Source organism: Brasilonema angustatum (genome assembly GCF_059505445.1).
Genome location: NZ_JCACKO010000020.1, coordinates 6701 through 64371, shown reverse-complemented (window position 1 = coordinate 64371; position 57671 = coordinate 6701). Strand labels below are relative to the sequence as shown.

The window sequence follows — 57671 nt, the reverse complement described above, 5'->3', positions numbered from 1 at the left end:
TCACTTATTTTGAAACAGTTATTGTAATTTTCACATTCGCCGCGATTTTAGCTGCTTTATTGAACTATCCTGTTCGCTGGTTGCAGCGTTTTTTACCCCGGACAGTTGCAGTTATCTTGGTTTTCTTGGTAAGCCTTTTAATTATTATCGCTTTAGCAATCACCCTCGGTTTAGCAATTTTGTCTCAAGGACAACAACTCATTGATAGATTTTTTGAGATGGCTAATTCTATTGGCTCTTTTGTAGCACAAATAGAAGCTTTTCTTCAAACTCGCAATATCCAATTAGATCTTGATGCTATTGCGGAGCGAATCCGAAGCTTTGCTTTCTCAGCTATTAATTATATTATTAGTCTTTTAGGAGCTTCCCTCACCAATTTTGTTAATGTTATTTTGATTGCAGTTGTTACCCTTTTTATGTTGCTGAATGGGAAAAAGGTTTGGCAATTTGTTTTGAAAATTGTACCAGAAAGATCGCGTAAGCACTTTGCAGATACAGTTGAAGAGAAGCTTTTAGGATTTTTTAGAGCGCAATTAATTTTAATGTTATTTCTGTCAAGTGTTACTTTTTTAGTTTTTATATTACTCCAGGTTCCTTTTCCCTTAGTTTTGTCTTTAATAATTGGAGTTATTGATGCGGTTCCAGGCATTGGAGCAACTTTAGGAATTGGTATTGTTTTTTTTATTTTGTTAACTCAAGATATTTTCCTTGCTTTCAAAGTCTTAGTAGCCTCAATTATACTTCAGCAAATCCAAGACAACTTAGTTTCGCCGCGAATCATGCAAAATTCAGTCGATGTTAACCCTGTCGTTACATTTTTTGCTTTATTAGTCGGTGCAAGAATTGCTGGGCTGCTAGGGATTTTCCTTGCTGTTCCAATTGCTGGTTTGCTTGTCAGTTTGTTAGAAATTGATGATTTGAAAGGAGAGGCATAGAGAGTCGTTCCCAGAGGCAGATCCTCACACCAAATGCATTCTCAGCCTCAGGCTGGGAACGAGTGAGGAACAAAGCTGTTAGGCAAAAATTAAGCACAGACGTGGAGTTTACCCCTATCCGCCTGCGGCACCTTTGTGCTTATAAATAGAACTTACGCAAAAGAGATCCCCCAACAGAGTTAAAAAGGGGGCTTTTAAGATTCCCCCCTTTTTTAGGGGAGGCAGTGCGTTGCGGAGAGCAACGCACTGCCTCCCCTGCTTGCCTTAACCCGGCAATTTTGGGTTGACAGAGCACCAGGGGGGATCGAGGTTTCGGGTTTTGAGTGCGTAAGTCGTCATAAAGAGGAAAGGGAGGAGAATTTCCGGAATAGTCTACTGTTTAATTGATATCTACATACAGTAGAATTTTCGCAAGTGTATATATTATTCATAACAAAAGCAGTATGATGGCAGATACCTCAAACGTTAAACTAAGCATTATATTTACTGATCCCGCCTTGGATGAGGAAGAGAAGAATGAGGAAGTCCAGAAGCTTTTAGCACAGATGAAAGACTTGGATGAAGTGGAAGCGGTTGATCGAGTTGTGAACCCCAACACGCTACTGAGAACCAAGTCAGTCACAGGCTGGGTAGCAGCTCAGGTGATTGCTTTTGTGAAGCCGGAAAATGTGAAACAAGTGTGGGGATTTTTGAGCGATCGCCTAGCCAACAAAACCATTGAATTAGAAGCAGAAGCAAACGGCAAGAAAGTTAAAATAAAAGCTAGCAGTCAGCAAGAGTTAGAAGCAGCAGTCAAGGCAATACAGGAATTACTGAACCCAGAGTAGACTAGCAAACATGGCGAAAGTTGCACTGTTGATAGGAGTTAGTGAATATGAACCGGGCTTAAACCCCCTGGCTGGCGCTGTTAAAGATGTCGATGCCATACAGCGAGTTTTGCAGCATCCAGATATGGGCGGGTTTAACAAAGCAGATATAACAGTGCTGAAAAACCCCCAACGACAAGCGATGGAAGAAGCGATTGAAGCGCTATTCTTCAATCGGCAAAAGGATGATTTGGTGTTAGTGTATTTTTCTGGTCATGGTATTAAAGATGATATCGGCAGGCTTTACTTGGCAACTCGTCAAACTCGTAAAAACTCCAAGGGAGAATTAATCAGAACTACCGCTGTTGCTGCTAGCTTGATACACGACGTCATGGAAAATAGTCGTTCGCGGCGACAGGTGATTATTCTTGACTGTTGCTTCAGTGGTGCATTTGCCCAAGGCATGAAGGCTAAAGATGATGGCAGTTTGGATATTAAAAACCAACTGGTAGAGACAAAACAACCAGAGGAAGTCCAAGGACGGGCAGTTCTGACTTCTTCTTCTGCCATTGAGTATTCTTTTGAACAAGAGGGTTCAGAGTTATCAGTTTATACCCGCTACCTTGTGGAAGGAATTGAGAAAGGCGCGGCTGATACTGACAATGACGGTGTAATTTCCGTGGATGAACTGCATTCGTATGCTCGCAAGAAAGTGCAGGAAGCAGCACCCGCAATGAAGCCAGAGATTTATGCTATCAAAGAGGGCTATAAAATTCAACTGGCGAAAGCTCCGATAGGCGATCCGAAACTGCAGTATCGTAAGGAAGTAGAACAGTGCATCCGAAATGGTCAGGTTTCGCGTATTGGTCGCCGAATTCTCAACCGACGTCAAAGTGAATTGGGTTTGTCAACGGAGGAAGTAGCGAAAATAGAGAATGAAGTTCTAGAACCTTATCGCAAGCGCCAGCAAAATCTAGAAGAATATGAAGAAGCACTGACTGAGGCGTTAGAGGATGAAGGTAGTCTCAGCCAACACACGCGAGAGGATTTGAAGCGCTTGCAGCAAGTTTTGCAACTCAGAGATCAAGACATCACGCCAATTGAGGCGCGGTTAATCCCAGCACGTCAGCAGGAAGGAGAGGCGGATGAGACGACGGGTTCACATGAACCGCTAGCAAAAGATATTGCCCCTGAACCTCCACCCTCTACAACTGATGAAGATAACCTCAGTTCAGAAAAAGGCGTAGACTACACGAAACTGCGGGACTTACTGGCAGCACAAAAGTGGAAGGAAGCTGACTATGAAACCTATCTAGTGATGCTCCAAGCTGTCGGGCGCAAGGAACATGACTGGATTAGAGAGGAAGAACTCTTAAACTTTCCCTGTACTGACCTCCGTATAATTGACCAACTTTGGGTAAAATATAGTAATGGGCATTTTGGCTTCAGTGTTCAGAAGGAAATTTACTTCAGTGTTGGCGGCAAGCTGAACAGTGAATACGACGAAGAAGCCTGGAATAAATTTGGCGATCGCGTGGGATGGAGTAGAGAAGAAAACTGGATTTCTTACGAGCAACTCACTTTTGATACAACGGCTCCCAAAGGACATCTCCCGTTGCGTTGTTGTTGGCTGTTGTTGGGTGGGGTTTTTTCGTGGGAGGGTCGTCGCAAGGGGGTCTGTTCTCTCCTATTGAGACTTGTAAACTGTAATATCTAAGCGTTTCAGAATATTGTAAATATTTATTGCAGCTTCCTTTCCTACGCTAGAATCAACATTTGCGGATTTCAATACCTGGCACGGAGGGAAAACATTCAATTAAAATTTAATATCTCTCCACACTTTAGCTTCAGTAAAGCGACTCAAATGCTTTACGTTTGTAGTGGCAATAACAATATAACGACCGGGAAAATCTTCCTTGAGAATTTGCCAATGACCAGAAATGATAATATCCACATCAAGACTTTTATCATCTGCAGTAGGAATGCCTTGACTTCGAGCAGCAGCCCATAAAGAAGCAGCTTGTCTCAATAAAGCTGAAGTAATGGGTAAAAAGTCAATTATTTCTCGAAGTTCATCTAAATTCTGAATACTATTGAGTTCAGTTTTCTTTTGTGATGCTAAAACTAAACTTCTCCTGACTTCAAAATCGCATATATCAGAAGAACAAACATGAACACCATGCGATAATAAAGTATAAAGCCATTGTTCGCAATCGTAAGCTTCTCCTAACTTATTGGGATTGGTAAGAATTCCCAGTACCCCAGAGTCAATAAAAACTATCATGATTGCGAATATAACTTTTGTTCGGGAAGACGTTCTGCATCTATTATTTGTTTAAATTTCTCAAATATTTCTTCTCTGTGTAGTGATTCTGCTTCAGACATATTTTCATGGCGTTGAATACGCTGTTTTAATAAGGCTATTGCTCGCTGATTTTGGTTTAATTGCTTCTGCTTGTGCAATTCTAGTTGATTAGCAGTAACTAAATCCTTATCTAATTGCAATAGTTTCTTGAGAGCTTCAACATCATCTGATTCTAGAGTAATAGGAGCAGAATAACCTTCTAAAATTAAGTTGTAATTTTTACTTGTAGTTGTAAGCGGAATAAGAGCAATGAAGCGAGAAAGGTTTAATATTTTTCCACTAGGTAGTTCTACAGCTAGATTCATATTTATTTTAGTTTTTCACAAGATTATGAATAATGTTTCTTTTTTAAAGATTAACTATATAGAAAATTATATCATAATCTTGTATTGGTAGTCCGCCTATGACTATAAGTCCTGCCGCTAATAGCCGAAACTGTTTGATGTATTCCAACCAATTGAAAACCGCTATATTACCGCCTAAGTAGGCGAAGAATGAGAACGATTAAAAATGGTGAACTAAAGACAATACTCCAGACAAAAGTTGGTGAACCTAGGAAAGAAAAGTCTTTATAAGATGCCACAGGAGGTTGTTGGGTGGAGATGGCGGTGGCTGTTATGCCGCTGATGGCGAGTCCAATTCCTGCAAGTGCGATGGTGTTGTCTAGAGTGCGATCGCTCTTGGTTTGCTCAATCTCAATAATACCCCTAACAGTGTTGATCAAGTCTTCTAAAATTCTCAAGCCTACACTCAGGCTAGCACGGTCTTGCGCTACCTGCGCTTTGTATTTTTCCTGGACAATATCACTGAAGTTTTGCAAAAACCCCAAGTCTGTATCACCCAAATTACCATATTCTTGTTGCTTTTGTTCTGCTTTTTGGACAATCTGTTGATGGTATTTTTGGTAGTTGCTTAAATTAGTCTCTATTGCCAAGCTAATAATTTCTAAATCGCTGATTTTTCTGAGATATTCTGATAAAGTTGCAATACTCTCACTCAAGATTTTTTGTAAGTACTGTAACTTGTTACCAGATAATTTTTCTTCTCCATTTTCTGTATATAAATTTTTCACTTTTGCAACGTTTTCTGTGATAGACTTATATTCAGCTTGTAAACTTCTCGTTGTTTTCTCAGCATAAGCATATTCCCACAAAATTTTGTTACGCGCAGATAATAACCGCAGCCAATCTCCATAAAAGCCTGCAGCTTCCTCCATAATATTTAGGGCGGGATAGAAAAATATTAAAATGTGAGTATTTTCTTCTGCAACGTTCTCCCACTTCTGGGGCGATTTCCAGAGTTCAAAAACTGTAGCGCCTAAAAAAAATCCGGTTTTTAGTTCTTGCCAATCACCAGGGATTAAAGCGTTGGCAGATGCTTTGGCTAAATCTTCTAAATTAGCTTGAGAATTTGCAGGTAGGCAACCGGAAAGCATCCAAGTTTTCCCTAAGTTACCATTTTTAGCAGAGGCTTTTTCTTTGAGCTTTTTAAAAAAAGTAACAGAGTGAGGATGATCAAAGTCATCAACAGAACAGTCAAACAGCAGTCCGTAAGTATCACTTAAGCGAACCGGATAGTAATAACCTCCAATTTGATAATCTGCAACCTTATCTTGAAAAATCAAATGATTATCTTTGATATTAAATGGCTGTTTGAATTTTGGATCAAGTAAGTCTAGTAATTTGATATATTCTGGGTTTTCGGCTGCTAACTCTTCTTCTAAATAGACATGTAATTTAGGAGGTAGATTGTTCCAGAATTTTTCGTGATTGTCAGCAATTTGAGCTTCACTGTCTCCCAATCCATCTCTTAATTGGTAGACAAATACATCGAGAGTCGGGTAGTAAATTAAGTCATTCATCGAGTAAGTATCTAATCAAATTCTAGTTTTATTAATTGACAGTCGATTTGGGAGGATCTCAAATATTGCATAAAAGATATAGGAATCCGGTTTGATTTGGTGAATTGACAAAGTAGAGGTAGGGAACAGGCAACAGAAAGTGTACCTAGCTTCGTCAAAAATCAAATATGAGTCCTATAGTAGTGGAAGCATCTTGCTTCCTATTTTCCTACCAAAGCGGGCTGTCCAGCCCGTACTACAAAATCAAATCAATTTACACATTTGAGATGCTCCCATTCTGCATCTGTGTAGATCAATACGCTTGCTGTTAGTGGTGTTTAGTTTTGTAAAATCCCCCCAACCTCCTAAAAAAGGGGGCTTAGTCCCTCCTTTTTTAGGAGGGCTAGGGAGGATCAATCCTTAACAGCAATTGTATTGCTCTATAGGTTAGTTTTTTTTTGATTTTCGTTGTGTTTGTGCATGACTGGAATGAGTCGAATTGTGGGTGTTTGCTGTTGTTGAGGAAGGATTGACATTATTAACGCCTAAATCCTCTGGTTTTGGGTTGTCATCTTTTACCGGAAAGCCTTTGTCACGTTCTTGTTGACTATCTTTCCCTATCAAGCTAAGGCGTTCGCTTTCATAAAGTTGATTGAGGCGATCGCTCTTTTTTACTAAAGCATCAAGCCGCCTAATTGTAGCTTCATTCACATTATTCCCCAACGCTTGACGGACTTGGTGAAGTTCTTCTTGCAGTTCTGGTGAAAGGGTTGATAAATCAAGTTTATTGAATGCTTGCAAAAAAGCTTGGTGGCGGATTGTGTATCTTTCTAGCATAAGAAAAAAGTTGAGAATTAAAGATAGGACTTAAGCAGAAGAGATCCCCCAACCCCCTTAAAAAGGGGGCTTTTAATTTTTCCCCCCTTTTTAAGCTACGGTGTACACACAAGTCCTCGAATTACCCGCTCATCCCCGTAAAACCTCACCCTGCCCTGTCGGGCATCCCTCTCCGAACTCCGGAGAGGGAAAGATTTTAGCGCAGCTAAAAGCGAGGGTGAGGTTTTGAGCGAGATGTGTGTACACCGTAGCTTTTTAAGGGGGGCTAGGGGGGATCTTCAGTGTGTAAGTCCTGAAACAGTCCCAGTGATAATGAAACTAGCCCAGAAATAGGGATGAGCGTAAGGAGGAACAAACGAATTTATTTTCTCAACATCGTATTCGATGATTTTGGCTTTGTCTTTCAAATCTTCGGCGCAAAGAGAATCACTTTGGGCGATTTCGGCGGCGATATCTTTGTACCATTGAACGAGTTCACTATATTTAACAGTCGCCAGCCAAATTTGAGTTTGTCTGAGGGCGGTGGTGGGTTCAATATCTCTATTTAACTGGCGGTAAAATTCCATCATGAACAAAGCACTGGAAACAGATTCCACCCGCCACAGCGTGCTGACGACATGAGCAACACCCTGACGCACAAAGCCACTGACTAAACCCACATATTCAGTGCTGATAGTTTGATTCCCTGTAACAGCCGTTTCACAAGCAGAAAGGCTTACCAACTCGTAGTGACTCAGATTGAACTGGCAAATATCTTCTAGAGTCAGAGTATCTCTACCCTCACAATAACTGGCGTATTGTTCATTCCATTCTTTCACCCAGTTTTCAAACTCGTGCAAGCGTCGCGCTGCTGCGGGTACTTCTAACTCATCCGACTGGAAATCTCCCCCAACCCCGCTTGCAAAGGAAGGAGGAGAAATGAGGATGGGTGATGAAGCGTCGTGTTTCAGGATGAAAGTGTGTAGAGCGGCTGGGCTAAGATGCCAGTAAACTATAGCAGTAGTGGGATTGAGCAGTTGTTTCATCTCTTCCCATGCAGGAGACTCACCATTCCAAGCATCCAGCAGCCAAGCCAAGCAAGCATTTTTCCCTTGTTCTGCTAATTCCAACGCTTGCACCATCTCACCCGACTGCACAGCCAAGTCAACAGTTAACTGCTGAAAAGGAGCAAACTTCAAAGCCAACTGCTTTTTCTTGCCAGGACTTTTGCAGTCATCCAGCAAGCGTCGCAACAAATCTGTACCGCGTCGCTGGAGTTCTTGGGCTTTTGCAGTTTCCCCCAAATCCAAGATGTTTATCATTTAAACCTCAGCTTTAAGAACTTAACGCTTTCGATATAGAGCGTTCCGGAAAGCTGTAATAGGAATTATATCGTTAGGTTGTAGAAAGATTAGTTATTAATCATTATTATGGCAGTCTTCTCGTTCTCACGCTTCGGGTGGAACTGTACAGCTTGTTGTCAGTGTGGGGGCATATCGCACTAATTACTCACAATAAAAAGACCTCACCCCGCCCTATGCCTAACGGCACGCTACGCTATCGGGCACCCCTCTCCTTATTCAGGAGAGGGGATGGGGGTGAGGTTCTTCGTTTTTGATAAATGTTTATCCGGACATGATATAAGATCAAGTCTTAATTGACTCTCAAAAATCTCAGTAGATTCATTTATCTACGGTATCCGTCATTATATCTGTCATTTCCGCCGTATCCGCCGTATCCGCCATATCCGTCATATCTGTCATTTCTGCGGTATCCGTCATTATATCTGTCATTTCTGTCGTATCTGCCATCTGAGCGATCGCTCACTGCGAACTCTGCTCGACAGCCATTCTTTACCCAAATACGGTCTCTATCATAGCCCCAATTTCCTCTACAACTAGCATCAGACAATTGCCTGACAAACCTTACTCTGCTTCCTCTATCTACCGAACAAGTGTTCCTGTTATTACCGGTGCTTTCACAAGTTATTGTGTCTCGCGCAGAAGCTGGTGAAGCGTTAAAAACCGTACCTAAACTAACGGTGGTAGCCATCAAGGTGGCAGCTATTATTGGTAAACGAATGCTCATATTAAATGTTAGATCTTTCTAAGAATAACAAACAAACTATGGGAGTCCTATTTGATTTTTGAACAGAACTCTGTACAGTTTATGTCTCCTATTAACAGTTAAGAGTTCCCCATTCCCTAGCTCAACTACTAAGCATGGTTATGGCTGACGCCACAGCTAGCGCATAACGCCAGACAAGCGAACATAAACCAAATCAGATTCCTATATACTAATTATTCCAAATTTGTAAAAACACTTGCCTGTATCTCAAGTCATAAAATTTAGCGTTCTAAACAGTCTCAACAAATCAGTGAACAGCGAACAGTGAAACTGATAACTGATAGTTGACTCAACCAACAGCAAATTCTGTGTATTGACGCATCTTTGGTGGATCAATACCCAAGACAATATCGTGTTTTGGCACTCCTACTTCAACTAGCTTATTGGCAATGCCGACTTCTGTTCCGTCCTGCTGTACCCAGATTTTTCCATCTATAATGTCAAGATGAAGCACAATTCCATAAACACGCTGTGATTCACGCCAGCCGACATATACCAATTGATAGCGATCGCGCTCTTGATCAAAAATTAGCTCTGCTCTAATGCGGCTATCCCAAACTAACGTAGCGTGTTCACTCAACAATCTTTGAATGTGCTGACGATATTCATCTACGGTTGCCATCGCTTAATTACCTCCTGATCAATATCGTAGATCAGCAAATACAGTTGATGTTGCTCAACTAGTGATTGAATAAATGATGTGGTGAAAAACTCCTCATACACGTTATTAGGCACTGCTAAATACAATAGGCGTTCGCCCTTGGCGGGTGCTCTGCACCCTCGCTCTCTTGTACTTGCAGTGCTGTTCGATACGCCAAAAACTGTCCTAATGCACCATAAAACTCTGAAATCTTAGATGGACCAAGAAAACTCTTAATTTCAACAGCAATCTTATGTTCTCCTCGTTGGGCTGCTATTACCTTCTGGGCACCTAAGTCAATTGCCAAATTAAAACTACCTGCAACAAGTGGATATGGATCGTGGGTTATTTGCCATTTATCCTTCTGGAGGGCTGTTTTGACAATAGTATGAAATGCATCTTTTGCTGGCATAAATGACTTATGAATGTTGAAAATTCGTAATGCTGAGCGCATTACGAATTACTAACGATACTGACGGCGAAATTCAGCGGGTGTCAAACGCATAGGTTTTTCTGGATCCCAAATTCCTAACCCCATGAGTCTAGCCCATTGCTGGGCACGTTCTAAGCGTAGGTCATATTTGTGGTTAGGCGATCGCCCCACAAACAAAGCGTACCCTTGTTTCACCAACTCTTCATTCAACAAAACCCCATTTTTCCACGCATAAGCCAAACTCCGCCCAAATTGATCTTTGATTTGCACATCAAACTCCAGGATGACAGGCTGTTCCACAACCTCCCCTTCTAGGCGTTCTTTGGCTGCATCTCCCCAAGGACGTTGCTGCAAATCTGGTGCATCGATTCCCAGCAAGCGTACTTGAGAAATGAGACTTGGTTGATCACCCAAACCTACCACCTTCAAAGTTTGTCCACTGACAACTTGTGTGACTTTGACTTGCACCTGTGTGCTTTCTTCAGGTTTTTTTTGAGGTTGACAAGCTACAAGTAGTAGTAGACAAAGCAGAATGACGATTTTTTCCAGGTTTGCACCAATGCCCTTGAAACAAAATTTAATCTTCATCTAAGGGAAGACCTTTGCGAACTTTCCCCCTAGCGAAAAAGCGTCCAAACTGGAGTTCATAGACTTCATCTTCGTCTTGTGTCTCCACCTCCAAATCAGAGCGAGCATAACTGACGCACAATAGGGCATAACCTTTTTTCTGCAACTCTGGTGAGAGTCCAATAGCTTCCGGTTGGTAAATTTCTCCTGAGAGTACCCGGACAGCACAAGTGGTGCAAGCCCCATTCCGACATGAAAACGGCAGTTCTACCCCTTGTTTTTCACCCGTATGCAGGATGTAGCGGTCATCAGGGACTTGCAAGGTGTATACTGTGCCTTTGGCGCGATCGCGAACTTTAACAGTGTATGTCTCGGACATTTGAACTTTTGATTTCAATTTGGGACTTTAGACGAAATTTAGTTGCAGTTTAATTTATCTTATTGTATACTTGGAATTCGTGACGCCTGGAGAGATGGCCGAGTGGTTGAAGGCGCAGCACTGGAAATGCTGTTTGGGGGCAACCTCAACGAGGGTTCGAATCCCTCTCTCTCCGTTTCATAATATCTCCAAAATTCACTTAAGGAAAAGCAGGTTAAGGGGACGCGGGAGACGTCAATGCCCGATAGCATTGCAAAAGTGTGTCCCCTTGGGACTCAGCGTGGCACTTTGTGCCATAGGGCAGGGTGTAAGGGTGCAAGGGTGTAAGGGTATAAGGTTATGAAGCGCGTTTGCATTGCAAGAGCGTGTCCCCTTGGGACTCAGCGCCCCGATAGCCTAACGGGGCGTTGCTGAATTAAGGTATGAATTGTCATTCTGAGCGTAGTCCTGAGCGAAGCTCAGGAACAGAAGCGTTAGCGAAGCGTGTCCGGAGGACATAGAATCTCGCAGATGCTACCCTGCGGGAAGCCACTAGCCCCTAAGGGGGCGCTGCGCAAACGTCTCTACATTTCGCGCTCGCTACATTCAGCATGACAAAACTGAATTGATACTTCAAATCAGCAACGCCCCTAACGGCACGCTTGGGCTATCGGGGCGCTTCGTGCCGTAGGCTGGGTGTAGTGGTTCACATCAATAAATTGAGGTGCTACAGCCGGGGTGAGCCACTGTTTTCTCCAAGACAGAGCACACTGCCTAACTGCGCTACTTCAGCCGCGCGAAATTCATTCTGGCGCAGTTAGGACAGAATTATTTGTTGTTGTTGCTAATGATCACACAAAAAGCGTCAAATCACTTAGACCTAATTGCTGCTGTCTAATTCAGACATTTCTTCTTGATCTTCTTTGACTCGACGAATTGGCATGTTAGCAATTAAAGCTGTTGTCCGTTGATTGCTTTCCAGGGAAAACTCTAAGCCGTCCGTTTCAATTTCTACGTAACGACAAACGATTTCTAAGATTTCTTGCCGCATCTTTTCTAGTACATCAGGGCTGATGTCAGCACGGTCATGAGCTATCACTAATTGCAGGCGGCGTTTAACTTGAGTGCGACTGTTGTCAACACTACGAACAAAAATTTTTTCTAAAATTTCAAGAATCATTGGAGCTAAGTCAGCAACAGACGGAACAGATTAAAGACTTTTTGTCCAAAACAACTTTCTCAAACGAGAGAATATGTTGTCTTGAGTTGAGTCCAGTTCAAGAAATTCAACCGTTTCCCCTTCTAATCTCCGAACAATGTTGTCGAAAGCTGTAGCAGCTAAAGAAGGGTTTTCCGCTAATACTAAAGGTTCACCGCGATTGGTAGATACAATAACCCGCTCATCATCAGGAACAACTCCAATCAAGGGAATTGCCAGAAGTTCCTGAACATCTTGAACAGACATCATATCATTTGCCCGTACCATTGCAGGTCTGATACGGTTAATAATCAAGTGAATACGTTTAATGCCTTGTGCTTCTAGTAACCCAACGACACGATCAGCATCACGCACAGAAGCAATTTCTGGAGTGGTGATAATCAGGGCTTCTTTTGCTGGGGCGATCGCGTTTTTGAACCCCATTTCAATTCCCGCTGGGCTATCAACCAAAACATATTGATACTTCTGCGCTAGTGCATTCACCAATAATTTCATCTGGTCAGGAGTGACCGCATCTTTGGTGCGATTTTGCGCAGCAGGTAACAAAACGAGGTTAGGTTGTCGCTTATCCTTCACCAAAGCTTGTTCTAAGCGACACTCTCTAGCCAGAACTTCAACAGCAGTATAAACTATCCGGTTTTCTAGCCCTAGCAACAAATCCAAATTTCTCAAACCAAAATCCGCATCAACCAAAGCTACTTGACGCCCCATTTTGGCTAAAGCCATCCCCAGATTTGCCGTAATCGTGGTTTTTCCCACCCCTCCTTTGCCGGAGGTTGTAACAATAATGCGAGTCATGATAGAAACGAGCTCGATTAGTGATTAGAAAATATACAACAATAAAAAAGATTTATGTGTCTTTTATCATCCTACTTAATAGGATTTTAGAAAAATCGCTCACCCTTGCAATACGGATTCCTTGGGACGTAATATACGCCACTTCCGGATAAAACTGCAATGGCGATTTTTCTGGTGCCCTAGCAACAGCATCTGCAATTCGCAGCTGGGTTGGTTCCATCTGCAAACTCATAATCAGACAATCACGGTTTCCAAGGGCACCCGCATGAGCAATTCCACGTAGACGACCCCAAACAAGAATATCTCCATTTGCAACTACGATACCACCAGGATTCAAGTCCCCTAGGAGGATAACATGACCCGGATGACGGATTTCTTCCCCAGAACGCACCGTCTTGTCTAAATAGAGAGGTTCTGCAAAAGGAGGTGTCTCAGACTTTAACTCACTGCCAAGTGTTGTTTGTCGCTCTAGTTGTTCTACAGAGTAGCCCATTGTAACTGCAGCGATCGCAGTTTGCCGACGACTAGTAGAAACTGATTTTAGCTGAATTTGAAATTGATTCAAACTTTCCGCCAGTTCTTGGAGTTGTCTGTTATCCAATAAGCGATCTTGGGCGATCAGATTCACGGCTGTATTAGGTGAAAAAGAGCGCTCGCAAGCTAAAAGTCGCAGCTTCATTTGTTGCCAAATCTCAGTCCAACTGTGTTCTGAGGCTGGCAATTGTGATTCGGTTGGTAGTATTAATAAAAGTTTTCCCTCCTGACTTTTTATTTGGACTTGAATATTAGGATTCACCGTTGCTGTCGAATACGGGAATTCTTCACTCAACTCTACGTTGATATTGGCTGGATTAAATTCTACATCAGGAACGACGGAATTTGACCCAACATTGGAATCGGAAGAATTTGACTCTGTATCCGAAATAGGATGTGGCTCACTATCAGGGACGAGAGAATTTGCTTTCACATTGGCATCGGAAGAATTTGTCTGTTCTATATTAGGTTCTAAAGAATTTGCCTCCACATTGGAATCGGAAAAATTTGTCTGTTCTATATTAGGCTCGAAAGAGTTTGACTTCACGTTGGAATCGGAAGAATTTGTCTGTTCTATATTAGGCTCGAAAGAATTTGACTCCACGTTGGAATGATTGGAATTTGACTGCACATTATAATCGGGAATATGTGATTTTAAGTAAAGTAGGACAGAATTTACTTCTGCTTCGGGGAGGACTGGATTTTCCTCTGGTTGCGAAATCGACTCTAAATCAGAAAGAGCAGAAATTTTCTCTACTTCACCAAAGGCTTTTTCTGACTTCTGATCAGGGATAGTAGAGTCAGAAGTCATATAACGGTTGCCAGAATAAGGAATAGAGCGATCATCCATACTAGATTAGTGACAATTTGCAACAGCGTTATTAAAAATTCACACTCCTCACCCTGTATTTTTATTTAGTCTTTTAGCGACTATTGCCAATGCATCAGCATCGCCGACATTTCCTGGAAACAGCACAACTGGTAAATTAGGAAACTGAGGATGGTCTGATGGAGTTATCACCATTGAACAACCAGGTAAAATTTGACCAAGTAACCGCGCCGAAGTCAAAGCTAAACCTGTACTTAAGACATCGTTTGAAGTAATGCCACCTTTACTGATTAAAAATCCCATATCCGGTGGTAAACCCCGCACGATATCCATCAATAAGCTTGACACCTTTGTACCAAACTCTAACCTTGTCTTAGCATCCTTAAAAGCCAGTTCCTGACGGCTGGTATAAACCACTGCTGTTTTTCCAGCATCATATGCTGCATGGACATGATCTAGAACCTCGCTTAGCAGTGTAGCAGATTCATTTGCTCCATCATCAACCAACCGCGCCACATCCACTTCAATTCCCATCGTTTTCTCTTGTTGCAAGAGCACCTCTAACTGCTGAGTTGTCTTTTTAACATGGGAACCAACAATTACTATACCCGGTTTACCTCGTTGCACGTACTGTGACATATTTTCTGGAGCAATCGGTTGGGGCGGTAATCCGGCTATTGCCGTTAAGATACTAGCAGCACTACGAAACAGAAAGCGTTTCCCCTGACTGACTGCGGTTAGAACATCTTGTGCAAACTGGTTGAAATCTGCTTGAGTTTCACCATCCACAACAGCACATTGGTTATTAGTGAGTTGCATAAGTCGTTCTAAGCTACCAGCGCGAATATCCGCCAATGAAAACCTTTCTACCGACTCAGCACTGATACTTCCTTGAGTTTTTTCTTCCACATACTTGGGTAAGTAGCTATGATGATACTCAAAGACTGAATCACGAGCAAATTCAGTTTCATGGACAGGGGTGGGAACACCATCAACTATCAAATAATGTACACTGTCACGGGTAATCCGTCCGCCTTCAAAAAACGCTGGTACGAGAAAATGAGCATCAAATGGACCAAGTTCCTCGGCGATGACATCAGTTTCAATTGGGTAATGTCCTCGTAAAGTCGAATCAGAACGACTGACAACGATAAACCCTTTTGTTGTATCTGTTTCTAAGGTGATGGTGGATTTTGCTCCTGTATCTCCCCCGACTCTAGATATTGCCTGTTTCAGGTTATGGCAAACTTTTCTGGTAATAGATGCGGCTTCCTCTGGGGGAAGCGCTCTTGTGTTTGTTAATACAAAGAAAATTGGTGAATCATCTTGCAACCCCAAGCATAATGTTTCCACATCCCAATGCATGAGTAGCAAGCAACTGTGGACTGTTTGAGAACCTGTTGGATCATCATCTAAGACAATTATTTTTGGTTTGTTAGTCATGTTTAAGTCAACGGACAAATGTTTGTTGGAAAGTTCTGGCAAGTATTGGTTCTTTGAATGGAGACTGCTTTGATAACCGGGATTCAAATTTTCCGCAATTTTGTGATCTCTGTTTGCACACTCATTGCAATCTGCAATGATTGATTTAGAAGTTGAGCATACTCGCTTGCCTGACTGCTCACTTGTAAGGCTTGCAACTTTGTTAAATTATTGACAAGTAATTCTTGATTATTGGTAAATAATTCTTTATTATCTCGTAAAATTCGTTCTGTTTTCAAAGCGCGAACGAAATCTTCTCTAATAAGTTGCAGAGCAGCAACGACTTTTTCTCTATCAGCTATACCACTGTCTGTGTTCCCAGATGTTATCTGTGGATCATGGATAGCGATCGCGATCACCAACTTATGATATTTATCGACTTGATCCAAAAGTACTCTGAGTGTTCTGGGATGGGTAAAACGCCGCCAAAACCAACGCCCAACTATAATAGCAATTGGCACAGTTGTCAGCAAAACAATTCCTAGTATTATTGAGGAACCAATTGTCGGCAGAATCACAAACGCATAAACAAACCCGACAATTATCAAACTCACCACCAGCGCTATAACAATTTCGTTAATCAAAAAACGAAATCGCTTCTCGCGATCCTTCATAATAGAAGGTCGTAAGACATTGTCTGGATTTAATCCAATTAAACGTCTCAGTTCTCCCTTAGTTATTTCCAGGCTTAATAAGTCCGGCTGCACAGATGGATACTCCTATCAAAGAGCGAGTGGCGTATTTGTTGTATCCTCATTTTAGGTAACAGTGTATCGCTCTTTGATCACTTTAGTGGGATAAAAATTAAAGGCAAAATCACCAAACCAAGATACTGCTAGGCATTTGGACTTTTATTTCTCACACAAAGCCGAAAATATTGATTTTTGCGTAAACCCTTTTATTTGCTTGGAAAATAGCCCTCACCCCCTAGCCCCCTCTCCCACTGGGAGAGGGGGGAAGTAACTTGTGGAGAACTTAACTACTTCGTTGTTCTGATTGAATCAATGACATTAGCAATCTCGTTTAGCACTGCTTCTATATGATTTAATATTTGTTCATTCCTAAAGCGAATTACTTGGAAACCATTGGCTTTTAACCAGTTTTCTCGAATAGTATCTTCAACTTGTTGAGTGTCATGAATATTGCCATCTACTTGCATAACTGTGTATTTATTTAAGCTGAAATCTTGCACCATTCTCAATAACCGTAGGTGGGCACTGCCCACAATAGTAAAAAGAAGGGTTTGAGCAAACGGTGAATCCAGCGCTGCAGGAGGGTTTCCCGACAGAGGCGACTGGTGAACCCGAAGGGTAAGCAGTGCCCACCCTACAAAAATTGCTGGCTGTTCCCTGTTCCCAATTTACTTATGTTTTAGCTTTTATCTTTAATCGCAATTCATCTTTAATCCGGTTGAGAATTGAACCTTCATCAAGGGTTGCCAAAATTTTACTAATCACAACTTTAGGACCTTCTGGTCCCCAATTTGCCCCATTGGCTAAGTATGCTTTTGTCACATACCCAAGACCATAGCAAGAAACACCTGCTACACCCGCTTGAGTTAGTGCTACTGACACATAGGCACCCAAGGAAGCGCCCCCAGTCGCAGGTGCAGACAGACCAAGTAATGTTTTCAGCGAACTCAAGCCCAAATTTGCCAAGAGTTCACTGGCACTGATACCACCCATACTCAAGGCAATTCTTTGTAATAATTTTACGGCTCCGGTTTCGGTCATGGGAATGCCATAAAGTTTTGATAAGCCCAGAATCAGGACGATATCTATCACCGCACCAGCGAGAACATCTAGTAGCATGACAGGATTGAAGGCGATCGCCATTGCTTTAGTCATCGTTGCTTTCCATATCAACTGATTGGCACTGGTATCTCGAATCTTAAGTTTTCGCTGCACCAACTGCTCATTAACGTTGTCAGCATAAAGCATAGTGTTGAGGGCGACCAAAGCTTTGCCTTCACGATGTAGAATTTCCAAAATCTTCAACTTCAGTTCTTCAACTTGGGCAACTCCTGCACTCAACTGCACACCCCTGGTACCATCGGGACGATGAACCATTCTCCTCACCAATGGCGATGCTGCAGCCATCACAATTTCATCAGGTGAAAGTAATTCTCGTACCCTTTCATCCCGAATTTTTTCGTAAATTGCCATGCGATCTGCTTCAGGATACTGGTCTGTTTTGTTAAACACCAGCAAAATAGGTTTACCCGCTTCCCGTAATTGGGAAAGGGCATCATGTTCAACTTTCGTCATGTCGCCAGCAACGACAAACAAAATCAAATCTGCTTGTTTTGCGATCTGTTGTGCTAGTGTGGCGCGGGTTTCACCATTAACTTCGTCTAACCCTGGGGTATCAATCAATTCCACTTGAGATTGACCACTTCCCGGTAGAGTCACTCGCAAAGCACGTTGTGTTTCCCCAATCTCTTCTTCTGTGATAGTCCAATTTGCAGTTTGAGAATTGCGCGTGACACCATGCAAGGGACCTGTTTCAAATACTGGTTGCCCTACCAAAGCATTGAGTAGAGATGATTTGCCTCGTCCCACCATCCCAAAGGCGGCTATCTGAACTACCATGCGTTCTAATTTCAACAGCATTGTTTCCAAATCGCCAATCTCTATCTCCAGTCCGTCTTTTTCCTCTTGAGTGAGATCAAGTTTATCTACCAAATTTCGCAGTGCGGTTCGCGCTTGTTTATAGTTGAGTTCTGCTTGAATATCTTCAAAAGTAAAAATCGCACTATCTAGCTGTTCGTCCCAATTGAGAGAGTTTTCGCTACTGCTGGGCGAATCATTACGATGTGGCTCGGGTAAGGGTAATGTTGGAGTCATATCAGTTTTCGATTTTCAAATTTTATATATCTCTTGTTTACTATCATTACCTCCATGAAGCGACGACGACCACATCGTGAAAAATGGCAGAATCTACAATGCTAAATAGATAGTAGCGATGTTTATCTTTCGTGATGACCCCTTAAAGTCATAAACTGAAAAATGCATGTAGTAGCGTTATAGTTCTTGACGAAATCACCTGTGCGAAAAATAGTTATTGCCGGTAATTGGAAAATGTTCAAAACCCAGGCAGAATCCCTGGAGTTTTTAAAAGGATTTCTGCCCAGCTTGGGCGAAACTCCTCAAGACCGAGAAGTGGTATTGTGCGTCCCCTTCACTGATTTAAGCGTTTTTTCCAAGAGTTTGCATGGAAGTCGTATACAATTGGGGGCGCAAAATATTCACTGGGAAGGGAATGGAGCCTACACGGGTGAAATTTCTGGACCTATGCTCACTGAGATTGGTGTGCGCTATGTTATTGTCGGTCATAGCGAACGCCGGCAATACTTTGGTGAAACTGATCACACCGTCAACCTGCGCCTGAAAGCTGCTCAGAAGTTTGGTCTTACGCCTATTCTATGTGTAGGTGAAACCAAACAACAACGAGATGCGCTGGAAACAGAATCACTGATTATCAGCCAACTCGAAAAAGCCCTTGTGGATATTGATCAGGAGAATTTGGTTATTGCTTATGAACCCATTTGGGCCATCGGCACTGGTGACACTTGTGAAACCAAGGAAGCCAATCGTGTCATCGGTTTGATTCGCAACCAATTGACCAATCCTAATGTACCAATTCAATACGGTGGTTCGGTAAAGCCGAATAATATAGACGAAATCATGGCTCAAAGGGAAATTGACGGCGTTCTGGTGGGAGGAGCAAGTTTGGAACCCGCAAGTTTCGCCAGACTTGTGAATTATAAGTGAATGTTCAGTAACCAAAGTCCTCTCGTTCCCTGGCTCAGCCAGGGAATGTATACAGTGAGGCTGAGCCTCACGTAGAAATGGCGAAATTAATCTTGAAATCTAGAGGCGGAGCCTTTAGTCAAGCGTTCCTAGGGCTTTGCCCTAGGAACGAGTGTAAAGCGTGTTTAACACGTAAATTTATGACACCCAATTTAATCATTCGAGAACGCTGTTTTGAGTGGGGACAGCGGACGTACCTCATGGGGATTCTAAATGTCACACCTGACAGTTTCAGTGATGGTGGCGAATTCAATACAGTCACTGCTGCTTTAGCACAAGCACAAGCAATGGTAGCAGGCGGTGTAGATATTATCGATGTTGGTGGTCAATCAACTCGACCAGGGGCAGAGCAAATCACTCTTGCAGAAGAACTTAACCGAGTTCTGCCAGTATTGCAAATACTGCGAAAAGAGATACCAGTGCCAATTTCTGTAGACACAACAAGGGCAGCTGTTGCCCAGGCTGCTGTAGAAGCAGGTGCGGATATAGTTAATGACATTTCCGGGGCTACCTTAGACCCAGAAATGTTGCTGACAGTGGCAAGGATGAATGTGCCTATTATATTAATGCACATCAGGGGAAACCCGCAAACAATGCAACAATTCACTAATTATCAAGATTTGATGGGAGAGATTTATAGTTTTTTGGCAAAGCAAATCGCTGTAGCTACTGCTGTAGGTATTGACGAAAGAAAAATTATCATCGATCCAGGGATTGGCTTTGCCAAGAACTATGAGCAAAATTTAGAAATTTTGCGCCGCTTACCCCAATTGCGTCAACTTAAGTGTCCTATTTTAGTAGGAGCATCTCGTAAAAGTTTCATTGGTCGTATTTTAAATCAGCCAGATCCGAAAGCACGAGTCTGGGGAACAGCAGCTGCGTGTTGTGCTGCTATCTTTAATGGTGCTGATATCCTGCGAGTTCACGATGTTAAAGAAATGCGCGATGTATCATTGGTTGCTGATGCAATTTTGCGACAATCTTCGCAAGTCCAGCCATCAGACTAAGTAGAACCATTGTCGCCATTGTTGGCATGTTCTTCGTGTGTCATCGAAGAAATCAAATCCATCATCTCAGCACCTTTGCCTGGGTCTACAAAGACAACTTTGGCATTCTCGCTTTCACCCAGTCTGTAGCTGGCATTGATGTAATCTTGAGCCACGAGATAGCGCAGAATTTCCTTACTTTCAGGATTAGAACGTAAAGCTTCAGAAATGAGCTGCATTGAGGCTTTTGTTCCTTGTGCTTTCTTAATTGCAGCTTGTTGCTGCCCTTCTGCTTCTAAAATCGCAGCACGGCTAGTAATTTCAGCAGCTCGCTGCTCTTCCATTGATTTGCGAACACTCTCAGGTGGTGTAATACTCTGAATATCTACCCGCAGAATTTCAACTCCCCACTGCGCCGTTGTGTGATTCAACTGAGCCAGAAAGGCAGTGTTCATGCCTGCTCTGGCGGCGTTGGCATCTTCCAAGGTATTCTGGGCAATGACTTCCCTAAGCGTAGTTGTAGTCAAGTTTGTTAGTGCTTGCTGCAAGTCGTCAATTTCATAAAAGCTTTTCTCTATATCTCTGACGCGCCAGTAAACAACTCCATCCACTTCCAAGTAGATATTATCTCTGGTGATCACGTTCTGAGGCTTGATGTCTAAAACTTGCTCTCGGGTCGTATCCTCCATGACAATTTGATCGAGCAAGGGAACAATAAAGTTGAGTCCTGGTTTAAGTATGCGATGCTTCTGCCCCAAACGTTCAACCAAAGCTTCATTTCCCTGATTAATAAGCTTTGCCGATCCTAATGCATACCCTATAAGCACTAAGACTATGGCAATAATTGGTTCCATATATTCTCCTATTTAACATTTGGCGGAATTAGCCCTAAGAACATAGCACTAACACTATGTCCTATCTTCAGTTTAATATCCAGAATGTGTAATGTACTTATCACAAGTTGTGGTTCAAGGCAAGGCTCTGGAAAAAAATGACATGAAATTAGCGATGAGTTAGCTTTGGACATGGCTATTAAATCATCAACATAGCTGCGTGTGCAAGTGCTAATTTTGTCATTTAGTTTACTAAATAAATAGTATGTCAAGAAAAAGGGGGGTAAGGGAATAGGGGTATAGGGGAAATTAATTAGTCTTAATGATAGAGTCCAATTTTGGCATAGCAAGTTTTTCGACCATGAGCGCTCAGTGGTTAACAAAAAAGGTGGGCAGTGCCCACCAAGGGTGAAATTTATATGGTCAACAGAACTACATCATGCCCATGCCGCCCATGCCGCCCATGCCGCCCATGCCGCCCATGCCGCCCATGCCGCCCATGTCAGGCGCACCACCTGCGGGTTTCTTCTCAGGTTTTTCGACCACGACTGCTTCAGTGGTTAAAACCATTCCAGCGATGGAAGCAGCGTTTTGGATAGCTGAACGCACTACTTTTGCAGGATCAATAATACCAGCAGCAATTAAGTCCTCAAATTCCCCAGTAGCGGCGTTGTAACCGATGTTGAAATCAGTGTCCCGCACTCTGGCGACAATAACCGACCCTTCAACGCCAGCATTATCTGCAATTTGACGCAATGGGGCTTCGAGCGCTCGCGCCACAATATCAGCGCCAATCTGTTCTTCTAGGGAAAGAGTGTTTTTAAACTCTTGTACTTTTTTCGCCAAATGAATCAGTGTTGTTCCACCACCAGGAACAATACCTTCTTCCACAGCAGCTTTAGTAGCATTAAGAGCATCTTCAATCCGCAGTTTGCGATCTTTGAGTTCGGTTTCTGTTGCCGCACCCACTTTTATCACCGCAACTCCACCAGCTAGTTTAGCAATGCGCTCTTGCAGTTTTTCTTTATCGTAGTCTGAATCGGTTTCTTCTAGTTGTTTACGAATTTGAGCAATTCGCTTTTGCACGTCTGCTTTTGTGTTGTCACCAGCAGCAACGATGGTGGTGTTTTCTTTGTCAATCGTGATTTTCCGGGCAGTTCCCAGGGTTTCCAAAGAAGCGGTATCCAAGGTTAAGCCAATTTCTTCAGAAATCAGCTGTCCATTGGTGAGAATCGCAATATCTTGCAACAATGCTTTGCGGCGATCGCCAAATCCAGGGGCTTTGATCGCGGCAACAGCTAGCACTCCCCGCGCTTTGTTCACCACCAAAGTTGCCAAAGCTTCTCCTTCTACATCTTCACTGATAACCAGCAAAGGTTGACCATTACGGGCTACCTTTTCCAAAACTGGAATCAACTCTTGGATGTTGCTGATTTTCTTATCAGTAATCAGGATGCGGGCATTTTCAAATTCTACCGTCAACCGTTCGTTGTTGGTGATGAAGTAGGGGGAGATGTAACCCCTGTCTATTTGCATCCCTTCTACAACTTCTAAATCCGTTGTCAGGGACTTAGATTCTTCAACAGTGATCACACCATCTTTGGTAACTTTCTCCATTGCTTCAGCCAGCATTTGACCGACTTCTTCGTCGTTCCCAGCCGAGACTGTCGCAACTTGAGCGATCGCCGCACCTTCTACTGGCTTCGCCACTGCTGCAATTTCCTGCACCAACGCCTCGACGGTTTTGTCAATTCCCCGCTTCAGGGCAATAGGGTTGGTACCTGCGGCAACATTCTTCAAACCTTCTTTGATCAACGCTTGCGCCAACACAGTAGCAGTGGTGGTACCATCTCCAGCCACATCTTTAGTTTTTGACGCCACTTCCTGAACCAGTTTTGCGCCAGTGTTTTCTAAGGGGTCTTCTAGTTCAATTTCTTTGGCAACGGTGATACCATCGTTAACAATTTGGGGTGCCCCAAATTTTTTCTCCAAAAGAACATTGCGACCTTTTGGTCCTAGGGTAATTTTCACCGCATCGGCAAGAGCGTTGATGCCTCGTTCTAAGGCCCGCCGCGAATCTTCATTAAATGCAACAATTTTTGCCATGTTTTGTGTTCTCTCGTGCGCTTCCAATAGACAATTTAGCACTCACTGGCCAAGAGTGCTAATCACTTTTAGTCATCCTTCGGATATATCCTAAGCGCTATGCCTACAGCACGGCTACGTCCTAAGCATTCTGACTGGAATAAAATGCAGCAACTTTGCAGTTAGTTGCCTTGGAACAATTTAGCGCTGGATAAGTCCTTGCGGAATTAGTTGAAGTTGGGGACTAAAGACCAGTGACAATTTAAATTTCAAAAGACAAAATAAAAAATAATCTTTCTACTCTACACCCCACTCCAGCACAGACTTAAGGTGTTATGGCCTTACTCAGACACTTTATTCTCACAGAATGACTCTATATTAGAAGCAACTTCTTATGAAGTTACAGATAGTTAGGAAAAAATTCACTAACATACAGTTGATGCTTATTGATACTGACACTAATGGTTAAACCGGGAGATGAACATATACAGCTCCCTTCGTTCCCTCGGTATTGCTGACCCTAGCGGTTCCGGCTGGTTGGCGGTAGTATTTACATTTCTTTTAGCTGGTACTGTCACTTGGCGCTTGATTCCAGCAGTTCGCAAGTTTGCCCTGCGAGTAGGTTGGGCTGACCAACCGAATGCGCGACGGCTGAACCGAGAACCTTTGCCTAATGCAGGAGGTCTAGCTATTTATGCAGGAGTGATTGCTGCCGTGGTATTAGCCAGTCTCTTACGACCTATTGAACTCGAAAGAGTACTGGCTGAGGTACAGACGATTCTTCTAGGGGGATCGATACTGGTTCTTGTGGGCTTTATTGATGACCAATTTGGCTTACCCCCTCTGGTTCGATTGTTAATTCAGATACTCACAGCTCTGTTGCTGGTTGCTAATCGTATTACCATAGAATTCTCTTTTGGGACTCCCATCGACTCTACACTATCAGTAATACTAACAGTACTGTGGGTAGTTGGGATCACGAATGCCATCAACTTAATGGATGGCATGGACGGTTTGGCGGGGGGAGTAAGCTTTATCACCGCTATAAGTTTATTGGCAGTTTCTGCTCAGGTTCCCAACCGTGCGGCAGCGACGTTAGTTCTGGCGGCATTGGGAGGGGCGGCGTTGGGCTTCTTGAGCCATAACTTCCATCCTTCGCGCATTATTATGGGTGATGCTGGGGCCTACTTTTTTGGTTATGTACTAGCTGCTACTAGTATTTTAGGTAATCTCCAAGGACCGACGGCTGTCTCTCTGGTCGCACCGGTTCTGTTTTTGCTATTACCAGTACTCGATACCACTCAAGTGTTTATCCGACGCCTGATGGCGGGAAAAAATCCTCTTAGTACCCCTGGCAAAGACCACCTGCACCACCGCTTGTTAGCTTGGGGCTTGTCTCAACGCCATGCTGCGCTTACTCTTTGGTCAATTGCTTTGATTTGCAACGTGTTGGCAATGAGACTACAAAATATGACCTTGGTACAAATACTTGTTACGACCATTGGGATCATCCTCTTTTTAAGCTTCATTGTCTTGCAAAGGATACGAACAACCTAGCGCTTCCCCGCCTCAAGGACGCGGGATTTTAAGAAGATTTCGCTTGTATGGGTGTAGGCGTGTAAGGGTGTAGGAGTATAAGGGTATAAGGAAAGACATTTTCATGGCAAGGTTTGTGAGATTTTCTCATGAATGGCAAGCATGAAAATCTATTTTCATGGCAAGGTTTGTGGGCGATCGCCCATGAATGGCTGACTTGAAAACAGTATCTTGTGCATCTTGTGTAGGGGAGAAAGAGTTTCAGACGTTCTGGTGAGGTAGTGTTCAGCTAGAGTTTCACAGGCTTAGACGCCCACCAGAAGACTTCCCGATAGCCTTCTGGCAGACCGTTCCCACTAGGGTGAACCGAGTTCATGATCGCTAATTCGGTTCCCACACTCACTTAATTTGCCAATAGGACAAAGTGATATTTCTTTGAACTTGTACAGAGGAATAGGTGTAAGCTCATTGAGTCGCTACTTGCTATGAGTTCTTTGTTGATCAAAATTCGTCAATTCAAATCCCTTAGCAGCCAGCACCTCACGCACCTGCCCACTCAATAAAGCCGCGAGTTCAACTTCACCTGCCCCTGATGGGCCATTCAGCGGTTCGCCAGGTATGGCGATCGCTGGATGACAATAAATTTCCACTCTCGTTGCCTCAATTTGGGGTATGAGACCAAGCAAGTATTCCTCAGTCACAGAACCAGTTTGCAGCAACCCGTAAACGCGCTCAGCAAAACCAATACTCTTTGATTTGAGCAAGTTCTCACCGTAGCGGCGCAGTCCACCAAATACCCCCGCCCAAACCAGTTTAGTTAGTAAGTTCTGACGATCAAGCCGCAGGCTCATCCCCAGTTCTTCATGAGGAAGACGGATAACTCGAATGTCAAATTCATCGGCTAAATCAACTAGGATACGCAGTACCAACGGATGCATGTGCATATGCAAATGCCCATCTACATGGGAAAGGCGCAACCCAGAAGAGCGAAATTTTTCTAATTGAGCACGGATTTCTCGCTGCAATTCCTCGTGAGTTGACCGATTGAACTGATAGCGCAACCCGCTTCTTTCCGCACCGTATGGAAAATTACCTGCATTATCAACCAAGTGAGGAATTTGCGAGGGTGGCAGCGCAGCTCGACCACACACCAAAACCAAGTGCAAACCAACTCCTAGGCTGGGGTGAGCATGTGCAAAATCAACCGCTTCATCAAATGCCTCACCTGTAACCATTAAGCTGGTACTCGTCAGTATTCCTTCTTTGTGCGCTTTGATAATTGCTTGGTTAACGCCATGTGAAAAGCCGAAGTCATCACCATTGATAATGGCGAATTTCTGAGCCTGCATAAGTTCTGATACCAATTTGAAAAAAGAATACGACAGATGGAATGCTAAAAGCAATTACCAGTAAGTCTTTTACAATCACGCCAGTTCGCTCAAGTCGGAAGACCCCTAGTGGGAACGGCCACGCCTTACGGCTATCGGGGAGAACCTCCGGTTCCGCTAGCCCCTAAGGGGGCCGGAGCTAACGCGCTCCGCCAGATGCCTGGCTGTCGGGAAAACGCGCTTGTGCTACAACGGGGGGAACCCCCCTTCGGGAACGCCCGTCGCCTACGGAGGGAAACCCTCCTGCAGCGCTGGATTCACCGCAACGCACTGGCTCCCCTACCAAGAGCACTGGTCTCACCGCCCACACGAGTGGCTCCAAAATCTAAAATCCGTCTTGAAAAGCTTTGATGCCTGCGGCAAGCCCTTCGGGGAAGACCTTCGGTCTCGCTGCGCTAACGGGGGTTCGCAATCGACGGGAAGCGGAGCCACTCCGTTGGGCGGCTTTGCCGACTTGAAGGAAGTGGCGTCCAAGACTGCGACCCCCTCACCGCAAAGCGTCTACGGAGGAAACCTCCGCTCAAACTTTTCGCAAAATCCAAAATGGTATGATTTATTGTTCCAACAACTGAGGGGTTGAGTTGGACTGTCGCTGAGGCGTCAGTCTGATAATGCGTTGGGCTATTTTGGCAAGTGTAGGCAACAGTTGCGGCTGGAGAAGCCGTTGGTCAAAAACGCTGATCCGTTTGGCGTTTTCTTTAAGGCAAGTAGATAAAAACAGTTCCGGAGTCAAATTGTCCATGAAGTTCATAGCTCCAGTGGCAGTGAAACCTTCCTGTTTTTCTTCATCTGAACCACCAAAGGCTTTGATTTTATATTGCAGCGCTCTGTAGTAATGCCAAAGAGCATCAACCCCTCGTAACCAATTCGCCCTACGACCCTCATGAATTTGTTGGTAAGTTACCCAATTCACAAAGAACATAATATGTCGCGCTTCTTCGTTAAGAATTGGGTCGAAAATGTCGAATATTCCTTCAGGCATATAGCCAGATTGGCGGGCAATTCCAAACAATCCAAAGGCTAAGAAAGAATCGAGGCATTCCCCAAACCCAAAATCAATGAAAGCAGTTTTGATATTACTAGGGAGCGCTGGCTCTGGAGGTTGAGAAATTTGAATATCGTAATGATTGATCAAAAACTCAATCAGTCGGGAGTGGCGAGTTTCCTCCATCGCTTGAAGGGCGATCGCCTCTCGCAACAGGGGATCACTAATTGTCGCTGCAAAGGCGCTGACCATCGCCCCAGCTTCTCGCTCTGTACTGAGGGCTTCTCTCCAAAAGGGAATACCGTGTAGACGTTCTAAAGCTACGCTATCGAGAACGGGCCAAGAGAGTTTTTCTGGCTCAAACTCCAGGTGGCTGTCAATAAAGCTACGGCAGAAAAGTTCTTTGTGTTCTTCGCTTCCAAGTTTCATCATATGGCAACAATTTATTTGTTAGTTGTCATAGTTCGTCCAGGCTCGTGTACCTAAGCCAGTACGTTAGAGAGGACAATGCCGTGGTGAGGCAGTCCACTCTTGGGGATAAAAAGACAGTACGCTAACTATTCTATAACCTAACTAACCACTTACAACTGATTGCTCTTTAGCAGCAGCTTGTGTATGACGCTCTTTTAGGTAAGAGAAAAATTCGCGTCCTTCACGCAGGCGACGCACGAGCATTTGGGGATTAGTCAACATTTCGCCAACAATCGGGATAATGGCTTTCGGTCGAAAGTAGAAGCGACGATACATTTGCTCGACTGCATCCTCAATTTGGCCGCTGGAGAGGTTCGGATACTGTAGTGTAGACATTTGAATCCCCGATGAGGCGACTAGCGAATTATCGCTAAACCAACCGTTAGTCTGAGCTTGTCGATAAAGTTCAGTTCCAGGATAAGGGGCGGCGATAGAAACTTGGATGGTATGCGGACTAACATCGCAAGCAAAACGAATTGTTTCTTCAATTGTCTGTTGACTTTCGTTTGGCAAGCCGATGATGAATGTACCGTGTACGGTAATGCCGAGTTTATGGCAATTTTCCATAAACTTCCGCGCCACCTCTAACTTAATGCCTTTGTTGATCCCGTCGAGAACTTGTTGGTTACCTGATTCAAATCCTACCAGCAACAGGCGCAAGCCGTTGTCACGCAGTTGCTTGAGAGTATCGTAGTCTAAGTTGGCGCGGGCGTTACAGCTCCAAGTGAGCTTGAGCCGTTTCATGTGTTGGCTGATTTTGATCGCCCGCTGCTTGTCAATTGTGAAGGTGTCATCATCAAACATATATTCCTGCACCTTGTCACCAAAGATGGCTTTGGCTTCTTCCATGTCTCGCCCAACTGCTTCTGGGCTTTTGGTACGGTACTGGTGACCGCCAATTGTTTGAGGCCAGAGGCAGAAGCTACATTTGGCTGGGCATCCACGACCAGTGTAAAATGAAACATAAGGATGTAGTAGATATCCTATGAAATATTTCGTAATATCTAAGTCACGCCCGTAGACTGGAAGTACGCTGGGCATCACATCCCAATAGTGGATCAAGTCACGCTCAGCATTGTGGTGTAAGTTACCGTCTTTATCTCGGTAGCTGAGTCCCTTAATCTGATCCCAAGGTAAGTCTAGTGCCAACTCCTGACAGGTGTAGTCAAATTCGTTGCGACACACAAAGTCTATCACAGGGTTGTCACGCAGCGTTTCCTCTGGTAAGACAGCGACGTGCGCCCCAACAAAACCAATTTGTACATTAGGGTTTTGTTCTTTGATTGCAAGAGCACATGCCACATCATTTGCCAGAGAGGGTGTGCTGGTGTGCATGATAATCAGTTCGTAATCTTTGGCGATTTTCAGCACATCTTCCACAGTCTGATTATGTGGAGGAGCATCTACAAGCTTACTTCCAGGGACGAGTGCGGCGGGCTGTGCCAGCCATGTAGGATACCAGAATGACGTAATTTCGCGCTTGGCTTGGTATCGGGAACCTGCACCACCGTCAAATCCATCAAAGGAAGGAGGACTAAGAAAAAGGGTTTTTTTCACGAAATATTTCTCCTTTTTTTAAGTAAGACAATACAGTCAATTGCAAGGTTTTATATAGTCTGTAGCAATCGAAATTATCAGAAAAACTGAGTACTCAATCATGCAATGAATGCAAAAACATTACTGTGGCTGAGTATATCTTTGAATATCATCCAGAGGTCTTTGACATCTCTCCTGCCTAAAGGCTAGGAGATTCTAAATTGATGCTACGTGGTAGGGTGAACCCGTGCCCTTCGGGTTCGCCACACTCCCATCGTGACGGAAACCGCCAAGACGGGAGGTGGACTCACCACTTCGCTTTTTAGCTGTCACCCAGATTTTCATCCGAGTGGGACGTGTCAAAGCGCCCCTACCCACTCGACCAAGTTCTAAACTTAGTGTTGCGGCTACTTTACGTAATATATTCGCAGCTCCGTTACAATCCGCGTTAATCGTGCCATAGAACATTGATTTGTACAAACCGCGCTTTGTGCGTCGTCCTCTTGGCTTCCACCGTTCGGGTTTCTCACCGTATTTTGGTAGTTCATCATTATTGAGGAATGAAGCTTTAGACGTGTACGATTCTTCTGTCTCTACAAAATTAATGCTGTGTCTTGCGCACAGTTGCTTAATCCGTTCCTTTACTCTGTATGTCGGGATTTGGACAAATGTTTGATTGTTTTTACGCCCGATATTGCTTTCTTGTCGTTGACCTTGATTCCAACCAAACACGACGTTGCCAATTTTCATCCGCAAACAATAGTCAATGACAATTCGTGCTGCTTTGTTTACTGCGTCACGCATTTGTCGATTACGTTTTTCAGTGATGGCTGCAAGCTTGTTTGACCAAAAGCCTTGTGGCTTCTCCTCCTTGAAAGAAGCAACTTGTTTGTTGTACCACTGATTAATTGATTTGACGTGACGACCATCAACAATGAAACTATTTCCATCGAATACATTATCAACGCACGTTAACCAATTCGTCACTCCTGGATCAATTCCTAATGCCCATTTTTCATTTAAACGTGGTTGCCATGCTTTTGGTTGTTCGTACACAAACTCGGCATAAAATTCACGGTTGCGTGGAAGAATTCGTAGTTCCTTGATTGTGGCAAAGTTAATATTAGATGGGACAGGGATACTGAAAGAATCTATCCCAAACCAGGCTTTAACGGTTTGTCCTAGAGGAATTCGTATTTCGTTTCCTATTAACTTTAAAGCTTGTTTCGGATAAGTGCATGATGCTAACCCGTTTTTACGATAGCTAGGAATGCGAGGTTTTTGATCTAATTCTCCTTTGCGTGCTTTTTTCTCTAACTCGTAGAAAGACTTAAAACTTTCAGCTACTGTTAGGAGAACTTGTTGAGCACACTGTGAATGAAGGGACTGGTAGTTGCGGTTATTTTTTAGCTCGTTTATTAGATCAAACTTTTTTAAATATCGACGTTGCTTAAACCAAATTTGTCTCCCGTAATAGATTCCACAATTCGTTAGTTTGTGAGCCTGAGAACAAAGATATTCAATAACTGGGTGAACAAGCAATGAGCGATTCAACAATACTTGTTGACAACCATAATCTTTTAGCAATAAAATCACCTCCTTTTATATGATTAGTATACAATGTTCACAATATTAATTCCTGAAAAGATGACAGCACTTTAAAAAGTGCCTAGTGGTTTTCATCCCTGGTCTAAAGACACAGGGTTTTCAACCTACCGTCTTATAAGAAAAAATAATTTTGCAACGTTGGGATTTCTAGTCCTATTAAGAACAGTTGTTTAGTTGGTATAAACGCTGCACAGCTGACTGTAAACATACAGATGCGCGATGCGGGTTGAGGTGTGTGAGTAAGTGTGAGGAGTAGTGTTAAGTAGAACCTGTGAACGCTTAGTCAGACCTAAATAAACATAGTTGATAGTTTATTGAGGTATGGGTGGATGTAAACACCCGCAGAACTTTCCATAAGCGAAAAGCTTGACAACAGGTGTTTTATTATTTACTGGTGTTAGTAAATTGCTCCAGTAGTGCAAGAACATCACTGCGACTGAGTTTACTTTTACCGTTGGCAAGAGCATCGAGGGTGCCATAAGCTAAAGTTAAGGGAATTTGACAAAAGTCCAAAGCCGGACCCGGAGCAAGAGCGCTAATGTATGCATCTGCCAGCGTCAAATTGCGACGGGCATAATGATGCAAATCTTCGGCACTCCACCCTTGTGGAAAGAAGTCCACTCCACGCACCAAGTCCTCAGTGTGGTTCCGGATGATATTCACAGCCTGTAAACCACGACCAAAGCCAATTGCATGAATACGGTTTGTCTGTGTCCCATCGTACCAAGCCCATAAATCTGAGAGCATCAAGCCAACGGCACCAGCAACTCCAAACGTGTAACGATCTAAATCGGACTCGGTACGGATTTTCCAATCGTTTTGGGCCCAGTAAGCCATTCTATCTGCCATTGCCGCAGTTGCATCCCAAATCCGAGGAGCAATGGTTGCAGGTGCAAGAATTGCCCATTCTCGAATCCGCACAGAAACCTCGGGTAGGAGATGTTCATGTGAGTGAAATCCTTTGTAGAAAGCATCGATGGCAAAGCCATCACCGCCTGCTTGTAATGTCAAGCTAATTGTTCGTAACAGCTTTGCTTTAGTAAAGTTATCTAGTTCTGGATGATCCTCAATTTCATCAATGGCTCGCAAACACAAGTACGCTGATGCGACTGCTTCTTGCAAGCCCAGTGGTAACTTGATGATTGGAATGTAGAAAGTCCGACTCGTTTCCTTGAGGATGTTTAAGGCATCTCCATACAAGTCCATAAGATTGCAGCTCCATTGGGTATTACTCATTTTGCCTAATATTGTTGGCGAAAAAGTCACCACTCAAGTGAAAAAGTTTGGAATTGCGCAAATAGTTGTCCCTGTCCACCCAACTGCGTAGATAAGATTGCACAGGGACAACGCTCAAAGGGAGGGTAACCCGAAGACAGACAGGCGACTGCTTTCAAGTTGGGCTTGTCGTCAGACATCGCCAAAGGGCGGCTGCCTTTGGGCGCATCGTTCAGCAAGTCCTACCCCCTAATACCGTTTCACTTTAAAGTTGATACATATGGGCAAGTGGGGGAGTAGGGGAAGTAGGGGAAGTAGGGGAAGTAGGGGAAGTAGGGGGAGTCAAATGTATCAGGATTTTTGTGAAAGGGTATAATTCGGAATCGCTTCGGCGTAGCAAGCGGTAAGCCGAGCGATACAGAACATCTTTGGGTGTATACGGAAGAATCCATGAATCCACAGTCGGCTGCCAAACTCAATCCAATCCAACAGTTACCAACTTCTGACTCAAAATATACATTCTGAATATCTATTTTTTTCAAAGAAAAATAAGAAATGTTGGCCAAGAATGACATCAGTTTCCACCTGCCGGACTTGTTAGTTATGGTTCATATATGGTTCTTGGCTCTCACTCCTGAGTTTATGAATTACCGCGTAAATAAAGACTAAAACTATACGGTTAATCTTGTGCAAGCTCCTCTCCTCTGTGTGCGATATCGCAAAATGCTATTGACCTGCATTGGTGTCAATTGACGATAGTAATAGCTGAAAGTTCCCAGTACATATGTGCTTACGACTCACAAACTAGAAGGGTTGAGTCTTTTGGGGATGGCGATCGCTAGCCCCTAAGGGGGCGCTGCGCAAACGCTTGCCTCACGCACAAAGCGCTCAGCATGAGCGTGAGGCAGATCGCTTTTTTCGGTATTGTCAATGCTGTATCCAAAGCAAGGCATAGCCAGATAGAAGTTCAGTACTTCACAAGATATAGCAGTTTTGTACCTTCCAAGTCATCATTTACAGCCGACTGTGGCTTCTTAAGGAAGAGGAATATGGCGATACGCATGATTGCGTCTGTTGCTTTGCGCGATACGCGTAGCGTCAAGCCTCCGGCTTATCGCACCATAAGGAAAGATAAACTCCTAACTTGCACATTTTAGAACCGTTATACAGTAAGGCTTTGAGAAATCTTATAAAAATGTGCTTGTTTCATATTTTGCGGGAGCGTTAATCGCGCCCGTTGGGCGCTCACATCTTGCACCAAGAAAAATTGATGGTATTTTGTCACTCAGTATTAGAGCAGAAAGTCTTATTGAGCGAGAAAAACCAAGAAAAATTATGTAGCTTTATGATGCATCCTTTTAGCTTCTACGGATTTCTACGGTTAGGTGCAAGATATGAGATAAACGTATGACTCGAATGGGTATGCTGCCAGTTCTATCCTAAAAAATAAGCATTTTCTGTTTCATGACGACTACTGTTGAGACGGAAAAGGAAAAAGTCGTTTCAGATTTTTCTTTTCCAAGTGCATAAGTTAATTTCACTAGCACTTATTAAGGGGTAGAAGGAAGGCGGTAAAGCTAAAGGGCAAAAGCTTTTAGTGTTAACTATTTTCCTCTGAAAATTATCCATTAATACATAGTATTGCAGTCATCAACAACGTGTGAAAAACAAGTTGTTTCAAAAAAACGTGCAGTTTGATAACTGAAAAAAGTTCTTTTTCACAAGTTAAATAGGATTGCTATATTACACATCTTAATGGATGCAAGATCCGTTATCAATTTCGTGAATTTTAAGGAGAAAAAACTCATGGATACTACAGTAACAGAAGAACAAAAAGTTATGAATTTGGTCAAGCTAGATCAGTTACAACAAGAGATTCAGAAGGCAGTATATGATGGAGTGGAAAGCTCCAAGTTAGGCGATGTGCTTGAAAAATACGGTTTAGAAGACAGATTCATCCACATTCATGTTAAACTCGACCTAGATAAAATTCGCTCTAGCGATGCTATAAAAGACCCGGAAATAAAGGATTCTTTAGGAGCAATACCAGGGCGCGAAATTGTGATAGCGGGTTGCGCCATGTGCGGCTGGAAGTGTTGTTGACCTTTGAAAGTAGTCAGAAGCTAGGAGCTAGGAGGCAGAATGCGAGGCGTGCAACTGGCTCCTGACTTGGGGGTCTAAACCCAGAGTAGGCTTGGGTTGGAAAACAAAACCTAACCTACTCTAGTGAATTTAGGTAATTCAATACCTAGAAGGAAGTAATATAGTTGCAGAATTAGCGTTGTTTTGCAACAATTACTTTGCTTGGAGAAGTACACTATTCGAGATGAGTACTCTTTTGAACTGGGTTAAAGGGCTAGGAATTGCACCACTTGTTGCAATAACTTTTTCTACCAACTGTGCTATTGCGCAAATCACCCCGGATGCTACTTTACCTAACAATTCTCGCGTCATAACACAAGACAATATCAAAATTATTTCAGGTGGAACTCAAGCAGGAAGTAATCTGTTCCACAGTTTTGAGCAGTTTTCTGTACCTAATGGAACTACAGCTTACTTTAATAATGCTGTTGATATACAAAACATTATTAGCCGGGTGACGGGCAAGTCTGTCTCTGATATTAATGGCATACTTCGAGCTAACGGCACAGCGAACCTATTTCTCATTAATCCCAACGGTATTATTTTTGGTCCCAATGCCTCGTTAAATATTGGGGGTTCATTTGTAGCAAGTACTGCAAGTAGTTTGAACTTTGCCGATGGTACTAAGTTTAGTGCCACAAATCCCCAAACCACACCCCTGCTGACTATCAATGTTCCCATAGGCTTACAATTTGGGGCAACTGCGGCACCTATCCGCAATCAATCCCAAGCTAGTCCAAATGGAGCAACCACTTACTTTGGAGACCCTGTTGGTCTACAGGTACAGCCAGGTAAAACCTTAGCACTTGTGGGTGGTGATCTAACGTTGGAAGGTGGAAATTTAACGGTAGATGGGGGACGAATTGAGCTAGGAAGTGTCGCTGGCAATAGTCTGGTCAATTTAAGCCCAACAAACCAAGGTTGGACCTTAGGGTATGATAGTGTTCAGAATTTCCAAAATATTCAACTCATCCCGCGAATTGTTAATAACTCTGAGATTTACTCTACTGTAGATGTCAGTGGTGAGGGAGGCGGCAACATCCAGGTACAAGCCAGTCATCTCATGCTGACTAATTCAAATATTTTGGCTAGAACTTTGGGTTCAAACTCAGGAGGTGATTTAAGAGTGAATGCTTCAGAGTCTGTGGAACTAGTTGGTTCTAACACATTAATACAGAGTGCAACTGGAGGTGCCGGACAAAGCGGAGACTTAACAATTACCTCAAAGAAATTAAGTATTCGGGATGGTGCACAAGTATTTCTTTCTACTTACAACAACGGTGCAGGGGGAGATTTAACCGTAAACGCCTCCGAGTCTGTAGAACTAATTGGTAAGGTTAATCTTTTCCCTAGTGCATTATCGACTATAACCGCCTCTGCTGGAAAGGCGGGTAACTTAACGATCAACACTGGAAGGCTACGTATCCAAGATGGAGCACTGGCATCAGTACAATCTAGTGGACAGCAAAACGCTTCTAGGGGATTTACACCAGCTACAGGACAAGCAGGAAATTTGACGGTGAACGCCTCCAAGTCTGTAGAACTGATTGGAACTTCAGTAACAGGGTATCCCAGCAGGTTACTTGCTTCGACTAATGGTTCTGGAGATGCTGGAAAAGTGACAATCACCACAGGACAATTGATTGTTCAGGACAGGGCTGCAGTAACTGTAAGTAGTGAAGTTCGGGAAAATGCTATTTACTTAGTGAATCCACGCAATTTCGGTAAAGCAGGCGAACTCAATATCTCTGCTCGTTCTATACTTCTGAACAACCAAGGAAAACTCATATCTGAAACGAACTCAGGTCAAGGCGGAAATATTAACCTACAAGTACGGGACTTATTAGTACTACGCCGTAACAGTCAAATATCCACGAATGCAGGCAAGGCGCAGGCTATTGGCGATGGCGGTAATATCACCATCAACGCTCCCAATGGCTTCATCGTCGCCAAACCACAAGAAAACAGTGACATCACTGCTAATGCTTTCACAGGTTCTGGTGGCAAAATTCAAATCAATGCTACTAGTATTTTTGGTTTAGCACCGCGTAGTCGAGAAGACTTGGCAAGACAATTGGGAACCAACGACCCAACTAAACTAAACCCACAAAACCTAATCACAAACGATATCACGGCAATTTCTCAAACTAGTCCGACTTTAAACGGCGTAGTAAATATCAATACACCCGAGGTTGATGTCAACCGTGGATTAATCAACTTGCCAGTGGAACCAGAGGAACCGAGACTGGCACAAGGATGTAATGCAAGTGTCGCGCGAAATCAAAGCGAATTCATCATCACCGGACGCGGTGGCATACCACCTAACCCTAGGGAAGTTCTTAGAAGCAACAATGTGCAGGTAGATTGGGTGTCTTTGGGAGAAGATGCAAATTCTGTTTCTGGTACTTCAAGTAGAGAGACACAAAGACAGAGAAGTAGAGATGAAATACAAAAGAAGAAAGATGTCAAATCTCCACAGGATGAGATTGTAGAAGCGCAGGGGTGGGTAGTAGATAGCAATGGCGATGTGATTTTGGTCGCACAAGCACCTACTACGACACCTCATGGTTCTTGGTCGAATTCTACATCTTGTAAATGAAAGTACAAAGTCCATCTTAACGCTACTGAATAACATGACCGCCACGCGGCTTACACTCCATTTATTTTGGTGGTTCTTAATTTTGTTAGCGCAGGGCGTAGCCCTCCTTTGAATTTTGAATTTTGAATTTGAGCGAAGCGAGTGACAACAGCCTAAAATTAAGAAACTTGCACTGATTGCTTGGTCAATCTCAGAATAAATAGGCGGAAGCAGACGGGGAAACTAAGGTGAGTCATGAATTTGATTACGATTTAGTAATTGTAGGCGCTGGAGTAGGCGGACACGGGGCTGCCTTACACGCCGTTAGCTGTGGTTTGAAAACAGCCATAATCGAAGCAGCTGATATGGGAGGAACTTGTGTTAACCGAGGCTGCATTCCATCTAAAGCACTGCTGGCGGCATCTGGACGTGTGCGAGAGTTAAGAGACGCCCATCATCTCAAGTCACTGGGAATTCAACTGGGAAGTGTGGAATTTGATCGACAAGCGATCGCCAACCATGCAAACAATCTCGTATCCAAAATACAAGGCGACTTAACCAATAGCCTCAAACGCTTGGGAGTCGATATCATTCGAGGTTGGGGTAAAATCGCAGGAACACAAAAAGTTTCTGTGACAACAGACAGCGGCGAAAAAACCATTACGGCAAAAGATATTATTCTTTCACCCGGTTCTGTACCCTTCGTTCCTCCGGGTATTGAAGTTGATGGCAAAACCGTATTTACTAGTGATCAAGGCGTAAAGCTAGAATCATTACCAGATTGGGTAGCAATTGTTGGCAGTGGTTACATCGGCTTAGAATTTTCCGATGTTTACTCAGCTTTGGGCAGTGAAATCACGATGATAGAAGCCCTAGACCAGTTGATGCCAGGATTTGACCGCGATATTGCTAAACTAGCTGAACGAGTTCTCATCACTGCGCGTGATGTTGAAACTCATGTGGGCATATACGCCAAAAAAGTCACTCCTGGTTCACCCGTCGTGATTGAACTAGCCAACTTCAAAACCAAAGAAGACGTGGAGGTGCTGGAAGTCGATGCATGTCTGGTTGCAACAGGACGTATTCCAGCAACGCAAAACCTGGGTTTAGAGTCTATTGGTGTAGAACTTGATCGTCGAAACTTTATCCCAGTTAACGACAGCATGGCAGTGCTATCAGCAGGTGAAGTCTTCCCGCATCTCTGGGCGATTGGTGACGCTAACGGCAAGATGATGCTGGCACACGCAGCTTCTGCTCAAGGTATCATCGCAGTAGAAAATATCTGTGGGCGGCACAAGGAAGTAGACTATCACAGTATCCCCGCAGCAGCTTTTACTCATCCAGAAATCAGTTATGTGGGTATGACTGAAGGCGCAGCCAAAGAAAAAGGTAGCGCTGAAGGATTTGAAGTTGGGACGGCAAAAAGTTACTTCAAAGGAAACTCCAAAGCTTTGGCAGAAGGTGAAGCAGACGGAATGGCAAAAGTCATTTATCGCAAAGACACAGGCGAAGTTTTAGGCGTTCATATCTTTGGGATACACGCTTCTGATTTAATTCATGAAGCGTCAGCGGCGATCGCCAACCGCCAATCTGTCCACACCCTTGCTCATTTGGTTCACGCCCATCCAACACTTTCGGAAGTGCTGGACGAAGCTTACAAACGAGCTATTGCTAGTTAGTCATTTGTCCTTTGGGGAGCATCCCAATTTTACAGGAGTAGTGCGAGCATCTTGCTCGCTACAGTATACGAGTAAGATACTCGCACTGTACAATCATGATTTGGCAGATTTGCGATTTTCTGTGTCTTTTGTACTTGACAAATGGAATTGGAATAATGAAAAAACCGCAGAGGCGCAGAGGACGCAGAGGAAGAGAAAAGACTAATAACTAATGACTAATGACCAATGACTAATAACTAATTATGCAAATCCGTCGCTCTAGACCTAGTCCACCTATTGCTGTATCCACAATACGCTATCAAGTCGCTACACCTGATGCCCAGCCAAATAACATTTTAGAAGAAATTGTTTGGCATAAAGAAGAAGAAGTTAACCGAATGCGGGAAAAGCTTTCTTTGCAGGAATTGCAGCGTCAGGTGGTTGAAGCGCCTCCCGTCCGTGATTTTGTAGCAGCATTGCAGCAAGGCAAAACAAAGCCAGGATTGATCGCTGAAGTTAAAAAAGCGTCTCCCAGTAAAGGAATTTTACGAGAAGATTTTCATCCGGTGGAGATTGCCTTAAAGTATCAAAAAGCAGGTGCTAGCTGTATTTCGGTACTTACGGATGAAAAGTTTTTCTCTGGTAGCTTTGAAAACTTAGCTAAAATCCGCGCTCAAGTAGATTTACCGTTACTATGCAAGGATTTTGTCATATATCCTTACCAAATGTATATGGCGCGTGTTCGAGGCGCAGATGCAGTATTGTTGATTGCGGCTATACTCAGCGATCAAGATTTACAATACTTTGTCAAAATTGCCAAAGCTTTAAAAATGGCGGCATTGATTGAAGTCCATAGTTTAGCAGAACTTGACCGCGTGTTAACTATAGATGGTGTTTCACTGGTAGGTATAAATAACCGCAACTTGGAAGATTTCTCTGTTGATGTACAAACGACTTGCCAACTCTTAGCAGCAAGGGGTAAAGAATTACAGCAAAGGAATATTGTGGTTGTCAGCGAGTCAGGATTACATAACTCAGATGATCTGACTTTAGTAGAACAAGCAGGCGCATCAGCTGTCCTGATTGGAGAGTCTCTAATTAAACAGCCAGATCCAGAGGAAGCGATCGCCAACCTTTTTGGCAAATCTTGACCCCATGAAGAATTTTAGCTTTAGGCAATTGGTTGATGCTTGTGTAACAATTCATTTAATGACAAGCAACTTCTAAATTATCCAAAATCTGAAATCAACTATTAATTTCATGGAGCAAATTCCTCTGCCTTCACCTGTTCACTACGAACTTATACTGCAACTGTTAGAGAGACAAACTATGGTAGCGGTTAGCAATGATCCGAATTTGCGGCATCAGGTAAATCAGCTCATTATTACCTTGCGTAAAGCGGCTGTACAACAAAAGCATCTGGAAGAAGTTTGTCAATCGTCTTTTAATATTGACCACCGTTGGTCCCTCAATCATCTCAACACTAAGCATATTGCTGCTGAGTGAACTACCTACACTCCCTTAACAGGCGAGTGTAGGCTTCCCAATTCATTGGGGATTGCCTCAGCCTTCGTGGATTTTTTACGTCCTGATGACTTTGTGGTCTTACATCCCCTCCAAGGGCAGAAGCGCTAGTTCCTAACGCCCAAAGTCGCAATCCTTCATTTCTAATATTTATTGCGGCGTTGATATCTCTATCGTGCTGACAAAGGCAGTGTGAACAATCTACAAACCTGACACCCAAAGAATCATAACCATTTTGCAGCATTGGGATTGGTAGTAGAGTCTGACTACAAAGCTGAGAAGATGGGAAGAAGCGACCTATTTCAAGGTATGTATGCCCAAACTTTTCAACTTTGTATTTGAGCATGGTTTGAAACATTCCCTAACCTTGATCACTAATGGCTTTAGCAAGGTTAGAATTCTTAACCATGTTCTTAACTGCCAAATCTTCTACACAAATCACTTGGTTTTCGTATGCTATTTTGCGAGATAGCTTGTGTAGAAAGTCTTCTCGAACTCTAGCTATTTTGCTAGATGTTTTTGCCACCAAACATTTAGCTTTCCGACGCTTATTAAAGGCTAAAAATTCTCAACCTGGAATTATTCTTAACAAAACCGTATTGGAAAATAGCAGTTCTCAATTGCCTGTAATACAGCCGAGACGTTGTGTATTTGATTCAAACGAGAATCGCTATAGTTATTGGAGGTAGCAAAAATCATCCATGATCACAGGAAGTACAGGATGAGTGAAACAATAGTTCGTCAGCAATATGATCAGATGTCATCTGTGTATGATCAACGTTGGAAAAGCTACATCTTCAAGACACTATCCTTTCTCAAGGACTGGGCGCAAATCTCACCACTAGATACTGTACTTGATGTTGCTTGTGGCACAGGTGAGTTTGAACGGCTGTTACTGAGTGAATATCCAACGCAAGAGATTGTTGGAGTAGACATTTCAGAGAAAATGCTGGAGATTGCCAAACACAAATGTAGCATTTATTCTCAAGTCTCGTTCCAAACCGCAAGTGCGTTAGCGTTACCATTTGCTAGTAACACTTTTGATGTTGTTATATCTGCCAGTTCGTTCCATTATTTTGACGATCCATTAGCTGCGTTAAGCGAGATGAAACGTGTCCTCAAACCTGAGGGCAAAGTTGTCATTTTGGATTGGTGCAAAGATTATTTTTTTTGGAAAATTAGCGACATTGTATTAAAGTTATTTGACCCGGCTTATAAACAGTGTTATACCCAAGACGAGTTTCATCACTTTCTTGCAGCTACAAATTTTACGATTCGCCGTGCAACTAGAGTTCGTTTCGATATCGTGTGGGGGCTGATGGTAGCTACAGCGACTCCCCAATCTTAAACAGACGTGAGTCTTACAAATCTACAATCTAAAAAGCGAGTTGAATTATGAACTCGCTCTTTTAACAAATAAATTAAATTTTATCTTTTTTATTTCAGACACAAGCCTTTGTAACAGGCTTACTCCATATATAAGCACAGTTCGACACTCCTAAACAAGCTGATTATTTCCTATATTGTCTCCAGCCAATCATATATTTTTTCTAACTGTTCTATGGTAACTAACCCATATTGCCAAAGAATCATTGGCAAAGGACCTGGATTTTGCTCACTGCGACGCAAAGCGACTGCGATCGAAGCTGTGGAAATTGCCAAATCTTCCTGTAAAAAGCTAATAAATCTAGAATAGGTTAATGGTGACATTTTGTATTGGATCTCCTCACATGGTGTGTATGTTTATATTTCAATTCACCACTTCTGGTGTAGTTGTAAGTAGCCAACAATTCTCCTATCACTGTGCCTTTGCTTAATAGATAACTCAGGAAAGTTTGTCTGGTGTTGCTCAAAGAATGTTTTCTTCTCAAAAAGAGACAGTAATACAACTTATCTTATAAGTCTTAAGCAGCACAATATTTAGATGAATTTATAACTTTATCCTTTTTACTTCAGTGCTTTAGTTAGCTACAACTGTAGTAAGAAAGATTCCTTAGCCTAATATTCTCTTATTGACTACTCTTTACACGTATGTCCAAAGGAATATTTTTTGTTATCTAGGATAAAATTAGTTATCTAGTCTTGGAACAATAAAGCTTTTAAGAATGTGTACTGAGTTAACACAGAAGTTAGAAGTTGGAGGTCGCAGGTCGAAAGTCAGAGGTAAAAGTTGGAAGTCGGAATGGAATTAGTGGCGGATTCAAAGGCGCGACTCATTGTAGACCACCAATTTGACAATTTGGCGGGAGACTTAAATCCATTTGTTCATCCACTTATTCATCCACTAGTCGTACAGAATTTATACTGTTAGCGGAGCAAGAAGCAGTCCATTCTTGGCTAACAACGCTTTTATTCTTTCACTTGTCAAAGAATCTCTTAAATTTCTTTTATTTGCCAAAATTTTAATAAATATTTACATAAATGTGACAAATATAGCAATCCTAAATCATTTATAAACAATTCCTGTTAAGCGTTAAGCGTTAAGCGTTAAGAGCCCTCATGGGACAATTTACAATCTCATTTAGGACTGCTATAAAATACTAGTAGACAACGGCGGAAGTAAAACACCCATCCAAAATTCAGTGAATGAGCGAATTCAGCGTCCCTTGCGCGTGTCCCAAGGGGAGACGCGCGGTACTAAGTGTTAAGACCCGGTGGGCAAGATCTAAATCTTTATTGCCGTATATTGCCTGATTTTAAATGCTCAATTTTTACAGAATCGCCAACTTTCAAGCCCAATTGTGCAGCCCGCCCGGAACGTAGTTCTATGACTTGATTAATTGGTGTCTGGGGACCATAAGTAGGACAAGGAGTGGTGTTGCAAGGAGGTGCGGAAGCAGCAATGTACTGCACTTTCCCATTTAGCATAAAAACCATATCCAGTGCTACTGGTACATTCTTCATCCAGAAACTGGCTGTAAACGGTGATCGAAACTCAAACAGCATTCCACGGTTATCGGGTAAAGCTGGACGATACATCAACCCCATCTCTTGCTGTTGGGGTGTCTGTGCGACTTCTAACTCAATTTTTGTACCATCGGGAACATCGGGAACAACCGCCACAGCTGAAATTGGTAGTTGTTGACCTGCATTCTTAGTTAGCTTTGAAGACATTGGTGCTTGGGATTGAGAACTAGGCGTAGCCGTGGGAAGAACTGCTTGTGTAGGAACAGAACAGCCGGCTAGCAAAATGCTCAAAACTACTGATAGCAAACTTAGCCAATTAATCATAAAAATTTTAGTCATTAGCTATCTATTTTGTTATTCACCTCACTTCCTCGACTCTTCCCACTTGTGTTCAAGTATCTCTCAATACATAGCCTACACCTCGCACCGTTTGAATGAGTCGCTTTTGACCTTCATCTTCAATTTTGAGTCGCAAGTAGCGAATGTACACTTCAATCACATTCGACTCGCCCATAAAGTCGTAACCCCAAACATTTTCCAGTATTTGTTCGCGGGTTAATACCTCACGGGGATGTTCCATCATATACTTAAGCAGGTCAAATTCCTTCATTGTTAAGTCAATCGCCCGTTCATTAAGTATGGCGCGGCGGGTTGCTATATCTAAAATGAGATCACCAAAACGTAAGTGCTCGGAAGTATCGACTTCAGGTTTTAAGTATAAGCGAACCAGGTTCAAAAAATCCTCACCCCGGTAAGGCTTGAGAAAGTAATCATCAGCTCCAGCATCTAAGCAAGCTACACGATCATCTACTGTATCGCGTGCCATTAGAACTAGGACGGGCGATCGCATTCCAGTCGTTCTAAAATTTTTACATAACGACAGTCCGGATTCTCCTGCCAGCATTCGGTCGATGACAACTAAAGCAGGTTCGCGATCGCGACTATATTGTATACCATTTGTCCCATCATGAGCCACGATGGGATCATAACCAGCTTCTTTTAAATCAAAAGCAAGCTGATTTGCGAGATTTTCATCGCTTTCAATTAGCAATACACAAGGGTTATGAGCTACCGTCATATTGATTTTGGATGTTCGATTTTAGATTTAGGATTTTTACTGAAGTTGGTAGAAGTGCAGTTTACGGATTTTTTGGTGATCAATCAATCTTGACTTGACACGTGTTCTACCGACCATGTATTAGCACATATAAGTATCTGCCATACAAATCGACAGATACAGTCATTTTAATCACTAATTTCAAATCTAGCTGGCATTGTTTATCAGCAGAATGATAAATTCAACTTTTAGACAACCCCTCACTCATCCAAAATCCCAAATAACCCTAGGGTAATTCTACAGAGCTAGGCTTAGCTATATGTGGTAAACCCCAACCCAGTTTTTCTCGTAAAATCCTGAAAAATTCTGCGGGTTGGAGACGGACAAACGGGGCGCAATAGGGTGACTTCTCTACAGAAACTCTATCGTCTGGCAGAACATAGCACCCCCCATTACCATCCACAGTCATCACCAGCCGAGGAGTGTTCACTGGGTAGATATTCAGTGGTTCACTATCTGGAAATACCAAAGCTCTAGAAGCCAGAGAATGAGGACATATGGGTACAAGCTGCAGTACGGGTACACCCGGAGTCACGACTGGACCGCCAGCACTCAATGAATATGCTGTAGAACCTGTCGGCGTAGATACTATCACACCATCTGCTGCAATGTCTACTGCTGCGTGCCGACCAACCGCTATCTCAAAATGACACATAGAGGTCAATGGTTCTCGATGCAGCACCATCTCATTTAAGCACAGAGCTTCCCACATGACATAATCTTCCCGAAAAACTCTGATTGTGAGCATCGCTCTTTCCTCAATCTCATAATCACCCAGAAGCAACTTTTCTATTGCTTGGGGTAATTGATTGAGATAAGTTTCGGTCAAAAATCCCATGTGACCGGTGTTGACCGTTAAAATCGGGATACCACAAGGAGCAACTAAACGAGAAGCAGCCAGAACTGTACCGTCTCCGCCTAACACCACCGCAAATTTCATATCTGAATCAAATCCAGGGGGTGTTAGTCCCTCTATTGGGGTGTGGCATACGGGACTTTCAGGTGTAGAATAGCCCAATATTCCGCCTACAGCTGATGTGACACAGATATCCCAACCTGCTGCGGTTAATGTCTGTTTCAGTTCGATAGCGATTCGGCTTGCTACCGGCTTAACGTCATTGTAGATAATGCCTGCTTTGGGCACACTGAAATATCCAAATTATTAGTGACGCACTTTATTATGTTAATCGTTGCACATTTTGGGCTATTTAGTCATTAGTATTTTGTTTTTGTGTCATAACTACTGACTCATAACTTATGACTGATAGCTACTGAGTGTCGGTTTTCTTAAACGGGGATCTTTTTGGTTTTTGTTTTTTGGGCTGAATCTTCTGGTAGTCTAACTCCTTGAGCTTCTTCATAATTCGACTGAAGTACTCTTCCAGGTAACTTTCTACGGTTGCTGTTTCGCTGGGCTCTAACCCAAAAACCTGATAAACTTCCTCCATTGGAGCATTTAGTGGCTTGCCACTAGCGATGACTTCTGTAAAAGCAAGTCTATCTGATACGTTCCATCCCCACTGAAAGAAGCGTATGACTCGGCGCACGGTACGTAGTAAATTAATTGGCAACCGTGTAATCCGCGCTTCCTTTCCAGATAAGCGTTCGCACAAGGCTATAATTTCCTCGGCACTCCAAGCACGAGTTCCCACCACTGGAAAAGTTTGCTTTTCGGCTTCTGGTATCTTCAGCGCGCGAATGGCAAATTTAGCAACATCCTGAGTGTCCATGTAGGCGATCGGAGACGAATCTCCTGTTACCCAAACAGGCTGTCCCTCTAATATCGGAATTCCATATTGACCGATTAAGCCTTGCATGAAGCCAGACAGTCGCAATATGGTGTAATTTAAACCGGATTCAGCCAAAAAAAGTTCTGTACATCGTTTAATCTCCATTAAGGGTACGTCTGGATATTTTTCCGCATCCAGTAAGGAGAAAAAGATAAAACGTTCCACACCTGCAGCAACAGACTCTTGAATCAAAGAGACTTTGCCTTCCCAATCTACTTGTCTGATACTAACAGAATCGGCAGGACGAGATGTTGACGCATCAATAACTGCTGTCACACCTTCAAGTGCTGCTTTCAATGTCTGACGGTAGCATAAATCTCCTGGTACGACTTGGGCTCCCCACTCTTTTAAAAACGCGGCTTTTTTTGCATTCCGAACAAGACACCGAACTTTATACCCCTCATCGATCGCACGACGAGCCACTTGTCTCCCTAAAGTACCAGTGGCACCAATTATTAATAATGTCATGAGAGCTTTTTACAAAATTTAAACTTTTATGAATAAAATCTTATCAGACTTGACTATGCAAACAAAAGTTTACACGCTTTGAAAGCGCGTATACGAGACAAAGAGACTTTAAAGTTGTCTCTTGTCTCTAGCGCGATGCTTTTTTACAGCGATTCCTCTTCGCCACCTTGAATTTTCAGCAACAAAGCGCCTAAAGCCCAGCCCACAAAGATTAAACCGAAGGACAACAAAGCTGCATTTAACATTTCGCCGCTCATTGTTCTAATTCTCCTTTGCAAATTGTTTAATTAAGTTAAGTTTACCAGAGCCTGAAAGAGCTGCCATAGTATTAGACTTGTGTGAAACATTGTAAAGTTGCCGATATCTCAAGTCGTCCTCCTTGTCTCCCTCCGATTGAATATTTTTTTATCGCTTCGCTCCTGGGTGTAGGGGTGTGGGGGTGTAGGGGTGTAGGGGGAAGAGGGGATCTTCTTTGTTGCCACGCCGCCGAACCCAGAAGGACTCAAGCCCACGCCAGATGTCTCAAGTCGGGAGATCCTACAGGTGCCTGTAGCACCTCAATTCATTGATGGGGATCCCCTACACCCTTACCCCCTTACCCCCTTACACCCCTAGTTTACTGACCAAACAAGTCTGTTTTGAGCAAATTCCTGCTCTCTACGAAGTTGAAGTGTATCTTGAGAAGGAATAATATGCCAACAATGTACAAATTAGATCAAAAAGATATAACATCAGTGCCAAGCCGCCCACGCTTAGCATTAACACTGGGAGATCCAGCAGGAATTGGACCAGAAGTTATTTTAAAAGCTTTAGCCGATCCAGAAGTTAGCAAAAGTTGTGATCTGACGGTCGTGGGTAGCCGAGATTTCTTAGTAGAGATTTATACGAAACTAAAATTAGCCGAAAATTCTCAGCCTTTAGCAGATCCAGCAGAGTTATCAATTCTTGATGTGCCCTTAGACAAGCACACACAGGACGAAATTATCATCGGGACGGGTAATGCAGCAAGTGGTGCGGCTAGCTTTGCTTATATGGAAACAGCCATAGCCCAAACACTGGCCAATCAATTTGATGGTATCGTAACAGGTCCAATTGCCAAATCAGCCTGGAAGGCGGCAGGGTATAATTATCCAGGTCAAACAGAACTTTTGGCCCAAAAGTCAGGCGCAAAACGTGTGGGAATGTTGTTTGTCGCGCGATCGCCCCACACTAACTGGACACTTTGCACTCTGCTTGCCTGCACACATGTGCCATTAAGTCAAGTACCAAAAGTACTAACACCAGAGTTGATGACAGAAAAACTTGACTTGTTGGTGGAGTGTTTGGAGAAAGATTTTGGTTTACAAAAAGCGAGAATTGCGATCGCTGGTTTAAATCCCCACAGCGGCGAACAGGGACAACTTGGACACGAAGAACAAGATTGGTTAATTCCCTGGATTGAGCAAGAACGCAAAAACCGCCCGAATTTACAATTAGACGGTCCGGTTCCACCAGATACAATGTGGGTTAAACCAGGTCAAGCTTGGTATGGTAACATTGAGCCGTCACAAGCTGCAGATGCTTACATTGCACTGTATCATGACCAAGGTTTAATACCGGTAAAGTTGATGGCATTTGACAGAGCAGTTAATACTTCTATAGGTCTTCCTTTTGTTCGTACCTCACCGGATCACGGGACGGCGTTTGATATTGCGGGTAAGGGAATTGCTGATGCTACGAGTATGAAAGCAGCAATTCTGTTAGCAGCCCAGTTAGTATCCCAGAGGCGAAAAGCAAGACTGTAATAGCAGTATACGCAATAGCGCCAAAAGATTATGACAATGCTTGTGGATGCCATTTTAGTTGTTACTGGATCAGAGTACAAAGCTGTTTGCAAAGGATTAAATCGCCTTGCAGTTGCGACACCGCCTGTTTTTCCCATTCCTATGGGTTCTTCAGGACTAACCAAACATTTAGAACAATGGTTACAAGCTGGACACCTTTCTCATCATCCGCAACCGAGAGTTTTGTTGATTGGGTTATGTGGAAGTTTGTCAACTAAATATAGTGTTGGCAAGGCTGTAGTGTATCGAAGTTGCATTTATCCTGGTGCAGAAGAAAAGAAAAATGCTGCTGAACTTTTGTGCGATCGCTCGTTAACGGAGATAGTCCAAAATAAATTACAAGATAGAGTTTTTACAGGTATTGGTTTGACAAGCGATCGCCTGATTTATTCTGCAAGTGAAAAATTTCAATTAGGTCAAACATATGGTGCTGACGTTGTAGACATGGAGGGATTTTTAGTATTAGAATTTTTGAGTGAGTTAGGAATTGCTGTATCAATGCTGCGAGTTATCAGCGACGATGCACATCACAATATTCCTAACCTCAGCAATGCATTTCACTCTGATGGTTCTTTGCAGGCATTTCCTTTAGCAATGGGACTCCTCAGACAACCAATTGCTGCAACTCGCCTCGTTTCTGGTTCTCTTAGAGGATTGCGTATTTTAGAATATTTAACCACTTTTTTGTTTAATAGGTAGATCTGTGAACTGCCTAATTCAAAAAGTGTTTATTTGTAAGTATTCAGCTACTAGCTTTGACTCATCAGCAAGCATGATTTGTCGGTCTTTCGGCAAGGCAAGCTGAACACTAAGTGGTGACGGCTGAACGCTTATAAAAAAATCAACAGATTTAATGATATTGACAGTGAAGAGTAATTTGAATTCCCGATTTTTTCACATTCTTGTTTGCCTGCTCTCAACGTTCTTGGTAACAGATTGCCGAATCATTCAAGCACAAGAAAAAACCATATCTAGCAAAAAAATCGCTTACGGTGGCAACGACCAGCAAATAAGCAATCAAGGGCGATCGCGTACCTACTATCTTTACACCCCAAAATCTTATAATTCTCGTCGTCCGATGCCATTAGTTTTAGTGTTTCACGGACATGGTGGTAGTGGTCATTCAATTGCTCATGTTTCTCGCTTCAATACTTTAGCTGAGCAAAAAGGGTTTATTGTTGCTTATCCAGATGGAATTAACCAAGAATGGAGCTTGCGAGCTAATTCTCAAACGGGTGTGGATGATCTTTCATTTGTTTCAGCATTGATTAAGCGCATACAACAAACAAGAAATATTGACAGCGAGAAAATTTATGTGACTGGCTTTTCCAAAGGAGCAATTCTAGCCCAAGCCTTGGCTTGTAAATTCCCTAATAAAATTGCTGCTTTTGCATCAGTAGCAGGTGCGATGCCAGTGCGACTTAAACCTCTTTGTCAGCCACGGGCAGCCGTATCAATACTAATGATCAACGGTACAAATGATCGCTCCGTACAATATCAAGGCGATCACGACTCCCAAGAGCGAGGAGCGCTGATTTCCGTCCCCGCAACAATTAACTTTTGGCGATCGCGCGATCGCTGCGGTGGATCGGCTCCAGTGCGACTGCTTCCCGGTGCTAATCCACGCGCCCCCTATAAAGTCAAAATCTCTCGCTACTCAGGTTGTAAAGATGGCTCAGAAGTTTTTCTTGCAACTGTTGTAGGTGGTGGACATGCTTGGCCTGGTGGCACTTCTGATGATGCTAGCCTCAATAAGTTCAACAATAAGCTTGGCTTTAACGCCAGTCAGATGATTTGGAACTTTTTTGAACGTCACAGTCTGCCTTAAGTACTGACCAAGAAAGGGGTGTAGGGGTATGAGGGTGTAAGGGAAACCCGCCCAACGCACTGGCTCCCCTTACACCCTTACACCCCTAGTTTGTTGACTCTCGAATAGCTTACTTTAAACGGCAAGGTAAACCAGACCATGAAATCTGGTACAGTCCAATTACAGATCGTCGATTTGTGGTAGATAGTTCTATCAAGTCATGCCACACGAGCGATCGCCCGTATATGCCCAGAGGGGTTTTGGAAAAACCCCGTAGCTACTTCACTCCACCCTACTCCAGGATCTCCCCATGACATCACCATCAGCAGTTGCTCTTTCCATGTGGACTCCTTTGCGTCAGCCGGTGTTTCGTGCCTTGTGGGTAGCATCAGCGGTGTCAAGCATTGGGACTTGGATGCACGATGTCGGCGCATCATGGTTAATGACAACTCTTGCACCCAATTCACCGCTATTAGTGGCGCTGATGCAGGCGGCGTCTAGCTTGCCGTTTTTCTTGCTGGCTTTACCAGCAGGAGCGATCGCCGACGTTGTTGATCGTCGCAAGATGCTGCTGTGGACACAGGGTTGGATGTTAATCGTAGCTGCTTTGTTGGGTGTGCTGACAGTAGCTCACATTACAACTCCGTGGATACTCTTAGGGCTGACGTTTGCCCTGAGTATAGGCAGTTCGATGAATATGCCTGTTTGGCAAGCTGTCACACCCCAACTCGTATCGAAAGAAGAACTGCCGCAAGCTGTCACTCTCAGTGGTATTGTTGTTAATTTATCTCGCTCAATTGGTCCAGCCGTAGCAGGGATTGTCATCGCCACAGCAGGAACAGGTGTTGTTTTCCTGCTAAATGCTGCCTCATTTGTGAGCGTGATCTTCGTGATTGCTCGTTGGGAACGTACGCATGAAAAGAGTGCCTTACCCACAGAACGGTTTGTGGGAGCTATGCAAGCAGGGGTACGTTACATCCGCTACGCCCCAGTCTTCCAATCTGTACTGATTAGAACAATAGCCTACATTTTCTTTGCCAGCGCCTTGTTTGCCCTACTACCACTGCTGGGGCGCAAAGAGTTGGGGCTGGATGCGTTTGGATATGGTGTCGTTCTTGGCTTTTGGGGCATTGGCGGCTTAGGAGGAGCGTTTCTTTTACCCAAAGCACGAGAGAAATTTTCAATCGACAGCCTGGTGGCGATCGCATCCTTAGTGATGGCTGCGATGATGCTAGCGCTAGCATATTTCCGGATTGTACCACTGGTGTGGGTAGTAATGCTGCTGGTGGGCATTTCGTCCCTGTGCGTTATGGTTAGTCTGACTGTCACAGCCCAAACATCAGTTCCAAGCTGGGTGCGTGCTAGAGCTTTATCTGTACAATTGCTTGTGTTCCAAGGAGGAATGGTGTTGGGCAGTCTTTTGTGGGGTACTTTGGCTCAACATACAAGTATCTCAACTGCCCTTACCAGTGCTGCTGTAGGATTAATTGTGTGTGTCCTGCTGACAAAGCGTTATCGTCTTCGCTGTGCTGAAAAATTGGACTTACAAGCGTCCCTGCATTGGGATCAACCACGCATTGCTTTTGAACCTTGCCCAAATGATGGTCCTGTTTTGATTACTTTAGAGTATCGCATTGACCTAGCAAACGCTGAAGAATTTTCCAAGGTGATGCAAGCATTTAGCCAAATTCGCCGGCGTGATGGTGCACTGCAGTGGGGCTTGTATCAAGATTTGTCTGATCCTAGTCGCTTTGTAGAAACAACGCTTGTAGAATCTTGGGCAGAACACAAAAGGCAATTTGCGCGGGTGACGAATGCAGATAGAGTGATTGAGGAACGAGTCCGTGCTTTTCACATTGGTGAACAACCGCCCAAGATTTTGCAGATGATTTATTCAAACCCAAACAGGCCTCCATGTTAGGGAATTCAAAATTCAAACGTGCTTTGAGTTTACTGTTTTTTCTTTAATACAGGTGTTAAGTGTTCTGGAATTCCTGCAAGCCGAATAGCATTACACCCAAATTGGTATGAGAACTCAATTGATTTTCCCGCCCCTAATGCAGTGTAAAAACCGATGGCAAATTCAATACTAGCTTGATCACCAATCTCTTTGTTCATTCCAATAACGTAGGGAATATGTTGGACAATTGCATCTGCTTGTACCGATGAATAACACGCATTGAGCAAAACGCATTCAGTGTGAGCAGTAAACAACTTGAACAATTCTGCTAGAGCTTCTGTATTTACTAACTGTGCATCTCCAGTTTGATTTTCAAACGCCAAACCATCATCTTTAGAACCATGTCCACTGAAATGAACAATTTGGGGCTCGAAGTCTAATAATGCTTGAGATACATCTCGCACACGCACAGCCCAACGTTGTTCTAAGTTAAACTCCTCTCTTCTTTTTGCTCTTTTTAATCCAGCATCAATTTCTCGTACCTCTTCATCCAATCGTAAAGACGTAGTGCTTTTGGGATTAGCCGTTAGAATCAAAATCGTTTTTCTTGTGTAAGAATTCGAGCTTTGAAGTATCGATTGTACTGATTTTTTCAAATCATGTATTTCGCTACCTTGCTCTTGTAACAGCAATCTGATTTCTTGCTCTGACAACCCCTTAAGTTGATTGTAAATGTCAAAATATTCCGCACTAAGTTCAGACTTATCAGCATCTAGAGCAGTCTTAGCACGAAGTAAAAACTTATCTTCACCCCGCATCTCCATGCCGACAATTCTCAACTCAGCATCAGGATGATTTTCAGCTAACTGGTTAAATGAAATGGCAATAGCACGGGGGTCAATACTTTGGCTATGGTAAAGGTCTAGAGTATCAAAAATCGGCTTGATAAAATCGCCAAACTCCCCATCGGCAAAAACTTCTTCTCGATTATCCGGTTTACGACAAGGGTCAGGATTCTCTTTTGTGGGAAACCGCATATAAACGTACTCACACCGCGCCCCATCAAATTTGGTATCTCTAGTAATGCCCCAGTCTTGAATGTAAGCTCCTGTAAGAGTAGCACCTGTAAAATCAGTACCATCTAACTGCGCTTGTACTAGCTTGGCTCTGGATAAATCCGCATCTTGTAAATTTGCAAAGCTTAAGTCGGCGCTGATGAAACTAGCGTCTGTTAAATTAGTACCTTTAAAGTTAACTCCACGTAGGTCTAAGCGATCAAATTTTTTACAATAACCATGTCCAGTTACTAAACAATCACGTACCTGTGTAATTTGTAGATAGCTAGAACTAGAATGAACTCTGTGTAATTTATTGGCTTTATAAAAGCTTGTACGAGTCAAATTCGCTTTGCTAAAATCCGTATTTCCGAGAGTAGCAGATGTAAAATTAGCATCCGTTAAATTGGCACTACAGAAACTTGTTCCTTTTAAAGTTGCAAAAGCAACTGCAATGTCGCAAATCAAGACGTGCTTGGGGTCTCCCTTAAATCCACGTCTAATTATATATGTGCTTAATAATATTATTGCTGCTGTGGCTAAAACTACGGCTATGGGTAAAACGTAAAATTCCGCTTTGACCCCGTTGTGTGCAACTTTGTTTCCAAGGAAAAATCCGACTTTAGCTCCGATTACAGTTCCAATTACGACTGCGGTTACAACTAAAACTTTTCCTCTTGTTGCAACTAAAACTCCGACTCCACTTAAGACTTCAACTAGGGCTAAAACTAAGCCTAAGGCTCCAGCTAAGGTCAAGGCTAAAGCATCGACGTCTCCGTTTTGAAGAACAAAGGGTACAGCTAAGGGTACAGTTAAGGCTCCAGATCCAACGAAAGCTCCCATACCCACTAATATTCCTTGGTAAATTGTAAACAAAAAGAATATACCTATCATAAATATAATACTCAACCCTCCAACTTGATACATTAGCTGAGAGTTTGTATCTTTGCTAAATACTAGCATTGCGACCAAAGTACCAGATCCTGCTGAAAAAAATCCTGATAGACTTATAAGCGTCCACGAAATAAACACTAAGAAAATAGCCCATCGCCTTCGCAATCCAGCTTTTGCATGGCTAAAATTAGCTTTTGTTAAATTAGCATCAGTAAAATCAGCACTATAAATTTTTGCATAACTAAAGTCAGCGTCCGTTAAGTCTTGTGCTTTGAAATTAGCCCCTTTTAGAATAGCACCCTTGAAATTAGCTCCTCTGAGATTTTGACTTTTAAAATCTCGTCCTTTAAGATTTTGCTTCGAGTAATCTGCTGGCATAGGTTTAAATAAGGTTTTTTAATTAAATATCATCGTTCTTAATCAAATCGTCCTTAATTGATTTAAAAGTACTACAATTATTACGTATAAAATCTTTCGTATTTTTATCTTCACAATTGCTTGGATCTGGAATATATTTATTAATGTCATTTTTTGATTTCTCAGAAATATTCCAGGTAAGCGGAAGCTTGATACTATTATTTTCGGCTTCAAGTATCAAAGTTTTGACTTTTGGCTTTGATTTATCCTTTGATCGAATTTTACTATCACTAGAGATAATGAATTTAGACATATCAATAGCAGTAAAATCACTTTCTAGCCTAGCATTAATAAAAGCTTGAAGCGGTGAAGAAATTTCATTAAACGATGTCAACCCTTGTTGATTATCAATCGTATTGTTTTCCGATTGACTACCAATCGCTAAGTAAATAATTTGAAAATTAATATTATTCTCTTTAATCTTTTCACTTTTATCCAAAGTTTGACCAATATCTAAGGCTGTGAAAATCCCTGAATTATCAAAATAACCACCATCAACTAAATGTTTAGTGTATTTGTTTTTACCCTTACTTTCATGATACCAAGCTACCGGGGTGATAAAGGGAAATCTAGCGCTAAGTCCAATAGCTGTACTCAAGCTTAAGTTTACATTTTCAAGGACGTCGAGATCTTTTTGTTTAAAAGGACTTATTACCAACCTTTTACCTGTTTCAACTACTGTTGTATTGAACACTAGGGCAGGAGCTATTTTAGTAGGATCCCAATGTTCGTAAAAAGAGTTCTTAAAGGGATTATTATTTTTACTATTTTTATAAGACCAGGCTTTTTCAAAGGCATATTCTAGCCCCTTTGCCCGATCCCAATCATTGATACCCGTGGGTAAAAACCCCTGAATCATATCAGGAAACATACCAAATGTGTATAAGGGAGAGAGGAAATCATGATTAAAATATTTATTAACTTTATTACTTAATCCCTTATATTCACCATGAGTTTCCTTTATCAAACTCGAATAGACTGATGCTCCCAAGCTACCGCCAGAAACACTACTTATAGCAAAAAGATGCTGGGGAAAATTAGGAACTTTTTCACTCAAGATTGCTAAAGCTCTTGCTGTATAGTAGGCTGCATAGATCCCACCACCTTGAGCAGAAACAATATAAACAGTATAAGGATTATCTTTATTATATTTATAAATACCTGGTTTCTTTTTAAGCCATGTATTAAAATTATCTTCTAAAGGGTGAAGTGAGTACTTCGACATCCACGGTAAATTTTTTAAATGATGATTATCATTAATGTTAAATAAGCTGAAAATAATAACCAATCCAAATAAAATAGTCAGAAGAGGTATATTAGTATTATGACCCCAAATATAAATAGTTGTAAAGAGAATCAAAAGTGCAGTAAATCCAATAGACAATACACTAATCATCCCAATCCAACTGGATGAGAAAGGGATATTTAAGTTCAAAAAGATAAAAGGTAAAGAAACTGTCAGTACTAAGTATATTAAATTTTTAAAATAAATAAAGTACTTTTTCGAGTATGTATTTTGCTCGACTGTCGATATTTCAATCTTTCGTTTTTGCTCGTATTCATAATAAAAAGAAAAGATTGTAAGTAATACTGAAACAAGAATAAGAGTTTTTACTCCCTTAGAGTACTTTGAACTCGTATCAGCTATTAAAGGCAATGAAAATAGATTCAAAGTCAAGTGAGACAAGTTAAAAAATAGTACTTCAAGTTGTAAGAAGATAGGATTTTTTAAACTAAACCAATCTTTATTTTTGAACTTAAGTAGATATATGATATTAGCAACAACAAAAGAAACGAGAACAAGGAATAAAACGACATTAATTCCATCTGACCAACTTTTTAAAAAAACAGATGCTTTTTCATAGTTGTCTTGATTAGAAACGTTAGAAGAATCCGTAGATGCTTTATAAAGCTCCTTATATCCGTTATAAAGACCCGTAGCAAGACTAGCAATTGGAATCATTCCTAACAGTGTTAGAACTAATAAATTAAAGACATGTACAAATGGTTTTTCCAAAAAATTTATTGCTTTTTTAATTTGATTTTGAATAAAAGCTATCTTCTCTTTTATCCATAGAACAATATTTTTATTTTTCTTGTCCGTTTCAAATTTGTTTGAATAGAATATGTTCTTTTTGAACCATTGAATAAACTTTGTTTCACTATTCTCCTTCTTTTCAGTTTCTTTTGAATATGATGTATTCTTATTTTTAGTATTTACATCATATACATTTATTTTTATCAGGTAGGAAGTATACCACATAAAAAATGTCAATATAGACACAAAAATTGTGGTTATATATGCGTAGTGAGACGCTTTTTGTCCCTTGTCATCTAAAATAAGTGATTGATAAACCTCTATTGTTTGATCCAAATTTGTAAAAATTAGGTAAATAGCTAAAGCGATAATCAATTGAACTCTTAAACAAATTAAGTAATCGACAAAAGGTTTAATCAGTATTATTATAAAATAACCGAAATATTCAATTGTTAATATAGGTAATTTTATAAATATTAATATCGGTAATGTTATAAATATTAATTTCGATAAAGCTCGATAATTTCTTTTTAAATAATTTAGAGTATAATTTAAGTATTTCATATTTTCACTCTCAATATCTATATATAAAAATCATTCGTTAAAAGAACCACTCTATTAAGATTTCAAGAATCAGTGTATTGAATATGCATATCTTACCTTTACAAACGGATAAAGCTAAAGTGTTGTCTACCAATATTTAATAGTGAACAGTCAAACCAGCTTATGCAGTAAATAAATTATAGTTTGCACATCACGCCTGCTCCTAATCGCTGTCTGGCTTGGGTTCTAGTCGATTTACAATAGATGACATTACATACTTCCCTCATATCAGTTGTGCGTTAGCGGAGCGTCTCCCCTTGGGAGAGGATGCCCACCAGATTTGGCTGGTGGAATCAAAGGTGCCAAAATTTTCCATTCTAAGTCACTAAGGTCGCTATAATAAGCTTTTCGAGTCATTTCTGTAAGTATATACACTGTCTTGTAAGTATCTTACCTTTGTAATTACGCTTGGCTAGCCATCTTTATATTTACTTTATAAATAGCCTCTGAATGTGCTTTTCTAACTTTTACAAACGGATGAAGCTAGAGCGTTGTCAACCAATATTTAATAGTGGCCAGTCAAACCAGCTTATACAGTAAATAAATTATGGTTTGCACATCACCCCTGCTCCTAATCGCTGTCTGGCTTGAGTTCTAGTCGATTTACACGGGATACGCCAATATTTACCAATTTTGACCTATGCTTTTGAAAGACCATCACAGACCATTTATATTTAATAGTGGGCAGTCTAACCAGCTTATACAGTAAATAAATTATGGTTTGCACATCACCCCTGCTCCTAATC

Annotated in this window: 49 protein-coding genes, 1 tRNA gene and 2 pseudogenes (1 of these 52 cut by a window edge); 17 read left to right on the top strand and 35 right to left on the bottom strand. The window is 42.5% G+C overall.

The genetic code is table 11. From position 1 onward, the window contains the following. The 3 genes from AC5JM2_RS05270 to AC5JM2_RS05260 form a co-directional block, all read left to right on the top strand. Positions 1-935: the 3' portion of an AI-2E family transporter gene (locus AC5JM2_RS05270; protein WP_495833852.1), read on the top strand. It extends 91 nt beyond the left edge of the window; the window shows 935 of its 1026 coding nt (coding positions 92-1026); its start codon lies beyond the left edge, outside the window; the stop codon is at positions 933-935. A gap of 443 nt (positions 936-1378) precedes the next feature. Next, positions 1379-1762 (top strand): hypothetical protein, encoded by a 384-nt coding sequence (locus tag AC5JM2_RS05265; protein WP_495833851.1) that lies wholly within the window; start codon positions 1379-1381, stop codon positions 1760-1762. 10 nt (positions 1763-1772) lie between these two features. Next, positions 1773-3458: a caspase, EACC1-associated type gene (locus tag AC5JM2_RS05260; protein WP_495833850.1), complete on the top strand. Its 1686-nt coding sequence runs from the start codon at positions 1773-1775 to the stop codon at positions 3456-3458. Positions 3459-3557: 99 nt separating this feature from the next. On the opposite strand, the gene AC5JM2_RS05255 is transcribed toward AC5JM2_RS05260, so the two are convergent. The 11 genes from AC5JM2_RS05255 to AC5JM2_RS05205 form a co-directional block, all read right to left on the bottom strand. After that, a complete protein-coding gene (locus AC5JM2_RS05255) occupies positions 3558-4025 on the bottom strand; it encodes a PIN domain-containing protein (protein ID WP_169265990.1) in 468 nt (155 codons plus the stop codon). Next, positions 4022-4411, bottom strand: coding sequence for a hypothetical protein (locus AC5JM2_RS05250; protein WP_495833849.1), 390 nt, complete (start codon positions 4409-4411; stop codon positions 4022-4024). The genes AC5JM2_RS05255 and AC5JM2_RS05250 overlap by 4 nt, the downstream gene beginning before the upstream one ends. Before the next feature lie 167 nt (positions 4412-4578). Next, complete coding sequence (locus tag AC5JM2_RS05245; protein ID WP_495833848.1) at positions 4579-5967, bottom strand: hypothetical protein; 1389 nt, start codon at positions 5965-5967, stop codon at positions 4579-4581. Between the two features lie 426 nt (positions 5968-6393). Beyond that, the gene (locus AC5JM2_RS05240) at positions 6394-6783 is read right to left on the bottom strand and encodes a hypothetical protein (protein WP_495833847.1); all 390 of its coding nucleotides are present in this window, start codon (positions 6781-6783) and stop codon (positions 6394-6396) included. Positions 6784-7061: 278 nt separating this feature from the next. Next, positions 7062-8084, bottom strand: coding sequence for a CHAT domain-containing protein (locus tag AC5JM2_RS05235; protein ID WP_495833846.1), 1023 nt, complete (start codon positions 8082-8084; stop codon positions 7062-7064). A gap of 364 nt (positions 8085-8448) precedes the next feature. After that, positions 8449-8850 (bottom strand): DUF3011 domain-containing protein, encoded by a 402-nt coding sequence (locus tag AC5JM2_RS05230; RefSeq protein ID WP_495833845.1) that lies wholly within the window; start codon positions 8848-8850, stop codon positions 8449-8451. Between the two features lie 328 nt (positions 8851-9178). Continuing rightward, complete coding sequence (locus tag AC5JM2_RS05225) at positions 9179-9511, bottom strand: XisI protein (RefSeq protein ID WP_495833844.1); 333 nt, start codon at positions 9509-9511, stop codon at positions 9179-9181. Then, complete coding sequence (locus tag AC5JM2_RS05220; protein WP_495833859.1) at positions 9499-9612, bottom strand: hypothetical protein; 114 nt, start codon at positions 9610-9612, stop codon at positions 9499-9501. Before AC5JM2_RS05220 ends, AC5JM2_RS05225 begins: the two co-directional genes overlap by 13 nt. Before the next feature lie 14 nt (positions 9613-9626). Continuing rightward, positions 9627-9941 (bottom strand): element excision factor XisH family protein, encoded by a 315-nt coding sequence (locus AC5JM2_RS05215; RefSeq protein WP_495833843.1) that lies wholly within the window; start codon positions 9939-9941, stop codon positions 9627-9629. Between the two features lie 51 nt (positions 9942-9992). Then, positions 9993-10511, bottom strand: coding sequence for a thermonuclease family protein (locus tag AC5JM2_RS05210; protein WP_495833858.1), 519 nt, complete (start codon positions 10509-10511; stop codon positions 9993-9995). Positions 10512-10539: 28 nt separating this feature from the next. Beyond that, positions 10540-10908 carry a 2Fe-2S iron-sulfur cluster-binding protein gene (locus AC5JM2_RS05205; RefSeq protein WP_495833842.1) on the bottom strand — a complete coding sequence of 123 codons (369 nt, stop codon included), beginning with the start codon at positions 10906-10908 and terminating at the stop codon, positions 10540-10542. Positions 10909-10996: 88 nt separating this feature from the next. Between AC5JM2_RS05205 and AC5JM2_RS05200 the strand changes: the two genes are divergently transcribed. Next, positions 10997-11083, top strand: a tRNA-Ser gene (locus AC5JM2_RS05200). A 684-nt stretch (positions 11084-11767) separates the two neighbouring features. Here the strand turns inward: AC5JM2_RS05200 and minE are convergent. The 7 genes from minE to AC5JM2_RS05165 form a co-directional block, all read right to left on the bottom strand. Further along, complete coding sequence (minE, locus tag AC5JM2_RS05195) at positions 11768-12067, bottom strand: cell division topological specificity factor MinE (protein WP_495833841.1); 300 nt, start codon at positions 12065-12067, stop codon at positions 11768-11770. A 30-nt stretch (positions 12068-12097) separates the two neighbouring features. Then, positions 12098-12904, bottom strand: a complete 807-nt coding sequence (minD, locus tag AC5JM2_RS05190) for a septum site-determining protein MinD (RefSeq protein WP_495833840.1) — start codon at positions 12902-12904, stop codon at positions 12098-12100. 52 nt (positions 12905-12956) lie between these two features. Beyond that, a complete protein-coding gene (gene minC / locus AC5JM2_RS05185) occupies positions 12957-14015 on the bottom strand; it encodes a septum site-determining protein MinC (protein WP_495833857.1) in 1059 nt (352 codons plus the stop codon). A gap of 321 nt (positions 14016-14336) precedes the next feature. Beyond that, positions 14337-15710: a four-carbon acid sugar kinase family protein gene (locus tag AC5JM2_RS05180; protein ID WP_495833839.1), complete on the bottom strand. Its 1374-nt coding sequence runs from the start codon at positions 15708-15710 to the stop codon at positions 14337-14339. 83 nt (positions 15711-15793) lie between these two features. Next, the gene (locus AC5JM2_RS05175) at positions 15794-16456 is read right to left on the bottom strand and encodes a hypothetical protein (RefSeq protein ID WP_495833838.1); all 663 of its coding nucleotides are present in this window, start codon (positions 16454-16456) and stop codon (positions 15794-15796) included. A gap of 272 nt (positions 16457-16728) precedes the next feature. Continuing rightward, positions 16729-16974: an endonuclease domain-containing protein gene (locus AC5JM2_RS05170; RefSeq protein ID WP_495833837.1), complete on the bottom strand. Its 246-nt coding sequence runs from the start codon at positions 16972-16974 to the stop codon at positions 16729-16731. A 139-nt stretch (positions 16975-17113) separates the two neighbouring features. After that, positions 17114-18595 (bottom strand): GTP-binding protein, encoded by a 1482-nt coding sequence (locus AC5JM2_RS05165; RefSeq protein WP_495833836.1) that lies wholly within the window; start codon positions 18593-18595, stop codon positions 17114-17116. A gap of 201 nt (positions 18596-18796) precedes the next feature. On the opposite strand from AC5JM2_RS05165, the gene tpiA reads away from it, so the two are divergent. Further along, positions 18797-19522, top strand: coding sequence for a triose-phosphate isomerase (tpiA, locus tag AC5JM2_RS05160; RefSeq protein WP_495833835.1), 726 nt, complete (start codon positions 18797-18799; stop codon positions 19520-19522). Between the two features lie 179 nt (positions 19523-19701). Next, positions 19702-20568: a dihydropteroate synthase gene (gene folP, locus AC5JM2_RS05155; RefSeq protein ID WP_495833834.1), complete on the top strand. Its 867-nt coding sequence runs from the start codon at positions 19702-19704 to the stop codon at positions 20566-20568. Here folP and AC5JM2_RS05150 read toward each other — a convergent pair. Together AC5JM2_RS05150 and groL are read right to left on the bottom strand one after the other, a co-directional pair. Further along, positions 20565-21401: an SPFH domain-containing protein gene (locus AC5JM2_RS05150; RefSeq protein ID WP_210617518.1), complete on the bottom strand. Its 837-nt coding sequence runs from the start codon at positions 21399-21401 to the stop codon at positions 20565-20567. The genes folP and AC5JM2_RS05150 overlap by 4 nt on opposite strands. Before the next feature lie 411 nt (positions 21402-21812). Continuing rightward, positions 21813-23486: a chaperonin GroEL gene (gene groL / locus AC5JM2_RS05145; RefSeq protein WP_495833833.1), complete on the bottom strand. Its 1674-nt coding sequence runs from the start codon at positions 23484-23486 to the stop codon at positions 21813-21815. Positions 23487-23942: 456 nt separating this feature from the next. Here groL and AC5JM2_RS05140 point away from each other — a divergent pair, with 456 nt between their 5' ends. Beyond that, positions 23943-25022, top strand: a complete 1080-nt coding sequence (locus AC5JM2_RS05140) for an MraY family glycosyltransferase (RefSeq protein WP_495833832.1) — start codon at positions 23943-23945, stop codon at positions 25020-25022. Positions 25023-25477: 455 nt separating this feature from the next. Here AC5JM2_RS05140 and hpnK read toward each other — a convergent pair whose 3' ends face one another. From hpnK to AC5JM2_RS05115, 5 genes are all read right to left on the bottom strand, one after another. After that, on the bottom strand, positions 25478-26350 hold the full coding sequence (hpnK, locus tag AC5JM2_RS05135) for a hopanoid biosynthesis-associated protein HpnK (protein WP_495833831.1): 873 nt from the start codon (positions 26348-26350) through the stop codon (positions 25478-25480). A 592-nt stretch (positions 26351-26942) separates the two neighbouring features. Then, positions 26943-27806, bottom strand: coding sequence for a ferritin-like domain-containing protein (locus AC5JM2_RS05130; RefSeq protein WP_495833830.1), 864 nt, complete (start codon positions 27804-27806; stop codon positions 26943-26945). A gap of 141 nt (positions 27807-27947) precedes the next feature. Beyond that, positions 27948-29402, bottom strand: coding sequence for a hopanoid biosynthesis associated radical SAM protein HpnJ (gene hpnJ, locus AC5JM2_RS05125; RefSeq protein WP_495833829.1), 1455 nt, complete (start codon positions 29400-29402; stop codon positions 27948-27950). 195 nt (positions 29403-29597) lie between these two features. Beyond that, positions 29598-30968 carry an RNA-guided endonuclease InsQ/TnpB family protein gene (locus AC5JM2_RS05120; RefSeq protein WP_495833828.1) on the bottom strand — a complete coding sequence of 457 codons (1371 nt, stop codon included), beginning with the start codon at positions 30966-30968 and terminating at the stop codon, positions 29598-29600. A gap of 405 nt (positions 30969-31373) precedes the next feature. Beyond that, positions 31374-32195, bottom strand: coding sequence for a squalene/phytoene synthase family protein (locus tag AC5JM2_RS05115; protein ID WP_495833856.1), 822 nt, complete (start codon positions 32193-32195; stop codon positions 31374-31376). 1815 nt (positions 32196-34010) lie between these two features. On the opposite strand from AC5JM2_RS05115, the gene AC5JM2_RS05110 reads away from it, so the two are divergent. From AC5JM2_RS05110 to AC5JM2_RS05090, 5 genes are all read left to right on the top strand, one after another. Then, positions 34011-34307, top strand: coding sequence for a hypothetical protein (locus AC5JM2_RS05110; RefSeq protein WP_495833827.1), 297 nt, complete (start codon positions 34011-34013; stop codon positions 34305-34307). 223 nt (positions 34308-34530) lie between these two features. Beyond that, a complete protein-coding gene (locus tag AC5JM2_RS05105) occupies positions 34531-36945 on the top strand; it encodes a filamentous hemagglutinin N-terminal domain-containing protein (RefSeq protein ID WP_495833826.1) in 2415 nt (804 codons plus the stop codon). Between the two features lie 227 nt (positions 36946-37172). After that, positions 37173-38603: a dihydrolipoyl dehydrogenase gene (gene lpdA, locus AC5JM2_RS05100; protein WP_495833825.1), complete on the top strand. Its 1431-nt coding sequence runs from the start codon at positions 37173-37175 to the stop codon at positions 38601-38603. 242 nt (positions 38604-38845) lie between these two features. Next, positions 38846-39733, top strand: coding sequence for an indole-3-glycerol phosphate synthase TrpC (gene trpC, locus AC5JM2_RS05095; protein ID WP_495833824.1), 888 nt, complete (start codon positions 38846-38848; stop codon positions 39731-39733). A 109-nt stretch (positions 39734-39842) separates the two neighbouring features. Beyond that, on the top strand, positions 39843-40088 hold the full coding sequence (locus AC5JM2_RS05090; RefSeq protein ID WP_210617543.1) for a DUF5340 domain-containing protein: 246 nt from the start codon (positions 39843-39845) through the stop codon (positions 40086-40088). A 5-nt stretch (positions 40089-40093) separates the two neighbouring features. Here the strand turns inward: AC5JM2_RS05090 and AC5JM2_RS05085 are convergent. Further along, a pseudogene (locus AC5JM2_RS05085) lies at positions 40094-40659 on the bottom strand (RNA-guided endonuclease InsQ/TnpB family protein); the annotation flags it as partial. Between the two features lie 168 nt (positions 40660-40827). Here AC5JM2_RS05085 and AC5JM2_RS05080 point away from each other — a divergent pair. Further along, positions 40828-41454, top strand: coding sequence for a class I SAM-dependent methyltransferase (locus AC5JM2_RS05080; protein WP_495833823.1), 627 nt, complete (start codon positions 40828-40830; stop codon positions 41452-41454). A 170-nt stretch (positions 41455-41624) separates the two neighbouring features. Here AC5JM2_RS05080 and AC5JM2_RS05075 read toward each other — a convergent pair whose 3' ends face one another. The 6 genes from AC5JM2_RS05075 to petM all read right to left on the bottom strand — a co-directional run bounded on the left by AC5JM2_RS05075 (position 41625) and on the right by petM (position 46645). Continuing rightward, positions 41625-41816: a DUF2949 domain-containing protein gene (locus AC5JM2_RS05075; protein WP_495833822.1), complete on the bottom strand. Its 192-nt coding sequence runs from the start codon at positions 41814-41816 to the stop codon at positions 41625-41627. A gap of 963 nt (positions 41817-42779) precedes the next feature. Next, positions 42780-43337 carry a DUF192 domain-containing protein gene (locus AC5JM2_RS05070; RefSeq protein ID WP_495833855.1) on the bottom strand — a complete coding sequence of 186 codons (558 nt, stop codon included), beginning with the start codon at positions 43335-43337 and terminating at the stop codon, positions 42780-42782. 67 nt (positions 43338-43404) lie between these two features. Continuing rightward, the gene (gene nblR / locus AC5JM2_RS05065; protein ID WP_495833821.1) at positions 43405-44091 is read right to left on the bottom strand and encodes a response regulator transcription factor NblR; all 687 of its coding nucleotides are present in this window, start codon (positions 44089-44091) and stop codon (positions 43405-43407) included. 265 nt (positions 44092-44356) lie between these two features. Beyond that, positions 44357-45274 carry an NAD(+) kinase gene (locus AC5JM2_RS05060; RefSeq protein ID WP_495833820.1) on the bottom strand — a complete coding sequence of 306 codons (918 nt, stop codon included), beginning with the start codon at positions 45272-45274 and terminating at the stop codon, positions 44357-44359. 124 nt (positions 45275-45398) lie between these two features. Beyond that, on the bottom strand, positions 45399-46388 hold the full coding sequence (locus AC5JM2_RS05055; protein ID WP_495833819.1) for an SDR family oxidoreductase: 990 nt from the start codon (positions 46386-46388) through the stop codon (positions 45399-45401). Between the two features lie 143 nt (positions 46389-46531). After that, positions 46532-46645: a cytochrome b6-f complex subunit PetM gene (petM, locus tag AC5JM2_RS05050; RefSeq protein ID WP_169154792.1), complete on the bottom strand. Its 114-nt coding sequence runs from the start codon at positions 46643-46645 to the stop codon at positions 46532-46534. A gap of 444 nt (positions 46646-47089) precedes the next feature. Between petM and pdxA the strand changes: the two genes are divergently transcribed. From pdxA to AC5JM2_RS05030, 4 genes are all read left to right on the top strand, one after another. Then, positions 47090-48172 (top strand): 4-hydroxythreonine-4-phosphate dehydrogenase PdxA, encoded by a 1083-nt coding sequence (gene pdxA / locus AC5JM2_RS05045; RefSeq protein ID WP_495833854.1) that lies wholly within the window; start codon positions 47090-47092, stop codon positions 48170-48172. A 30-nt stretch (positions 48173-48202) separates the two neighbouring features. Continuing rightward, complete coding sequence (locus tag AC5JM2_RS05040; RefSeq protein WP_495833818.1) at positions 48203-48910, top strand: 5'-methylthioadenosine/S-adenosylhomocysteine nucleosidase family protein; 708 nt, start codon at positions 48203-48205, stop codon at positions 48908-48910. A gap of 154 nt (positions 48911-49064) precedes the next feature. After that, positions 49065-50039, top strand: a complete 975-nt coding sequence (locus AC5JM2_RS05035) for an extracellular catalytic domain type 1 short-chain-length polyhydroxyalkanoate depolymerase (RefSeq protein ID WP_495833817.1) — start codon at positions 49065-49067, stop codon at positions 50037-50039. A gap of 289 nt (positions 50040-50328) precedes the next feature. Continuing rightward, on the top strand, positions 50329-51939 hold the full coding sequence (locus tag AC5JM2_RS05030; protein ID WP_495833816.1) for an MFS transporter: 1611 nt from the start codon (positions 50329-50331) through the stop codon (positions 51937-51939). A gap of 29 nt (positions 51940-51968) precedes the next feature. Here AC5JM2_RS05030 and AC5JM2_RS05025 read toward each other — a convergent pair whose 3' ends face one another. The 3 genes and pseudogenes from AC5JM2_RS05025 to AC5JM2_RS05015 all read right to left on the bottom strand — a co-directional run. After that, positions 51969-54245, bottom strand: coding sequence for a pentapeptide repeat-containing protein (locus AC5JM2_RS05025; protein WP_495833815.1), 2277 nt, complete (start codon positions 54243-54245; stop codon positions 51969-51971). A 22-nt stretch (positions 54246-54267) separates the two neighbouring features. Further along, a complete protein-coding gene (locus tag AC5JM2_RS05020) occupies positions 54268-56886 on the bottom strand; it encodes a patatin-like phospholipase domain-containing protein (protein WP_495833814.1) in 2619 nt (872 codons plus the stop codon). Between the two features lie 239 nt (positions 56887-57125). Next, a pseudogene (locus AC5JM2_RS05015) lies at positions 57126-57282 on the bottom strand (transposase); the annotation flags it as partial. Positions 57283-57671: the final 389 nt, after the last annotated feature.

What these genes read in the sequence shown, in the direction of transcription:
- AC5JM2_RS05265 (WP_495833851.1), top strand. Translation starts at nt 1,379, where the DNA reads ATGATGGCAGATACCTCAAACGTTAAACTAAGCATTATATTTACTGAT.
- AC5JM2_RS05260 (WP_495833850.1), top strand. Translation starts at nt 1,773, where the DNA reads ATGGCGAAAGTTGCACTGTTGATAGGAGTTAGTGAATATGAACCGGGC.
- AC5JM2_RS05255 (WP_169265990.1), bottom strand. Translation starts at nt 4,025, where the DNA reads ATGATAGTTTTTATTGACTCTGGGGTACTGGGAATTCTTACCAATCCC.
- AC5JM2_RS05250 (WP_495833849.1), bottom strand. Translation starts at nt 4,411, where the DNA reads ATGAATCTAGCTGTAGAACTACCTAGTGGAAAAATATTAAACCTTTCT.
- AC5JM2_RS05245 (WP_495833848.1), bottom strand. Translation starts at nt 5,967, where the DNA reads ATGAATGACTTAATTTACTACCCGACTCTCGATGTATTTGTCTACCAA.
- AC5JM2_RS05240 (WP_495833847.1), bottom strand. Translation starts at nt 6,783, where the DNA reads ATGCTAGAAAGATACACAATCCGCCACCAAGCTTTTTTGCAAGCATTC.
- AC5JM2_RS05235 (WP_495833846.1), bottom strand. Translation starts at nt 8,084, where the DNA reads ATGATAAACATCTTGGATTTGGGGGAAACTGCAAAAGCCCAAGAACTC.
- AC5JM2_RS05230 (WP_495833845.1), bottom strand. Translation starts at nt 8,850, where the DNA reads ATGAGCATTCGTTTACCAATAATAGCTGCCACCTTGATGGCTACCACC.
- AC5JM2_RS05225 (WP_495833844.1), bottom strand. Translation starts at nt 9,511, where the DNA reads ATGGCAACCGTAGATGAATATCGTCAGCACATTCAAAGATTGTTGAGT.
- AC5JM2_RS05215 (WP_495833843.1), bottom strand. Translation starts at nt 9,941, where the DNA reads ATGCCAGCAAAAGATGCATTTCATACTATTGTCAAAACAGCCCTCCAG.
- AC5JM2_RS05205 (WP_495833842.1), bottom strand. Translation starts at nt 10,908, where the DNA reads ATGTCCGAGACATACACTGTTAAAGTTCGCGATCGCGCCAAAGGCACA.
- minE (WP_495833841.1), bottom strand. Translation starts at nt 12,067, where the DNA reads ATGATTCTTGAAATTTTAGAAAAAATTTTTGTTCGTAGTGTTGACAAC.
- minD (WP_495833840.1), bottom strand. Translation starts at nt 12,904, where the DNA reads ATGACTCGCATTATTGTTACAACCTCCGGCAAAGGAGGGGTGGGAAAA.
- AC5JM2_RS05180 (WP_495833839.1), bottom strand. Translation starts at nt 15,710, where the DNA reads ATGACTAACAAACCAAAAATAATTGTCTTAGATGATGATCCAACAGGT.
- AC5JM2_RS05165 (WP_495833836.1), bottom strand. Translation starts at nt 18,595, where the DNA reads ATGACTCCAACATTACCCTTACCCGAGCCACATCGTAATGATTCGCCC.
- folP (WP_495833834.1), top strand. Translation starts at nt 19,702, where the DNA reads ATGACACCCAATTTAATCATTCGAGAACGCTGTTTTGAGTGGGGACAG.
- AC5JM2_RS05150 (WP_210617518.1), bottom strand. Translation starts at nt 21,401, where the DNA reads ATGGAACCAATTATTGCCATAGTCTTAGTGCTTATAGGGTATGCATTA.
- groL (WP_495833833.1), bottom strand. Translation starts at nt 23,486, where the DNA reads ATGGCAAAAATTGTTGCATTTAATGAAGATTCGCGGCGGGCCTTAGAA.
- AC5JM2_RS05140 (WP_495833832.1), top strand. Translation starts at nt 23,943, where the DNA reads ATGAACATATACAGCTCCCTTCGTTCCCTCGGTATTGCTGACCCTAGC.
- hpnK (WP_495833831.1), bottom strand. Translation starts at nt 26,350, where the DNA reads ATGCAGGCTCAGAAATTCGCCATTATCAATGGTGATGACTTCGGCTTT.
- AC5JM2_RS05130 (WP_495833830.1), bottom strand. Translation starts at nt 27,806, where the DNA reads ATGATGAAACTTGGAAGCGAAGAACACAAAGAACTTTTCTGCCGTAGC.
- AC5JM2_RS05115 (WP_495833856.1), bottom strand. Translation starts at nt 32,195, where the DNA reads ATGGACTTGTATGGAGATGCCTTAAACATCCTCAAGGAAACGAGTCGG.
- AC5JM2_RS05110 (WP_495833827.1), top strand. Translation starts at nt 34,011, where the DNA reads ATGGATACTACAGTAACAGAAGAACAAAAAGTTATGAATTTGGTCAAG.
- AC5JM2_RS05105 (WP_495833826.1), top strand. Translation starts at nt 34,531, where the DNA reads ATGAGTACTCTTTTGAACTGGGTTAAAGGGCTAGGAATTGCACCACTT.
- trpC (WP_495833824.1), top strand. Translation starts at nt 38,846, where the DNA reads ATGCAAATCCGTCGCTCTAGACCTAGTCCACCTATTGCTGTATCCACA.
- AC5JM2_RS05090 (WP_210617543.1), top strand. Translation starts at nt 39,843, where the DNA reads ATGGAGCAAATTCCTCTGCCTTCACCTGTTCACTACGAACTTATACTG.
- AC5JM2_RS05080 (WP_495833823.1), top strand. Translation starts at nt 40,828, where the DNA reads ATGAGTGAAACAATAGTTCGTCAGCAATATGATCAGATGTCATCTGTG.
- AC5JM2_RS05075 (WP_495833822.1), bottom strand. Translation starts at nt 41,816, where the DNA reads ATGTCACCATTAACCTATTCTAGATTTATTAGCTTTTTACAGGAAGAT.
- AC5JM2_RS05070 (WP_495833855.1), bottom strand. Translation starts at nt 43,337, where the DNA reads ATGATTAATTGGCTAAGTTTGCTATCAGTAGTTTTGAGCATTTTGCTA.
- nblR (WP_495833821.1), bottom strand. Translation starts at nt 44,091, where the DNA reads ATGACGGTAGCTCATAACCCTTGTGTATTGCTAATTGAAAGCGATGAA.
- AC5JM2_RS05055 (WP_495833819.1), bottom strand. Translation starts at nt 46,388, where the DNA reads ATGACATTATTAATAATTGGTGCCACTGGTACTTTAGGGAGACAAGTG.
- petM (WP_169154792.1), bottom strand. Translation starts at nt 46,645, where the DNA reads ATGAGCGGCGAAATGTTAAATGCAGCTTTGTTGTCCTTCGGTTTAATC.
- pdxA (WP_495833854.1), top strand. Translation starts at nt 47,090, where the DNA reads ATGTACAAATTAGATCAAAAAGATATAACATCAGTGCCAAGCCGCCCA.
- AC5JM2_RS05040 (WP_495833818.1), top strand. Translation starts at nt 48,203, where the DNA reads ATGACAATGCTTGTGGATGCCATTTTAGTTGTTACTGGATCAGAGTAC.
- AC5JM2_RS05035 (WP_495833817.1), top strand. Translation starts at nt 49,065, where the DNA reads ATGATATTGACAGTGAAGAGTAATTTGAATTCCCGATTTTTTCACATT.
- AC5JM2_RS05030 (WP_495833816.1), top strand. Translation starts at nt 50,329, where the DNA reads ATGACATCACCATCAGCAGTTGCTCTTTCCATGTGGACTCCTTTGCGT.
- AC5JM2_RS05025 (WP_495833815.1), bottom strand. Translation starts at nt 54,245, where the DNA reads ATGCCAGCAGATTACTCGAAGCAAAATCTTAAAGGACGAGATTTTAAA.
- AC5JM2_RS05020 (WP_495833814.1), bottom strand. Translation starts at nt 56,886, where the DNA reads ATGAAATACTTAAATTATACTCTAAATTATTTAAAAAGAAATTATCGA.